The 57671-nt window shown below is 74.6% G+C and carries 39 protein-coding genes (2 of these 39 only partly in view); 17 read left to right on the forward strand and 22 right to left on the reverse strand.

What is annotated here, in order from left to right:
- Together ACL03H_RS00505 and ACL03H_RS00510 are read left to right on the forward strand one after the other, a co-directional pair.
- Positions 1-13644 carry the 3' portion of an SDR family NAD(P)-dependent oxidoreductase gene (locus ACL03H_RS00505; protein WP_412808996.1) on the forward strand. The gene continues 6906 nt to the left of window position 1, outside the view, so 13644 of the gene's 20550 nt are visible here — the last part of the coding sequence; the start codon falls outside the window, past its left edge; it ends in the stop codon at positions 13642-13644.
- A 268-nt stretch (positions 13645-13912) separates the two neighbouring features.
- Complete coding sequence (locus ACL03H_RS00510; protein ID WP_412809070.1) at positions 13913-14107, forward strand: SDR family oxidoreductase; 195 nt, start codon at positions 13913-13915, stop codon at positions 14105-14107.
- 67 nt (positions 14108-14174) lie between these two features.
- Here the strand turns inward: ACL03H_RS00510 and ACL03H_RS00515 are convergent, their stop codons facing one another.
- Positions 14175-14996, reverse strand: coding sequence for an ABC transporter permease (locus tag ACL03H_RS00515; RefSeq protein WP_412808997.1), 822 nt, complete (start codon positions 14994-14996; stop codon positions 14175-14177).
- A 37-nt stretch (positions 14997-15033) separates the two neighbouring features.
- Positions 15034-16029: an ATP-binding cassette domain-containing protein gene (locus tag ACL03H_RS00520; protein WP_412808998.1), complete on the reverse strand. Its 996-nt coding sequence runs from the start codon at positions 16027-16029 to the stop codon at positions 15034-15036.
- Positions 16030-16311: 282 nt separating this feature from the next.
- Here ACL03H_RS00520 and ACL03H_RS00525 point away from each other — a divergent pair, with 282 nt between their 5' ends.
- Positions 16312-17550 (forward strand): nucleotide disphospho-sugar-binding domain-containing protein, encoded by a 1239-nt coding sequence (locus ACL03H_RS00525; protein WP_412808999.1) that lies wholly within the window; start codon positions 16312-16314, stop codon positions 17548-17550.
- A 90-nt stretch (positions 17551-17640) separates the two neighbouring features.
- Here the strand turns inward: ACL03H_RS00525 and ACL03H_RS00530 are convergent, their stop codons facing one another.
- From ACL03H_RS00530 to ACL03H_RS00540, 3 genes are read right to left on the reverse strand one after another with little or no spacing between them, the layout of a single operon-like run.
- Complete coding sequence (locus tag ACL03H_RS00530) at positions 17641-18390, reverse strand: NAD-dependent epimerase/dehydratase family protein (RefSeq protein ID WP_412809000.1); 750 nt, start codon at positions 18388-18390, stop codon at positions 17641-17643.
- On the reverse strand, positions 18390-19388 hold the full coding sequence (locus ACL03H_RS00535; RefSeq protein WP_412809001.1) for a Gfo/Idh/MocA family protein: 999 nt from the start codon (positions 19386-19388) through the stop codon (positions 18390-18392). Before ACL03H_RS00535 ends, ACL03H_RS00530 begins: the two co-directional genes overlap by 1 nt.
- Positions 19385-20809, reverse strand: coding sequence for an NDP-hexose 2,3-dehydratase family protein (locus ACL03H_RS00540; protein ID WP_412809002.1), 1425 nt, complete (start codon positions 20807-20809; stop codon positions 19385-19387). The genes ACL03H_RS00535 and ACL03H_RS00540 overlap by 4 nt, the downstream gene beginning before the upstream one ends.
- Before the next feature lie 206 nt (positions 20810-21015).
- On the opposite strand from ACL03H_RS00540, the gene ACL03H_RS00545 reads away from it, so the two are divergent.
- Positions 21016-21432, forward strand: coding sequence for a CBS domain-containing protein (locus ACL03H_RS00545; RefSeq protein ID WP_412809003.1), 417 nt, complete (start codon positions 21016-21018; stop codon positions 21430-21432).
- 96 nt (positions 21433-21528) lie between these two features.
- Here ACL03H_RS00545 and ACL03H_RS00550 read toward each other — a convergent pair whose 3' ends face one another.
- Together ACL03H_RS00550 and ACL03H_RS00555 are read right to left on the reverse strand one after the other, a co-directional pair.
- Entirely contained in the window at positions 21529-23346 is a 1818-nt protein-coding gene (locus tag ACL03H_RS00550) for a flavin-containing monooxygenase (RefSeq protein WP_412809004.1), read from the reverse strand.
- Between the two features lie 131 nt (positions 23347-23477).
- The gene (locus tag ACL03H_RS00555) at positions 23478-24077 is read right to left on the reverse strand and encodes a TetR/AcrR family transcriptional regulator (protein WP_412809005.1); all 600 of its coding nucleotides are present in this window, start codon (positions 24075-24077) and stop codon (positions 23478-23480) included.
- A gap of 190 nt (positions 24078-24267) precedes the next feature.
- Here ACL03H_RS00555 and ACL03H_RS00560 point away from each other — a divergent pair, with 190 nt between their 5' ends.
- Together ACL03H_RS00560 and ACL03H_RS00565 are read left to right on the forward strand one after the other, a co-directional pair.
- Positions 24268-25308: an NAD(P)-dependent alcohol dehydrogenase gene (locus ACL03H_RS00560; protein ID WP_412809006.1), complete on the forward strand. Its 1041-nt coding sequence runs from the start codon at positions 24268-24270 to the stop codon at positions 25306-25308.
- A gap of 241 nt (positions 25309-25549) precedes the next feature.
- Positions 25550-26347: an ion transporter gene (locus ACL03H_RS00565; RefSeq protein ID WP_412809007.1), complete on the forward strand. Its 798-nt coding sequence runs from the start codon at positions 25550-25552 to the stop codon at positions 26345-26347.
- A 34-nt stretch (positions 26348-26381) separates the two neighbouring features.
- On the opposite strand, the gene htpG is transcribed toward ACL03H_RS00565, so the two are convergent.
- A complete protein-coding gene (htpG, locus tag ACL03H_RS00570) occupies positions 26382-28277 on the reverse strand; it encodes a molecular chaperone HtpG (protein ID WP_412809008.1) in 1896 nt (631 codons plus the stop codon).
- 169 nt (positions 28278-28446) lie between these two features.
- Between htpG and ACL03H_RS00575 the strand changes: the two genes are divergently transcribed.
- A complete protein-coding gene (locus ACL03H_RS00575; RefSeq protein ID WP_412809009.1) occupies positions 28447-29100 on the forward strand; it encodes a TetR/AcrR family transcriptional regulator in 654 nt (217 codons plus the stop codon).
- A 63-nt stretch (positions 29101-29163) separates the two neighbouring features.
- On the forward strand, positions 29164-30372 hold the full coding sequence (locus ACL03H_RS00580; protein ID WP_412809010.1) for a cytochrome P450: 1209 nt from the start codon (positions 29164-29166) through the stop codon (positions 30370-30372).
- A gap of 160 nt (positions 30373-30532) precedes the next feature.
- Here ACL03H_RS00580 and ACL03H_RS00585 read toward each other — a convergent pair whose 3' ends face one another.
- A complete protein-coding gene (locus ACL03H_RS00585; RefSeq protein WP_412809011.1) occupies positions 30533-32002 on the reverse strand; it encodes a sulfatase-like hydrolase/transferase in 1470 nt (489 codons plus the stop codon).
- Positions 32003-32030: 28 nt separating this feature from the next.
- Positions 32031-33245 carry an ROK family transcriptional regulator gene (locus ACL03H_RS00590; RefSeq protein ID WP_412809012.1) on the reverse strand — a complete coding sequence of 405 codons (1215 nt, stop codon included), beginning with the start codon at positions 33243-33245 and terminating at the stop codon, positions 32031-32033.
- A 164-nt stretch (positions 33246-33409) separates the two neighbouring features.
- On the opposite strand from ACL03H_RS00590, the gene ACL03H_RS00595 reads away from it, so the two are divergent.
- Positions 33410-34771 (forward strand): sugar porter family MFS transporter, encoded by a 1362-nt coding sequence (locus ACL03H_RS00595; RefSeq protein WP_412809013.1) that lies wholly within the window; start codon positions 33410-33412, stop codon positions 34769-34771.
- Positions 34772-34971: 200 nt separating this feature from the next.
- Positions 34972-35814, forward strand: coding sequence for a metal-dependent hydrolase (locus ACL03H_RS00600; RefSeq protein WP_412809014.1), 843 nt, complete (start codon positions 34972-34974; stop codon positions 35812-35814).
- A 131-nt stretch (positions 35815-35945) separates the two neighbouring features.
- Here the strand turns inward: ACL03H_RS00600 and ACL03H_RS00605 are convergent, their stop codons facing one another.
- Together ACL03H_RS00605 and ACL03H_RS00610 are read right to left on the reverse strand one after the other, a co-directional pair.
- The gene (locus tag ACL03H_RS00605) at positions 35946-36173 is read right to left on the reverse strand and encodes a hypothetical protein (RefSeq protein WP_412809015.1); all 228 of its coding nucleotides are present in this window, start codon (positions 36171-36173) and stop codon (positions 35946-35948) included.
- A gap of 117 nt (positions 36174-36290) precedes the next feature.
- Positions 36291-36842, reverse strand: coding sequence for a TetR/AcrR family transcriptional regulator (locus ACL03H_RS00610; RefSeq protein ID WP_412809016.1), 552 nt, complete (start codon positions 36840-36842; stop codon positions 36291-36293).
- Positions 36843-37140: 298 nt separating this feature from the next.
- Here ACL03H_RS00610 and ACL03H_RS00615 point away from each other — a divergent pair, with 298 nt between their 5' ends.
- Positions 37141-37791, forward strand: coding sequence for a TetR/AcrR family transcriptional regulator (locus ACL03H_RS00615; RefSeq protein WP_412809017.1), 651 nt, complete (start codon positions 37141-37143; stop codon positions 37789-37791).
- A 15-nt stretch (positions 37792-37806) separates the two neighbouring features.
- Here the strand turns inward: ACL03H_RS00615 and ACL03H_RS00620 are convergent, their stop codons facing one another.
- Positions 37807-38109 (reverse strand): putative quinol monooxygenase, encoded by a 303-nt coding sequence (locus ACL03H_RS00620; protein WP_412809018.1) that lies wholly within the window; start codon positions 38107-38109, stop codon positions 37807-37809.
- Positions 38110-38239: 130 nt separating this feature from the next.
- On the opposite strand from ACL03H_RS00620, the gene ACL03H_RS00625 reads away from it, so the two are divergent.
- Together ACL03H_RS00625 and ACL03H_RS00630 are read left to right on the forward strand one after the other, a co-directional pair.
- A complete protein-coding gene (locus ACL03H_RS00625; protein ID WP_412809019.1) occupies positions 38240-39682 on the forward strand; it encodes an aromatic amino acid ammonia-lyase in 1443 nt (480 codons plus the stop codon).
- 437 nt (positions 39683-40119) lie between these two features.
- Positions 40120-41946 carry a thiamine pyrophosphate-requiring protein gene (locus tag ACL03H_RS00630; RefSeq protein WP_412809020.1) on the forward strand — a complete coding sequence of 609 codons (1827 nt, stop codon included), beginning with the start codon at positions 40120-40122 and terminating at the stop codon, positions 41944-41946.
- Between the two features lie 45 nt (positions 41947-41991).
- Here ACL03H_RS00630 and ACL03H_RS00635 read toward each other — a convergent pair whose 3' ends face one another.
- Positions 41992-42333, reverse strand: a complete 342-nt coding sequence (locus ACL03H_RS00635; protein ID WP_412809021.1) for a hypothetical protein — start codon at positions 42331-42333, stop codon at positions 41992-41994.
- 149 nt (positions 42334-42482) lie between these two features.
- A complete protein-coding gene (locus ACL03H_RS00640) occupies positions 42483-43430 on the reverse strand; it encodes a U32 family peptidase (RefSeq protein WP_412809022.1) in 948 nt (315 codons plus the stop codon).
- A gap of 137 nt (positions 43431-43567) precedes the next feature.
- Between ACL03H_RS00640 and ACL03H_RS00645 the strand changes: the two genes are divergently transcribed.
- The 4 genes from ACL03H_RS00645 (at position 43568) to ACL03H_RS00660 (ending at position 48606) form a co-directional block, all read left to right on the forward strand.
- A complete protein-coding gene (locus ACL03H_RS00645) occupies positions 43568-44332 on the forward strand; it encodes an IclR family transcriptional regulator (protein ID WP_412809023.1) in 765 nt (254 codons plus the stop codon).
- A 282-nt stretch (positions 44333-44614) separates the two neighbouring features.
- The gene (locus ACL03H_RS00650) at positions 44615-45910 is read left to right on the forward strand and encodes an MCE family protein (protein WP_412809024.1); all 1296 of its coding nucleotides are present in this window, start codon (positions 44615-44617) and stop codon (positions 45908-45910) included.
- A gap of 306 nt (positions 45911-46216) precedes the next feature.
- Complete coding sequence (locus tag ACL03H_RS00655; RefSeq protein ID WP_412809025.1) at positions 46217-47290, forward strand: alpha/beta hydrolase; 1074 nt, start codon at positions 46217-46219, stop codon at positions 47288-47290.
- Between the two features lie 89 nt (positions 47291-47379).
- Complete coding sequence (locus tag ACL03H_RS00660; protein WP_412809026.1) at positions 47380-48606, forward strand: cytochrome P450; 1227 nt, start codon at positions 47380-47382, stop codon at positions 48604-48606.
- On the opposite strand, the gene ACL03H_RS00665 is transcribed toward ACL03H_RS00660, so the two are convergent.
- The 7 genes from ACL03H_RS00665 to mhpA all read right to left on the reverse strand — a co-directional run.
- Complete coding sequence (locus tag ACL03H_RS00665; protein ID WP_412809027.1) at positions 48581-50728, reverse strand: NACHT domain-containing protein; 2148 nt, start codon at positions 50726-50728, stop codon at positions 48581-48583. The two genes, ACL03H_RS00660 and ACL03H_RS00665, sit on opposite strands and share 26 nt — an antisense overlap.
- 118 nt (positions 50729-50846) lie before the next feature.
- The gene (gene ilvA, locus ACL03H_RS00670; RefSeq protein ID WP_412809071.1) at positions 50847-52085 is read right to left on the reverse strand and encodes a threonine ammonia-lyase IlvA; all 1239 of its coding nucleotides are present in this window, start codon (positions 52083-52085) and stop codon (positions 50847-50849) included.
- Between the two features lie 369 nt (positions 52086-52454).
- A complete protein-coding gene (gene katG, locus ACL03H_RS00675) occupies positions 52455-54671 on the reverse strand; it encodes a catalase/peroxidase HPI (RefSeq protein ID WP_412809028.1) in 2217 nt (738 codons plus the stop codon).
- Positions 54664-55098, reverse strand: coding sequence for a Fur family transcriptional regulator (locus ACL03H_RS00680; protein ID WP_412809072.1), 435 nt, complete (start codon positions 55096-55098; stop codon positions 54664-54666). The genes katG and ACL03H_RS00680 overlap by 8 nt, the downstream gene beginning before the upstream one ends.
- A gap of 144 nt (positions 55099-55242) precedes the next feature.
- Positions 55243-56256: a methyltransferase gene (locus ACL03H_RS00685; RefSeq protein ID WP_412809029.1), complete on the reverse strand. Its 1014-nt coding sequence runs from the start codon at positions 56254-56256 to the stop codon at positions 55243-55245.
- A gap of 346 nt (positions 56257-56602) precedes the next feature.
- On the reverse strand, positions 56603-57562 hold the full coding sequence (locus ACL03H_RS00690) for an enoyl-CoA hydratase/isomerase family protein (protein ID WP_412809030.1): 960 nt from the start codon (positions 57560-57562) through the stop codon (positions 56603-56605).
- Positions 57559-57671, reverse strand: partial view of a bifunctional 3-(3-hydroxy-phenyl)propionate/3-hydroxycinnamic acid hydroxylase MhpA gene (gene mhpA, locus ACL03H_RS00695; RefSeq protein ID WP_412809031.1) — the final stretch only. Its footprint extends 1426 nt past the window's final position; 113 of the gene's 1539 nt are visible here — the last part of the coding sequence; its start codon lies beyond the right edge, outside the window; the stop codon is at positions 57559-57561. Before mhpA ends, ACL03H_RS00690 begins: the two co-directional genes overlap by 4 nt.

Below are 57671 nucleotides of genomic sequence, written 5' to 3' on the forward strand. Positions count from 1 at the left end.
TCCGGCACCGGGTTCGCCCAGCCCGCGCTGTTCGCCTTCGAGGTCGCGCTGTACCGGCTGCTCGAATCCTGGGGCGTGCGCCCGGACCACCTCGCCGGCCACTCGCTCGGCGAGGTCGTCGCCGCGCACGTCGCGGGGGTGCTCGACCTCGCCGACGCCGCCCGGCTCGTCGGCGCCCGCGCCCGCCTGATGCGGGAGCTGCCCGCCGGGGGCGCCATGATCGCGGTGCGGGCCACCGAGGAGGAGGTGCTGCCGCTGCTCGGCCCGGGGGTGGCGCTCGGTGCGATCAACGCGCCCGGCTCGGTGGTGCTCTCCGGTGAGCGGGAGGCGGTCGAGGAGCTGGCCGCGCGCTTCGCCGCCGACGGCCGCCGGACCACCCGGTTGCGGGTCTCGCACGCCTTCCACTCCCCGCTGGTCGAACCGGTGCTCGCCGAGTTCGCCGAGGCGGTGGCCGGGCTCGACTTCCAGCCGCCGCGGATCCCGATCGTCTCGAACGCCACCGGTGAGCTCGCCGGCCCCGAGATCGCCACCCCCGAGCACTGGGTGTGCCACGTCCGGGCCTGCGTGCGCTTCGCCGACGGGGTGCGCGCGATGAGCGGGCTCGGCGATCGCACCTTCCTGGAGCTCGGCCCGGACGCGGCGCTCACCGGGCTGGTCGCCGACTCGGCCGCCGAGGACGCGGTCGCGGTGCCCGCGCTGCGCCGCGCGGAGTCCGAGGAACGCGCCCTGCTCGCCGCCGTCGCCCGGCTGCACACCCGGGGCGTGCCCTGCGACTGGACCGCGCTGCTGCCCGGTGCTCGCCGCGTCGAGCTGCCCACCTACGCCTTCCAGCACGAGACCCTGTGGCCGAGCCCGGCCACCGGCACGGCCGACCCGCGCTCGCTCGGGGTGCGGGCGGCCGAGCACCCGCTGCTCGGCGGCGCGGTGGAGGTCGCCGACTCCGGTGACGTGCTGCTCACCGGCAGGCTCGCCCGAACCTCGCCGCCCTGGCTCGCCGAGCACGCCGTGCGCGGCGCCGCGCTGCTGCCCGGTACCGCCTTCGTGGAACTGGTCACCCGCGCCGGGGACGAGGTCGGTTGCGACCGGGTCGACCACCTCACCATCGGCGTCCCGCTGGCGCTGCCCGAGTCCGGTGCGGTGCAGCTGCAGGTGCGGCTCGGCGCGGAGGAAGGCGGGCGGCGGCCCGTCGAGGTCTACGCCCGCCCCGAGGGGGACCCCGTGCTGTCCTGGACCCGGCACGCGGTGGGCACCCTCACCGCCGGGGACGCCGTGGCACCTGAGGCGCTGGCGGAGTGGCCGCCCGCCGGTGCGCGACCGGTGGACCTGGCCGGCTGCTACGACGCGCTCAGCGACGCGGGCTTCGACTACGGTCCCGCGTTCCGCGGCCTCACCGCCGCGTGGCGGCGGGAGGAGGAGCTGTTCGCCGAGGTGGAGCTGCCGGAACCGGCGCGCGCTGACGCCGGTTCGTACGGGATGCACCCCGCGCTGGCCGACGCCGCGCTGCACGTCCTCGCCCAGCTCGGCGGCGCGCGGCGCGGACTGCCGTTCACCTGGGACGGCGTCTCGCTGCACGCGGCGGGTGCCAGCTCGCTGCGGGTGCGGATCACGCCCGGGGACGGGGACGCGGTGGCGCTGGCGATCGCCGACGAGACCGGAGCGCCGGTGGCATCGGTGTCCGCGTTGACCCTGCGCGAACCGGCGGAGAGCGCCGCCGCGCCCGCGCACCGGGACGCGCTGTTCCGGTTGGAGTGGACCCCGGTCCGCCCGGGCACCGGAGGCGCGGCCTCGGTCGCGGTGGACGGTTTCGGCCTCGGCGCCGCGCTGCGCCAGGCCGCCGTCCCGGCCGGACCGGGAGTGCTGCTGCGCGCCCTGACGACCGGCGGCGGGGGCCCGGACGCGGCGCACGCGGTGGCCGCCGAGGTCCTCGGCGCGGTGCGGGAGCACCTGGCGGGCGAGGACGGCTCGCGGCTCGTGTTCGTCACCCGCGAGGCCACCACCGGTGGCGATCCGGCGGCGGCCGTCGCCTGGGGTCTGGTGCGCAGCGCCGAGCGCGAGCACCCGGGCCGCTTCGGGCTGCTGGACCTCGACGCGCCCCACCCCGACGCGGAGCTGCTGGCGCAGGCCGTGGCCAGCGGTGAGCCCCAGCTGCGGATGCGCGACGGGGTGCTCGCGGCCACCCGGCTCGCCCGGCTGCCCGAACCCGCCGCCGACGACTGGAATCCGGACGAGCTGGTGCTCATCACCGGTGGGACCGGCGGGCTCGGCGGTGTTGTCGCCCGGCACCTGGTGCGCGAGCGCGGGGTGCGGCGGTTGTTGCTGGTCAGCCGCCGCGGCGGTGAGTCCGACGGCGTGGTCCCGCTGGTCGCGGAGCTCACCGCGATGGGCGCGGAGGTGCTCGTCGCCGCTTGCGACGTGGCCGAGCGGTCGGAGGTCGCGGAGCTGTTGTCCCGGTACGAGGTGGGTGCGGTGGTGCACGCGGCCGGGGTGCTCGATGACGGTGTGGTGGAGTCGTTGTCGCCGGAGCGGTTGGCGGCGGTGTTGCGGCCGAAGGTGGACGCGGCCTGGCACTTGCACGAGCTCGTGGGGGACGTGTCGGCGTTCGTGCTGTTCTCCTCGCTGGCGGGCACGCTGGGTTCGCCCGCGCAGGGCGCCTACGCGGCGGCGAACGCCTTCCTGGACGCGTTGGCCCAGCACCGCCGCGCGGCCGGTCTTCCCGCGGTCTCGCTGGCGTGGGGGCCGTGGGCGGACAGCGGCATGACCGGGGCGCTGACCGCCGCCGACCGGGAGCGGATGGTCCGGTCCGGACTGCCCCCGCTGCCGGTGGAGCAGGGCTTGGCGCTGTTCGACCTGGCGACCGGGGCGGAGGAGGCCGTGGTGGTGCCGGCCCGGCTGGACCTGCCCGCGTGGCGCGAGCGCGGGGAGGTGCCCGCCGTGCTGCGCGGCCTGATCCGCGGCCGCGTCCGCCGCGCCGGAACGGGAGTCTCCCGCGCGCTGGGCGACCGGCTCGCGGCGCTGCCGGAGGCAGAGCGGGCGACCGCGCTGCTGGACCTGGTGCGCGCGCGGGTCGCGGCAGTGCTCGGGCACGCGGGCGCGGCGGAGGTCGAGCCGCAGCGGGCCTTCCAGGAGCTCGGCTTCGACTCGCTGACCGCCGTCGAACTCCGCAACGAGATCAACTCCGCGACGGGCTTGCGACTGCCGGCGACCGCCGTGTTCGACCACCCCAACGCCGAGGCGCTGGCCCGGTTCGTCGCCGGGGAGCTGTTCGGCGCCTCCCCCGAGACCACTCCCGAGGAGATCCTGCCACCGGTCGTGGACGATCCGGTCGTGATCGTGGGCATGGCCTGCCGCTACCCGGGCGGGGTGGCCTCACCGGAGGACCTGTGGCGGCTGGTCGCCGAGGGCGGCGACGCGATCACCGGCTTCCCCGTCGATCGCGGCTGGGACCTCGATGAGCTCTACCACCCGGACCCCGACCACCACGGCACCTCCTGCACCCGGGAGGGCGGTTTCCTGCACGAGGCAGCGGAATTCGATCCCGCGTTCTTCGGGATGAGCCCGCGCGAGGCGTTGGCGACGGATTCGCAGCAGCGGCTGCTGCTGGAGGTCTCCTGGGAGGCGGTGGAGCGCGCGGGGATCGACCCGGTCTCGCTGCGCGGCAGCCGGACCGGGGTGTTCGCCGGGGTGATGTACAACGACTACGGCTCGCTGCTGTCCGGTACCGAGTTCGAGGGCTACCAGGGCCACGGCAGCGCGGGCAGCGTCGCTTCCGGCCGGGTGTCCTACGCGTTCGGTTTCGAGGGTCCGGCCGTCACCGTGGACACGGCCTGCTCCTCCTCGCTGGTCGGGATGCACCTCGCCGCGCAGGCGCTGCGGTCGGGGGAGTGCTCGCTGGCGCTGGCGGGCGGCGTGACGGTGATGTCCACGCCCAGCACGTTCGTGGAGTTCTCCCGCCAGCGCGGGCTCTCCGCCGACGGTCGCTGCCGCTCCTTCGGCGACGCCGCCGACGGGGTCGGCTGGTCCGAGGGCGTGGGCGTGGTGGTGCTGGAGCGGTTGTCCGAGGCTCGTCGGCGCGGGCACGAGGTGCTGGCGGTGCTGCGGGGTTCGGCCGTCAACCAGGACGGTGCGTCGAACGGGTTGACGGCGCCGAACGGCCCGTCGCAGCAGCGGGTGATCCGGCAGGCGCTCGCCTCCGCGGGTTTGTCCACATCGGACGTGGCCGTGGTGGAGGCGCACGGCACCGGCACGGCCCTGGGCGATCCGATCGAGGCGCAGGCGTTGCTGGCGACCTACGGTCAGGACCGGGACGAGCCGCTGTGGCTGGGGTCGGTGAAGTCGAACATCGGGCACGCCCAGGCGGCCGCCGGTGTCGCCGGGGTGATCAAGATGGTGCAGGCCGTCCGGCGCGGCGCGCTGCCGCCGACGCTGCACGCCGACCCGCCGTCCTCGCGGGTGGACTGGGAGCAGGGCGCCGTCGAGCTGCTCACCGAGGAGCGCCCCTGGCCCGAAGTGGCGGGCCCGCGCCGCGCCGGGGTGTCGTCGTTCGGCATCAGCGGCACCAACGCGCACGTCATCCTCGAACAGGCCGAGCCCGCGCCCGCACCGGCCGAGCCGCGCCGCGAGCACGGCACCGTGCCGTGGGTGCTCTCCGGCCGCACCGAGCAGGCCCTGCGGGACCAGGCCGCCCGGCTCGCCGCACACCTGGAGGCGATTCCGGCACCGGACCCGGCCGACGTCGGCCTCTCCCTGGCCACCTGCCGCTCCGGGTTCGAGCACCGCGCCGTCGTGCTCGCCGACGAGCCCGGCGCGACGCTGGAGGCGCTGCGCGCGGTCGCCGAGGGCACCGCCGCGACGGTCCCGCACGGCCGGGTCAGCGGCGGTGGGCTCGCGTTCCTGTTCGCCGGGCAGGGCTCGCAGCGGCTCGGCATGGGCCGTCAACTCGCCGCGCGGTTCCCGGTGTTCGCCGAGGCGCTGGACGAGGCGCTGGCCGCGGTGGACGAGCACCTGGATCGGCCGCTGCGCGCGGTGATGTGGGGCGAGGACGCGGAGGCGCTGCACCGCACGGAGTTCGCCCAGCCCGCCCTGTTCGCCGTGGAGATCGCGCTGTTCCGGTTGGTGAGCTCCTGGGGCGTGCGACCGGACCACCTGGCGGGCCACAGCATCGGCGAGATCACCGCCGCGCACGCCTCCGGCGTGCTCTCGCTGGCCGATGCCGCGACGCTCGTCGTCGCGCGCGGCAGGCTCATGCAGGCGTTGCCGCGGGGCGGAGCGATGAGCGCGCTGCGGGCCGCGGAGGACGAGGTCTCCGCCCTGGTCGAAGGACGAGCGGACATCGGCGTCGCCGCGGTCAACGGGCCCGGATCCGTCGTCGTCTCCGGTACCGAGTCCGCGGTGTCCGAAGTGGAGGCCCACTTCCCCGGCGCCCGGCGGCTGCGGGTCTCGCACGCCTTCCACTCGCCGCTGGTGGACCCGGTGCTCGACGAGTTCCGGACCGTCGCCGAGTCGCTCACCTATCACGAGGCCGCGATCCCGATCGTGTCCTCGGCGACCGGGCGGTCGGAGCGCGAGGCGGTCCGCGACCCCGAGCACTGGGTGCGCCACGTCCGCCGCGCGGTGCGGTTCGCCGACGCCGTGCGCGAGCTCGTCGCGCTGGGCGCGACGACCTTCCTGGACATCGGCCCGGACGGTTCGCTGGCCGCGCTCGCCCAGGGGTCCCTGGACGCGACGGCAGTCGCGATCCCGCTGGTCCGCAAGGACCGCACCGAACCGGACGCGGCGCTGGCCGGGCTCGCCGGGCTGCACGTGCGCGGGGTCGAGCTCGACTGGTCCGCGCTGCTGCCGGGGGCGCGGCGGGTCGAGCTGCCCACCTACGCCTTCCAGCACCGCCGGTTCTGGCCCGTGCCCGCAGCGGGTGCCGGGGACGTGCGGGCCGCCGGGCTGACCTCGGCCGGGCACCCGCTGCTCGGCGCCACCGTGGAGCGCGCTGACGAGGACGGATTCCTGTTCACCAGCAGGCTTTCCGCGCGCACGACGCCCTGGCTGGCCGAGCACGTGGTGGGCGGCCTGGTGCTCGTGCCCGGCACCGCCTTCGCCGAGCTGGTGCTGCGCGCCGGGGACGAGGCGGGCTGCGACCGGATCGAGGAGCTGACGCTGGCCGCCCCGCTGGTGCTGCCCGAGCAGGAGGCCGTGCGCGTGCAGGTGTGGGTCGGCGCCGAGGACGGCGGCCGGCGCGGCGTGGAGGTGTTCTCGCGTCCCGACGGCGCCGAGGGGCGGGACTGGACCCGGCACGCCTCCGGGGCCGTCACCACCGGTTCCGCCGGGTGCCAGGTGCCGTGGCCGCCCCAGGGCCAGCCGGTGGACCTGGACGGCACCTACGAGCGGCTGGCCGAGGCGGGGTTCGATTACGGGCCCGCGTTCCGGGGACTGCGCGCGGCCTGGCGCGGTGGGGACGAGGTCTGCGCCGAGGTCGAGCTGCCGGAGGGAACCGAGGTCGACGGCTTCGGGCTGCACCCGGCGCTGCTCGACGCCGGGGTGCAGGCGGCGGCGCTGCTCGGTGAGCTCCCGGAGGGGGCGCTGCCGTTCAGCTGGCGCGGCCTGTCGCTGCACGCCACCGGTGCCTCGGCGCTGCGGGTGCGGCTCACCCGGCTCGGCCCGGACGAGGTGGCGCTGGCCGCCACCGATCCGGCGGGCGAGCCGGTGGTCTCGGTGGACGCGCTCCGGCTGCGCGCGGCGTCCGCCGAGAGCGCCGCCGAGCGGGACCCGCTGTACCGGGTGACCTGGACCGAGGCCGGGGGCACCGGGGAACCCGGGCCGGTCGCGGTGCTGGGCGACCCCGGTTTCGCCGCCGAGCTGCGCGCGGCCGGGGTGGAGGTCGCGGAGACCGCCGAGCCGGACGCGCTCGACGACCCGGGAGCGCTGGCCGGGTGCCCGCCGGTGGTGCTGGCTCCCGTCGGCGCCGCGGGCGGCGATCCGGTCACCAGCGCGCACGCGCTGCTGGCGGACGTGCTGGAGCTGCTGCGCCGGTGGCAGCGCGCACCGCGCCCGGCCCGCCTGGTGCTGGTGACCCGGCGCGCGGTGGCCCGCGACGGCACCGAGGACGTGCTCGACCTGGCCGCCGCCGCGGCCTGGGGCCTGGTGCGCGCCGCCGAGGCCGAGAACCCGGGCACCTTCGGCCTGGCCGACCTCGACGACGCGGCGGCTTCCCTGCCGCCGCTGGCGGAACCCACCGCCGAACCCCGGGTGCTCCGGGACGGCGTCGCGCACGTCGGCAGGCTGGAGCAGACCCCGGCCGGCCGGGAGCCGGTGCCCTGGGCCGAGTCCGGCAGGGTGCTCATCACCGGTGGCACCGGCGGGCTCGGCGGCGCCGTCGCCCGGCACCTGGCCGTCGAGCACGGGGTGCGGGAGCTCCTGCTGGTCAGCCGCACCGGGCGGGCACCGGAACTCGCCGGGGAGCTGGCCGGCCTGGGGGTTGACGTGCTCGTCGCCGCTTGTGACGTGGCCGAGCGGTCGGAGGTCGCGGAGCTGTTGTCCCGGTACGAGGTGGGTGCGGTGGTGCACGCGGCCGGGGTGCTCGATGACGGTGTGGTGGAGTCGTTGTCGCCGGAGCGGTTGGCGGCGGTGTTGCGGCCGAAGGTGGACGCGGCCTGGCACCTGCACGAACTCGCTGGAGACGTGTCGGCGTTCGTGCTGTTCTCCTCCTTGGCGGGAACCTTCGGCGCGGCGGGACAGGCAAACTACGCCGCCGCGAACGCCTTCCTGGACGCGCTGGCCGCCCACCGCAGCGCGGCGGGTCTGCCCGCGGTGTCGCTGGCCTGGGGGCCGTGGGTCGACTCCGGCGGCATGACCGGCACCCTGGCGGAGGCCGACCGGCGGCGGCTCGCTCGCTCCGGCATCCCGCCGCTGAGCCACGAGCGGGGCCTCGCGCTGTTCGACGGGGCGCTCACCGGGGAGTCCGCGGTGGTGGTGCCCGCCCGCTTCGACTTCGCCGCGCTCCGCGGCCGGACCGAGGTTCCGGAGCTGCTGCGCGGGCTGGTCCGCGCCCCGGCCCGGCGCGCGGTCGCCTCCCGCGCGGGCGCGGCGGGCACCCTGGAGCGGCGCCTCGGCGCGCTGGACGCCGAGGCGCGGCGCGCCCGGGTGCTGGAGCTGGTGCGCGCGCAAGCCGCGGCGGTCCTGGGCCACGCCGGGGCGGCGGAGGTGGATCCGCGGCTGGCCTTCCAGGATCTCGGCTTCGACTCGCTCACGGCGGTGGAGCTGCGCAACCGGCTCGCCGCCGAGACCGGTCTGCGGCTGCCCGCGACGCTCGTCTTCGACCACCCGACGGCCGAGGCGCTGACCGGGCACCTGCTCGCCGAGCTGCTCGGCGAGCGGCCGGAGGCGGTCGCGGCACCGGAGGTGTCCGGTGCGGACGATCCGGTGGTGATCGTGGGCATGGCCTGCCGCTACCCGGGCGGGGTGGCCTCGCCGGAGGACCTGTGGCGGCTGGTGTCCGAGGGCGTGGACGCCATCAGCGGCTTCCCGGAGAACCGGGGCTGGGACGTGGAGGCCCTGTACGACCCGGATCCCGACCACCACGGCACCTCCTGCACCCGGGAGGGCGGTTTCCTGCACGACGCGGCCGAGTTCGATCCCGCGTTCTTCGGGATGAGCCCGCGCGAGGCCGTGACCACCGACCCGCAGCAGCGGCTGCTGCTGGAGACGACGTGGGAGGCGGTGGAACGCGCGGGCATCGACCCGGTCTCGCTGCGCGGCAGCCGGACCGGGGTGTTCGCCGGGGTGATGTACAACGACTACAGCGAGGTGCTCAGCGGCGCCGAGCACGAGGGCTACCAGGGCCACGGCAGCGCGGGCAGCGTGGCCTCCGGCCGGGTGTCCTACACGTTCGGTTTCGAGGGTCCAGCCGTCACCGTTGACACGGCGTGCTCGTCCTCGCTGGTGGCGATGCACTGGGCCGCGCAGGCGCTGCGGTCGGGGGAGTGCTCGCTGGCGCTGGCGGGCGGGGTCTCGGTCATGGCGACCCCGGCGGCGTTCGTCGAGTTCTCCCGGCAGCGGGGCCTGTCCCCGGACGGGCGGTGCAAGGCGTTCTCCGATGCCGCCGACGGGGTCGGCTGGTCGGAGGGCGTGGGGATGTTGGTGCTGGAGCGCCGTTCGGACGCGGAGCGGCTCGGGCACGAGGTGCTGGCGGTGCTGCGCGGGAGCGCGGTGAACCAGGACGGTGCGTCGAACGGGTTGACGGCGCCGAACGGTCCGTCGCAGCAGCGGGTGATCCGGCAGGCGCTGGCGTCGGCTGGTCTGTCCACGTCGGACGTGGATGCCGTGGAGGCGCACGGCACGGGTACCAGGCTGGGTGATCCGATCGAGGCGCAGGCGCTGCTGGCGACCTACGGGCAGGACCGGGAACGACCCCTGCTGCTGGGCTCGGTCAAGTCGAACATCGGGCACACCCAGGCGGCCGCCGGGGTCGCCGGGGTGATCAAGATGGTGCAGGCGATGCGGCACGGCGAGCTGCCCCGCTCGCTGCACGCGGGCAACCCCTCGTCCGAAGTGGACTGGAGCGCCGGGGCGGTGGACCTGCTCGCCGAACCGGCGGCCTGGCCGGACGCCGGGCGGCCCCGCCGCGCCGCCGTGTCCTCCTTCGGCATCAGCGGCACCAACGCGCACACCGTCCTCGAACAGCCGCCCCACCGGCCGGAACCGGAACGCCCGCGCACCGGGGGCCTCGTTCCGCTGGCGCTGTCCGCGAAGACCCCGGAGGCGCTGCGCGCCCAGGCAGACCTGCTGGCCGCCCGGGTCGACGCGGGCGCTGCCCTCGACGACCTCGCCTTCTCGCTCGGCACCGGCCGGGCCGCCTTCGACCACCGGGCGGTCGTGCTCGCCGCCGAGCAGCAGGCGGCGGCCCGCTCGCTGCGCGCCCTGGCGGCGGGGCGTCCCGACCCCGAGGTGCTGGACGGCCAGGTCGCCGGCGGCGGGCTCGCCGTGCTGTTCACCGGCCAGGGCTCCCAGCGGCTCGGCATGGGCCGCGAGCTGCACGCCCGCTTCCCGGACTTCGCCGCCGCCCTGGACGCCGCGTGCGCGGCGCTCGACCCGCACCTGGACCGCCCGCTGCGCGAGGTGATGTGGGGCGAGGACCCGGAGCTGCTGGCCGACACCGGTTACGCCCAGCCCGCGCTGTTCGCGGTGGAGGTGGCGCTGTTCCGGCTGGTGGAGTCCTGGGGCGTGCGCCCGGACCACCTCGCCGGGCACTCCATCGGCGAGCTCACCGCCGCCCACGTCGCCGGATCGCTCGACCTCGCGGACGCGGCCGCCCTGGTCGCCGCGCGGGGACGGCTGATGCGCTCGCTGCCCCCGGGCGGGGCGATGACCGCGCTGGAGGCCACCGAGGAGGAGCTGGTCCCGCTGCTGGCCGGCCGCGAGCGCGAACTCGGGCTGGCCGCCGTCAACGGACCCGCCTCGGTCGTCGTCTCCGGTGTCGCCGAGGCGGTCGAGGAGGTCGCCGCGCACTTCCGCGAGCTCGGCCGCCGCACCACCGGACTGCACGTCTCGCACGCCTTCCACTCCCCGCTGGTGGAGCCGGTGCTGGAGGAGTTCCGCGCCGTCGCCGCCGGACTGGAGCACGCGCCGCCCCGGATCCCGATCCGCTCCACCAGCACCGGGCAGGAGCTCACCGCGCCCGGCGCCGAGCACTGGACCGAGCACGCGCGCGGGACCGTCCGCTTCGCCGACGCGGTGCGGGCGCTGCACGAGCAGGGGGTGTCCGCGTTCCTCGAACTCGGCCCGGACGGCGTGCTCACCGCCCTCGCCCGCGAGTCCGCGCCCGAGGCCGCGCTCGTGCCCGCGCTGCGGGGGGACGCGCCCGAGGAGCCCGCGCTGCTGGCCGCGCTCGCGCGGCTGCACGTGCTCGGTCGGTCCCCGGACTGGCGGGCGCTGCTGCCCGGTGCCCGGCGCGTCGAGCTGCCGACCTACCCGTTCCAGCGCCGCGAGTTCTGGCCGGACGCACCGGTGCGGACCGGCGACGTCACCGCGTCCGGGCTGCGCGCCGCCGGGCACCCGCTGCTCGGCGCCGCCGTGGAGCTCGCCGACGCCGACACCACCGTGTTCACCAGCAGGCTGTCCCGGCGCACCCATCCGTGGCTCGCCGAGCACGTCGTCGGCGGGGTCGCGCTGGTCCCCGGCACGGCGTTGCTGGAGCTGGCGCTGCGGGCGGGGTGGGAGTCGGGCTCCGCGCGCGTCGAGGAGCTGACGCTGGCCGCCCCGCTGGAACTGCCCGCGCGCGGCGGGGTGCAGGTGCAGGTGGTCGCGGCCGCTGCCGACGAGACCGGCCGCCGCACGCTCACCGCGCACGCCCGGCCGGACGGCGACGAGGACTGGACCCTGCACGCCACCGGCGTCCTCGGCACCGGTGGCGCCCCCGAGCCCATCGGGGACCGGCCGCCGGAGGCCGAACCGCTCGACCTGGACGGTTGCTACGAGCGGTTCGCCGACCTCGGCTTCGAGTACGGGCCGGTGTTCCGGGGCCTGCGCGCGGCGTGGCGCCACGGGGACGAGGTGTTCGCCGAGGTCGCGCTGCCCGCCGAGGTCGCCGCCGCCGACTACGGGCTGCACCCGGCGCTGCTGGACGCGGGCCTGCACGCCGCGCTGCTCACCGGCTCCGACGGTGGTGTCCCGTTCGAGTGGACCGGGGTGTCGCTGCACGCCACCGGCGCCGCGGCGCTGCGGGTGCGGTTGCGTCGCACCGGGGAGGACTCGTTGCGGCTCACGGCCACCGATCCCACCGGAGCGCCCGTGCTCACCGCCGACGCGCTGCGCACCCGGGTCCCGCGCACCGGCATCGGCCGCGACGCCCTGTTCCGCGCCGAGCGGCGGCCCGCCGAGGGCGAGGACCTCGCCGAGGTACCGGTGCTCGTCGGCCCGGATCCGTTCGGCCTGGCGGACGTGTTCGCGCAGGACGGCCGGGACGCCGAGATCGCCCCCGGCCTCGCCGAGGTGCCGCGCTCGGCCGCCGACGCGCTGTGCTCGCTGGACGCGGGGCACGAGGCCGCCGACGCGCACGCGCTCACTGGACGGGTGCTGCGGCTGGCGCGGGAGTGGGCGTCCGCCGAACGAGGCGGGAGGCTGGTGTTCGCGATCCGCGAGACCGCCGGGCTGGCCGCCGCGGCCGCCGCCGGACTGGTGCGCACCGCCGCGACCGAGCACCCCGGCCGCTTCGCGCTGCTGGACCTCGGCGACGACCACCCCACCGCGGGTGACCTGCTGCGGGCTCTGGCGGTCGGCGAACCGGAGGTGTCCCTGGTGGGCGGTGCGCCGGTGGTGCCGAGGCTGGTCCGCGCGGCCGCCGCCGACCCGGTCGAGTGGGACGCTGGGGGAACGGTGCTCATCACCGGCGGCACCGGCGGCCTCGGCCGGATCCTCGCCCGCCACCTCGCGAGCCGGGGCGTGCGCCACCTGCTGCTGGCGGGTCGCAGGGGGCCCGAGGCCGAGGGAGCGGCGGAACTGCTCGCCGAGCTCGGCGAGCTGGGCGCCGAGGCGCGGCTGGTCGCCTGCGACGTGGCCGACCGCGCCGCGCTCGACGAGCTGCTGGTCGGAATTCCCGCTCAGCACCCGCTGACCGCCGTGCTGCACGCGGCCGGGGTGCTCGACGACGGCGTGCTGGACTCGCTCACCCCGGAGCGGCTGGACGCCGTGCTGCGGCCGAAGGCCGACGCCGCCTGGAACCTGCACGAGGCCACCCGGGACCGGGACCTCGGGGCGTTCGTGCTGTTCTCCTCGGTCGCCGGGATGTTCGGCGCGGCCGGCCAGGGCGGCTACGCCGCCGCGAACTCCTACCTGGACGCGCTGGCCCGCCACCGCCGCGCCCGCTCGTTGCCCGCGCTCTCGCTGGCCTGGGGCCTCTGGGAGGACGGCATGGCCGGGGAGCTCGGCGAGCGGGAGGCCGATCGGATCCGGCGCTCCGGGATGCCGCCGCTGAGCGAGGAGCTCGGGGTGGCGCTGTTCGACGCGGCCCTGGGGTCGGCCGAACCGGTGCTGGCCCCCGTCCGGCTCGACCTGCCCGCGCTGCGCGCCCAGGAGGAGCTGCCCCCGCTGCTGCGCGGCCTGATCCGCTCGGCGCCCGCCCGCCCGGCCGCCGCCGACGGCCAGGACCTCGCCACCCGGCTCGCCGAGCGCTCCGCACCGCAGCGGCGGGAACTGCTGCTGGAGCTGGTGCGCACGCACGCCGCTCAGGTCCTCGGTCACGCCGACGCGGCGGGCATCGGGGAGGACGGCGAGTTCCAGTCCCTCGGCTTCGACTCGCTCACCGCGGTGGAGTTCCGCAACCGGCTCGGCACCGCCACCGGCCTGCGCCTGCCCGCCACGCTGCTGTTCGACCACCCGACACCCGGGCAGCTGGTGGACCACCTGCTCGGCGAACTCGCGCCCGGGGACGGCGGGCCGGAATCGCTGCTCGCCGAGCTGGACCGGGTGCAGCGCTCGTTCGACGGCCTGGAGGTCGACGAGGAGCTGCACGAGCGGATCGCGGGTCGCATCGAGGTGCTGCGCAGCAAGTGGCAGGCGGTGCGCGGCGGGTCGGGGGAGGACGGCGAGGACTACGACTTCGCCGACGCCACCGACGCGGACATGTTCGACCTGCTCGACAACGAACTCGGTCTCTCCTGACGCGGGGCTCCCGGGAGCCGCTGCCGAAGAGGTCGGAGGCTGTCGGCCACGAGCCGCAGGAGCCTGTGCGGCTGTGCTTGCTGGGGTTCCGCGGAGTGGGTGACGAGCGTTGCCGCGAGCGGCCCGGCGATGTCCTCGGCCGCGATGCCGCCGCGCAGCGAGCCGTCTCGGACACTGCTTCCAGGGAGGCTCCGCGAGCGCGGCGCGCGTGTGATCGTCACCGGGAGGAAGCCGGGCACCCCGCGCGCAGCGCGCGATCTCGACGCCGATCTGGGCGAAGTCCGGTCAGTCGCCGGACCAGCTGGCGACCGTCACCGAGGCGATCGCGGCGGCGATTCCGCTGGGTCGCCTCGGCGAGGCGCGTGAAGCCGTCGCGACGGTGGCGTTCCTGTTCTCCGACGACGCCGACTGCGTCACCGGCGATGACATCGTCGTCGGCGGTGGGGCGGGACTGCGCGCCTGAGGCCGAACCGCGACCGCGGCCACGCTCCACCGGCGCCAGCCCCCGAACGGACGCGAGCGCCCGCCGTTCACAGGGGGCGGCGGAAGCCGCGGACGGCGATGCCGGCGGCGACGATCGCGACGAGGCCGCTCACCAGCAGCGACGGGCCCACCAGGTCGTTGCCGTCGAGGCCGAGGGCGACCGCGCGGGAGGCGTCGACCGCGTAGGTGAGCGGGTTGAGGCGCGCGATGACTTCCAGCCAGTCCGGCAGCTGCTCGATCGGGACGAAGGCGCTGGAGATGAACATGAGCGGGATCATCAGCAGGACGCTGATGTTCTGCATCGGCTCGGTGCTGCGCATGCACGCGCCCATCGCGAGGAAGACCCAGCTCAGCGCGCTGCCGACGCCGAGGGTGAGCAGTGCGGACAGCACCATGCCGGGCAGTCCGCCGGGCGGCGCGTAGTCGAGCAGGACCACCGCCAGCACGAGGATCATCACCAGCTGCACGGCGCTGCGCACCAGGTCGGAGGTGCTGCGGGCCAGCAGCAGCGAGCTCGGCATGATCGGCATCGAGCGCAGCCGCGCCACGATGCCGTTGCGCAGGTCCTCGACCAGGCCCACCCCGGTCTGCGAGGAGGTCTGCACGACGTGGTTGACCAGGATCGCGGGCATCAGGAAGTCGAGGTACTCGGTGCCCGGCGGCAGTCCGCTCGCGAGCGGGATGTTCCCGAAGATCTGGGTGAACACGAACAGCGCCATCATCGGCTGGATCAGCCCCACCAGCACCAGGCCGGGATCGGTGAGGAACGCCCGCATCGAGCGGCCGGTGAGGACGACGACCTGGGTCATCGCGGAACTGCCGTTCCACCGCGCCGCCAGATCCGCGGTCGCCTGGTTCGAGTGGGACATCGCGGTCATGGTCGCTCCACTGCGGTCGGGGGCGGGATCACGCGCTGCGGGCGCGGCGGGCGACGGCCAGGTACACGTCGTCCAGCGTGGGCTCGCCGAAGGCCAGCTCGGCGGCCTCGATGCCGTGCTCGTCGAGCACCCGGATCACCGCGGCCGTGTCCCGCGAGGCGTCGATGGGCGTGATCAGGGCCGTCCCGTCCTGGCCGAGGGAGGGGTCGAAACCCGCGCCCCGCAGGGCGTCCTGGCCGAGCCGGGCGTCGGAGCCGGGTTCGAGCACCACGGTCACGGTGCGCTGGCCGACCTGGGCCTTGAGCTCCTCGGCCGGGCCGGCGGCGACCACCCGGCCGGCGGAGAGCACGGCGATCGAGTCCGCCAGCCGGTCGGCCTCCTCGAGGTACTGGGTGGTGAGCAGCACCGTGGTCCCGTCGGCGACCAGCGCCTCCACGATGTCCCACATGGCCATCCGGCTGGACGGGTCGAGGCCGGTGGTCGGCTCGTCCAGGAAGATCACTTCGGGGTTGCCGACGAGGCTGGCGGCGAGGTCCAGCCGCCGCCGCATCCCGCCGGAGTAGGTGGCGGCCCGCCGCCCGGCGGCACCGGTGAGGTCGAAGGCCTCCAGCAGCTCGCGGGCGCGCCTGCGGGCCCGCGACCCGTCCGCGCCGAGCAGCCGCGCCAGCATCACCAGGTTGTCCCGGCCGCTCATCTGCTCGTCCACCGAGGCGAACTGGCCGGTGAGCCCGATGCGCTTGCGGACCTCCTTGGGGTGGGCGGCGACGTCGAAGCCCGCCACCCGGGCGGTGCCGGTGCTCGCGGGCAGCATCGCGGTCAGGACGTTCACCAGCGTCGTCTTGCCCGCGCCGTTGTGCCCGAGCAGCCCCAGCACGGAGCCCCTCGGCACGGTGAGCGTCACGGACTCCAGCGCCGCCACCGAGCCGAAGGACTTGCCGACTCCGACGGCCTCGATCATCGGCGCGTCCGGGTCCAGGCGGTCTCGGGCGGGCTCGCCGCCGGGAGCGGAAGTCAGCGCGGTCATCGGTGGTTCCCCCACAACTGCGGGCCGGAGGTCAGTGGTCCTCGGAGGCCCCGGGGACGTTCCGGTACGACTGCGGCCCCCGGGGACGCAGGCCGAGCATGGGGCACCGGGCGGTGGGGTTCCAGCTCCCCTAGCGGCAAAACACTCGGGCGATGACTAGCTTCCGCTGGCGGGAAGCGGGAATTCCGTTGCCAACACTGGGGTTTCGCCCACCTCCCGAGAGCCTAGCGTGGCCGTTCAGCGCCTCCTCGGAGGCGGAGAACCCGAGCGGGAGCAGGGCCGATGCGAGTGTTGTTCGCGGTTTCGGCGTGGCCGGGCCACTACTTCCCGATGGTGCCGCTCGGCTGGGCCCTGCGGGCGGCCGGTCACGAGGTGCGGGTGCTGTGCGCGAAGTCCGATGTGGACCCGGTGACCCGCGCGGGGCTGACCCCGGTGCCGGTGCTGGACGGCCTCGACCTGCTGGTCGGCGCCCGCATGATCAACCTGATCGGCGCCTACCGGGGGAACTGGCCGTACCCGGCCCCGCCGCTGCACCCGGAGACCGGGGAACCGCTGGACCTGGCCGGCTTCGACTTCGGCGCCTGGCACGAGGGCATCCGGCCCGAGCTGCTGGACCGCGCCACCCGCAGCACCGACGCCGCCGCCGCCTTCGCCCGCGACTGGCGCCCGCACCTGGTGGTGCACGACATGATGAGCCTGGAAGGCCCGCTGGTCGCGCGCGTCACCGGGGTCCCGGACGTCCTGCAGCTGTGGGGCCCGGTCGGCACCGGCGACGACTACAGCCCGGTGGGCGGGGCGGCGAAGGCGGAGCCCGCGGTACCCGTGGACACCAGCGGCGCGTTCGCCCGCCACGGCGTCGGGGAGATGGGATTCCACCACGTCGACCACGTCCTCGACCCGTGTCCGGCCGCGATCCGCCCCACCAGCCGCGAGCACCGCGTCCCCGTCCGCTACCTGCCCTACAACGGGCCCGGCGCGGCACCGCTGGACCTGCCGCCGCGCACCGGCAGGCCCCGGGTGTGCGTGGTGTGGGGCCGCTCGGCGACCCGGACCTTCGGGCCGGTGGTGAACAAGATGCCGCAGGTGGTGCGGGCGGCGACCGCGCTGGGCAGCGAGGTGCTGCTGCTCGCCTCGCCCGCCGACGCCCGGGAGTGCGGTCCCCTGCCGGAATCGGTGCACGTGCGCACCGATCTGCCGCTGAGCCTGGTGCTGCCGGGCTGCGACGCGGTGGTGCACTACGGCGGCGGGGGAGCGACGATGACCTCGGTGGTGGCCGGGGTGCCGCAGCTGGCGCTGCCCTGCGGGTTCGACCAGACCGCGATGGCCGAGCGGATCACCGCGGCGGGCGCGGGCCTGGACCTGCCGAACTGGGCGGCCGACGAGGAGTCCACCACCGCCGCGCTGGAACGGCTCGTCTCCGAACCGGCCTTCGCGAAGTCCGCCGCCGAGCTCGCCACCGCCTCCGCCGAGCTGCCCGCCCCCGCCGAGGTCGTCCCGGCCCTCGCCCGCCTCGCGGCCTGACCGGGACCCGGCCGTCGTCGGGGCGGCTCGGCGGCTTCCCCGCCGCCGGGCCGCGCGGCGCGCGCCGTCCCGGAGCGAGCGGAGGGCGGATCAGCTGGTGCGGGCGGGGAGGTAGCGGGTCAGCAGGTCGTCGAGGTAACCGGGACCGAAGTCGAGCTCGGCGAACCACGGCACCAGGCGGTGCAGCTTCGCCAGGCTCACCCGGGTCAGCTGCGGCGGTCGCGCAACCCGGTGCAGCTCGGCGCGCACGCCGAGGTGGCGTTGCAGCGCCTCCACCAGATCCGGGACCGCGATCGGCACCCCGGAGGCCACGTTGACGACCTCCCCGCGCACCTCCCGGGAGCACAGCTCGGCGAGCACCGGCGGCACGTGGCGCACGTCCAGCAGGTCCCGGTGCGCGGCGGGGTGCACGGTCACGGAGCCGGCGAGCACGCCGCGCACCAGGGTCGGCAGCAGCTGCCCGGGCTGCTGACCCGCCCCGACCAGGTGCGTCAGCCGGAGCACCAGGTGGCGCGCCCCCGACTCGGCGCAGCGGCGCTCCAGCGCGAGCTTGTGCCTGCCGTAGGCGTTCCGCCCGGTCACCGGCGAGTCCTCGGTACCGGGCACCCCGTCGGAGCCGTAGAGCGCGGCCGAGGAGGTGGACAGGAACACCGCGGTGCGCCCGCTCCGGCGGCAGCGGTCCAGGACCTCGTCGACGAGCGCGGCTTCCCGGGCGAAGGCGGCGGGGTCGGCGGCGGCCGTGGTGGACACCCCGGCCGCGATCACGGTGACCTCGGGGTACCGGTCGCCGCAGTGCGCCGCGAAGTGCCGGGCGAGGAACCCGGAGCCGACGACCTCCATCAGACCGGTGCCCGGACGGCCCGCTCGCGCACCGCGTCCACCAGCCGCGCGGTCTCCTCGGCGGCGTCCAGCCAGGCGCTCTCGCCCGGGTCGCGGTCCAGCGCGGTGCGGGCGAAGGCGGCCAGCGACTCGCGGAACTGGTGGGCCGGGGCCAGCACCCGCTCCTCGGCGTGGTCCTGCTCGTCGATGCGCAGCAGCGGGCGGTGCTCGACGGGCGGGGTGAACGCGCGGTCCAGGGCCAGCGCCGCCGCCGAGCCCCACACCCCGTAGCGGGAGCGGTAGGTGTGCTGGAAGCCGAACTCCAGGTCCGCGAACACACCGCCCGGGGACACCAGCAGCGCGTGCCCGGCCAGGTCCACGCCGCGCTCCCGGTCGATCCGCAGCGCCGCGCCCACCACCTCCAGCCCGGCGCCGAGCAGCAGCTGCGCCGCGCGGATCGGGTACACCCCGACGTCGAGCAGCGCCCCGCCCCCGAGCTCCGGCGAGTAGCGGATGTCCGAGGCGGGCAGCGGTGGGATGCCGAAGGTGGCGGTGAAGGTGCGCGGCTCGCCCAGGCGCCCGCCCGCGAGCAGGTCGGCCACCACCGCGTGCTGCGGGTGGTGCAGGAAGGCGAAGTTCTCCCGCAGCACCAGCCCGCGCTCCCGGGCCAGCCCGGTCAGCTCCCCGGTGCGCTCGCCCCGGTCGGTGAGCGGCTTCTCGCACAGCACGTGCTTGCCCGCGCGCAGCGCGCGGGCGGCCCACTCGTGGTGCAGCGCGGTGGGCAGCGACAGGTAGATCGCGTCGACGCCGGGGTCCTCGACGAGCTCGGCGTAACCGGTGGGGGTGCCGCCGAAGCGCGCGGCGAACTCGGCCGCCTTCGCGGGGTCGCGGCTGGCGACGGCGGTGGTGGTCAGCTCCGGGATCTCGGCGATCGCGGGCAGGGTGCGCCGCCGCGCGATCGCGGAGCAGCCCAGGACCCCGAGCCGCAGGGGCCCGGGACGCGGCGCCGCGGCGCTCACCGCAGGCCCCGCAGGCAGGCGACGAGGCTGCGGGCCTGCACGTTGACGTAGTGGCTGTGCTTGAGCAGCTCGGTGAGCTGGTGCAGCGTCAGCCAGCGGAAGTCCGGCGGCGCCCCGTCGGCGGCCTCCGGCGCCACCTCGATGATCTGGTACCGGTTGCGGGCCTGGTAGAAGCGACCGCCCTCCTCGGAGAGCTCGGTGTCGAACAGCACCTGCCCAGGATCGCGCCGCAGCACCTCGTCGAGGAACGGGGGCCGGTAGTCCACGCCCAGCCCCTCGTAGTTCTCCGGCGTGCACTGCACGGTCGGCGCCAGCTCCACCACGTCGAGGTAGCCGGGTTCCACGCGGGCGTTCACCAGCGCGTGCAGGACCCCGTCCACGCGGGTGACCAGCAGCGCCACCACGCCGGTGCCGTGCGGGCGCAGCAGCGGCTGGGTCCAGCCGCCGACCTCGCGGCTGTTGCTGCGCACGTCGACGGCCAGCACGGTGAAGAAGGCGCCGAGCTCGTGGCGGATCTCGTCCGCGGTGCGCCGCCACCGCCGCACCCCGTGCAGCGGGATGAGGTCGGTGCGGACCAGGTGCTCGGACTGCCGCGCGGTGATCCAGCTGCGGATCTCCGCGGTGGTGTGCAGCGTGCCGGAGCGCGGATCTCCGGAGCGGGCCAGGGCGGCGGCGAGTTCGCCCGGCTCCTCGGCCGCGCCCTCGAACCCGCCGGGGACGCAGGACAGCACGGTGCGGGAGTCCATGTTCACCAGGTTGTCCACCGCCAGCAGCCGGTGCAGCTGGCCGAGCGTCATCCAGCGGAAGTCCTCGTGCTCCTCGACCGGGCCGCTCGCCTCCACGACCATGTTCCGGTTGCGCTTGCGGAAGAACCAGGAGCCCTGCTCGGACTGGAGCACGTCGCTGAGCACCTGCCGTTCGGAGGCGTCGCGGAAGTGCGCCAGGTGCGGGACGGCGCCGCCCTCGTGCACCCGGGTGTAGTTGCTGCGGGTCGCCTGCACGGTGGGGGACAGCTGCACGCCGTTCACGTTGCCCGGTTCCGTCTTGGCCTGCATCAGGAAGTGCAGCACGCCGTCGATCTCGCGGGCCAGGACGCCGAGGATCCCGATCTCCGGCTGGTTGATGATCGGCTGGGTCCAGGAGCGCACCGGGCCGTGGTCGGTCTGCACCCGCAGGCCCTGCACGCGGAAGAACTTCCCGCTGTCGTGGCCGAGGTCGCCGGTGGCGTCGTCGAATCGCCACTTGTGCAGTTCCGCGAAGGGGATCCGGCGCACGTCGTGCAGCTGGGCGGCGCCGCGTTCGGCGAGCCAGGACAGGAGCTCCTCGGTGGAGTGCAGGGCGTCCCGCTCGGTGCTCGCCGAGCGCGCCAAGCGGTGCGGCAGCGTGGTGTCCGGCTGGCGCAGCAGGTTTCCGGCAGGCATGGGGCCTCCTCCGCGCAGGGTCCCGGTGCTCCGCGGGCGGCTCGCCGGGTCGGCCCCCATTCCTACCGGGGAAAGAGTAGGCGAAACCCCAGTCGGGCCGGGTCGGGCCGGGCCGGCCGGATGATTGCGCGCCCGGGGGCCCGGGTAGTCCCGGGTTGATCGCGGGCTCTGTCCGACTGTCCGATCCACCAGGAGGTGTGAGAACGATGACGACCGCACGCGAGATGATGACCCCCGGCACGAGGTGCGTGAACACCGACCAGACCGCCGCCGACGCGGCGCGGCTGATGACGGAGCTCGGGGTGGGCGCGCTGCCGATCTGCGGCAAGGACGACAAGATCAAGGGAGTGGTGACCGACCGGGACCTCGTCGTCAAGGTGCTCGGGAGGGGACGGGACGTGGGCTCGTTCCCCGCCGGTGACCTGAACCAGGCCGAGGCGGTGACGGCGGGTGCCGACGATTCCGCCGAGACGGTGCTGGCGACCATGACGGCGCACGAGGTCCGGCGGCTCCCGGTCATCGACGGCGGTCGGCTGGTGGGCATGGTCTCGCTGTCGGACGTGGCCAAGGCGCTGCCGAACCACCAGGTCGGCGACCTCGTGGAAACCCTGTCCACGGCCTGAGGGGCGGATCCGGAGTTCCGGGGAGCGGCCCGCCGGCGCGGGGCCGCTCCCCGGAACTCGTGCCGCTGGCGGTCCGAGCGGGGCCGCGGGTGGCGGTCAGGCCAGGTGGTGCACCTCCTGCAGGCCGTAGACGGGGGTGGGGATGCCCTCGACGCGGGCCTTGAGCTGCAGGGCCAGGTGCAGCGAGTAGTGCCGGGACTGGTGCAGGTTCCCGCCGTGGAACCACAGGCCCGGTTGCCGGGTCGGCTTCCACATGTTGCGCTCCTCGCCCTCCCACGGCCCCGGGTCCTTCGTGGTGTCCGAGCCGAGCCCCCAGACCTTGCCGACCCGGTCGGCGACCTCCTGGCCGATGAGGTCGGCCGCCCAGCCGTTCATCGAGCCGTACCCGGTGGCGTAGACGACCAGGTCCGCGGGCAGCTCGGTGCCGTCGGCCAGCAGCACCGCGTCCTCGGTCAGCTCGGCGACCTGCCCGTGCGCCAGCCGGATCGAGCCATCGGCGACGAGCTCGGCCGCGCCCACGTCGATGTAGTAGCCCGAGCCCCGCCGCAGGTACTTCATGAACAGCCCCGAGTCGTCGTCGCCGAAGTCGAGCCGGAACCCGGCCGCCTCCATCCGCGCGTAGAACGCGGCGTCGCGCTCCCGAATCGCCTCGCACGCGGGCCGCTGGAACCGATCCATGATCCGGTACGGCATCGAGGCGAAGATCAGGTCGGCCCGGCGGGTGGTCGTGCCCGCCGCCGCGGCCTCCTCGGAGTACAGCGGGGCCAGCGAGAGCTCCAGCAGCGACTCCGAGCGGGAGATGTGCGTGGAGGAGCGCTGCACCATGGTCACCTCGGCCCCGGCCTCCCACAGCGCCGCGCAGATGTCGAACGCCGAGTTGTTCGACCCGATCACCACGGCCTTCCGGCCCCGGTAGGCGTCGGGGCCGGGGTGCCGCGAGCTGTGGTGCTGCTCGCCGCGGAACCGGTCCCGGCCGGGCAGCTCCGGCACGTTCGGCTTGCCCGACACGCCCGTGGCCAGCACGAGGTGCGCCGGGCGCAGCACGACGGGATCGCCGTCGCGCTCCAGCTGCACCGTCCACCGGCCGGTCTCCTCGTCGTGATCGGCCGCGAGGCAGGTCGTCGACGTCCAGTAGTTGATCTCCATGATCGCGGTGTACATCTCCAGCCAGTCCGCGATCTTGTCCTTCGGCGCGAACACCGGCCAGGTGGGAGGGAACTCCAGGTAGGGCAGGTGGTCGTACCAGACCGGGTCGTGCAGGCACAGCGACTTGTAGCGGTTCCGCCACTGGTCGCCGGGCCGGGCGTGGCTGTCCACCACGAGGTGCGGGACGCCGAGCTGGCGCAGCCGCGCGCCCAGCGCGATGCCGCCCTGCCCGCCGCCGACCACCAGGACCTCGGGGCCGCCGCCCTCGGCCATCGCGGCGAGCTCCGCGTCTCGCCGCTCCCGCCAGCTCAGCCGCCCCGGGCGCACCCCGTGCTCGGCGCCGCGGGGCCGCCGGGGGCCGGTCGGCTCCTCGTGCCCGGTGAGTTCGTCCAACGTGGTCAGGAGCGTCCAGGCGCCCTCCTCGACCAGCCGCAGGTGCCCGGTGCCGCGCCCGACGGCCGTCTCGAACGCGAACCAGGCCTCGACCACCCCGTCCGACTCGGTGGGCTCCTCGGTGAGGTGGAAGCCGCGCGCCCCGGTGTTCGCGGCGGTGGCGCGCACCAGATCGGTCACGCCCGCGCGGTCCTCGACGGTCTTGAGGTTCCAGGTGAACGCGACCAGGTCGCGCCAGAACGACGTGGGGGCGAACAAGCCCGCCGCGCGCTCCCCGTCGCACTCGGCGAGCGCGGCCCCGAACCCGGTCAGCCAGGTCTCGGCGCGTTCGCGCGCACCGGCCCGCTCGGTCGTCTCGTGCAGCGTCTCGGACATGACGATGACCTCCCCGCACCGCGCGCGCCGTCACCCGCGACGGCGCGTTCTCCGGCTAGCGAACCCGATCCGGCCGGGGAGCGGGAAGGGGAGTGGCACCGTTGCGGACCCACGTCCCCCGGATGCGGGAGTCAGCCGGCGGTGCCCGTGATGATCGTGCGCGCCGCCTCGGCGGACTTGCGCACCACCTCCTCGACGTCGTAGCCGTTCATCGACAGCACCCCGTCCTGGTAGAAGGTCGCGTAGCCGTGCGCCTGGGTGAGCAGCTGCTCCATCAGCAGCAGCCCGCGCGCCGCGTCGGGGGCCGCGGCGAACGAGAGCGCCAGGTACTCGTCGATGAGCAGCCGCCGTTGGGCGTGCAGCTCCGCGAAGCCCGCGTCGCGCAGCGGTTCGGCGAACACGACGTGCAGCCCGGCGCGGTGGCGCAGCATGTGCGCGGTGTAGGCGGCGGCCGCGGCCGCCAGCCGGTCGGCGGGGTCCTCGTGCGCGGCGGCCGCCTCGACGACCTCGGCGCGCAGCTCCTGCGCGACGGTGCGCGCCACCTCGGCGAGCAGCGCCGCCCGGTCCGGGAAGTGCCGGTAGGGGGCCGCGGTGCTCACCTCGCAGCGGCGGGCGACCTCGGCCACGGAGAACGCGGCGAGCCCGCGCTCGGCGATGAGCTCGCGCGCGGTCCGCACCAGCGCCTCCCGGAGCTCTCCGTGGTGGTAGCCGCGCGGTGTGGCAGGGCTCAAGTCCGATCGCCTCCTGTTCGCGGGTCGGCGGGTCCCGATCTGATTCCCGCCCTGACGGAGATCACACACCAGGCGGGGTGTGAGTTCTCGGACAGGGTCTTTCGATTGCGCCCAATGTAAGTGCTCTCTAACTTTGAGGGGGCGCATGAACGCATGGCAATGCGCGCACGAGAAGTGACTGGAGGAACGCATGGCCCCGACACCCGCCCTGGCCGCCCCGCGGCCGGGCGCTCCGCTGGAGCGCACCACCATCGACCGTCGCGACCTGCGCCCGGACGACGTGCTCATCGACATCGCCTACGCGGGCATCTGCCACAGCGACCTGCACCAGGCGAGCGAGGAGTGGGGTGAGGCGATCTTCCCGATGGTTCCCGGGCACGAGATCGCGGGCACCGTGGCCTCGGTCGGCTCCGAGGTCACCGCGCACCGCGTCGGCGACCGGGTGGGTGTCGGCTGCATGGTCGACTCCTGCGGGGAGTGCGAGGCCTGCCGCGCGGGCACCGAGCAGTTCTGCGCCCGCGGCAACGTGCAGACCTACAACGGCGTCGGCTTCGACGGTGAGAACACCTACGGCGGCTACAGCGGTCAGGTCGTCGTCCGCGACGCCTTCGTGTGCCGGATCCCCGACGGGGTCGGCCTGGACGAGGCGGCGCCGCTGCTGTGCGCGGGCATCACCACCTACTCGCCGCTGAACCAGTGGGGTGCCGGGCCCGGCAAGCGGGTCGCGGTGGTCGGGCTCGGCGGGCTCGGCCACATGGCGGTGAAGATCGCCGCCGCGATGGGTGCCGAGGTCACGGTGCTCAGCCAGAGCCTCAAGAAGCAGGAGGACGGGCTGCGGCTCGGGGCGGCGGCCTACCGCGCGACCTCGGACCCGGACACCTTCACCGCGCTGCGCGGGAGCTTCGACCTCATCATCAACACCGTCTCGGCGGAGCTGCCGGTGGACTCCTACCTCTCGCTGCTGGCCACCGGTGGCGCGATGGTGAACGTGGGAGCCCCGCCGGTCCCGTTGTCCTACAACGCCTTCTCGCTCATCGCGGGCAACAGGTCGCTGGCCGGGTCGATGATCGGTGGCATCCGGGAGACCCAGGAGATGCTGGACTTCTGCGCCGAGCACGGCATCGGGGCCGAGATCGAGACCATCGGAGCGGACCAGGTCAACGAGGCCTACGAGCGGGTGCGCAACAGCGACGTCCGGTACCGCTTCGTCATCGACACCGCTACGTTGTGACGCTCCCGCCCTGCTCGGCGGGGTGAGCGGCGGAACCTCGGCGGCTTCCTCGCCGCGGGAGCGGCCCGTGCTCGGGCGGTCCTCGCGAGGAAGCCGCCGGGAGTCGTCCGCGCGGGTCGTGCCGTCGGCGCTCGGCGGGTTCGCCGCCGAGCGGAACGAGGACGACGCCGCGCCGCTCCCGCGCGGGGCCGCCCGATAAAGTTGATCTCCAGCGGGGGAGGTCGGCGAGCGGGGGAGTGGCATGAGTGCGCGGGAGCGCGTCCGGACCGTCGTCGAAGCGCCCGCGTTCCACGCCGTCGTCGTCGGCGTCATCGTGCTGAACGCGATCACGCTCGGCTGCGAGACCGCGCCGGGGCTGATGGCCCGGTACGGCGTGCTGCTGCACGCGATCGACCGCGCCGCGCTCGCGTTCTTCCTCGTGGAACTGGCCGCTCGGGTGCACGCGCACGGGCGGCGCTTCTTCGCGGATCCCTGGAACTGCTTCGACCTCGTGGTCGTCGGCATCGCGCTCGTCCCCGCCTCGGGCGGGTTCGGCGTGCTGCGCGCCCTGCGCATCCTGCGGGCGCTGCGGTTGATCTCGGTGGTGCCGAGCATGCGCCGGGTGGTCGCCGCGCTGCTGTCCGCGCTGCCGGGCATGGCCTCGATCGCGGCGCTGCTCGCGCTGATCCTCTACGTCGCGGCGGTGCTGGCCACCACGCTCTACAGCGAGATCGCGCCCGAGTACTTCGGCGACCTCGGCGACTCGCTGTTCACCCTGTTCCAGGTGATGACCGGTGAGGCCTGGTCGGACGTGGCGCGCGAGGTGATGGCCGAACAGCCGGTGGCCTGGGTCTTCTTCGTCGGCTACATCGCGGTGACCACGTTCACCGTGCTCAACCTGTTCATCGCGGTCGCGGTGAGCGCGATGGAGAGCCAGGTCGGCCGGGAGGAGCGCCCGGCGGCCGACCGGGCCGCCGTGCAGGACCTGCTGGGCGAGGTCCGGGCCCTGCGGGCGGAGGTCCGCGAACTGCGCGAGACCCCCGCCGCCGCGGGGCGGTGACGGGCCGGGGCTCGACGGCCCCGGCCCGCCCGGCTCACAGCGAGGACGCGAGGCGGTTCGCCAGCAGGCTGGTGAACTTCGCCGGATCGCGCAGCTCCCCGCCCTCGGCGAGCAGCGCCATCCCGTACAGCAGCTGCGCGGTCTCGGTGAGGTCCGCGCGTTCCCCGTGCTGGCCGTAGGAGTCGCGCAGCCCGCTCACCAGCGGGTGCGTCGGGTTGATCTCCAGGATCCGCTTGACGCGCGGCACCTGCTGGCCCATCGCCCGGTACATCTTCTCCAGCGTGGGCGTCATGTCCTGGTTGTCCCCGACGATGCAGGCGGGCGAGCTGCTCAGCCGCGAGGACAGCCGCACCTCCTTGACGTCCTCGGACAGCGCGGTGCTCAGCCAGGACAGGACCCCGGAGAACTCCTCCTTCTGCTGCGCGTCCTGCTCGGAGTCCTCGTCGAGGTCCACCTCGCCCTTGGTGATCGACTGGAAGCGCTTCCCGTCGAACTCCGGCACCGACTCGACCCACATCTCGTCGATCGGGTCGGTCAGCAGCAGCACCTCCAGGCCCTTGTCCCGGAACGCCTCGATGTGCGGGGAGTTCTCCACCTTCGCCCGGGAACCACCGGTGATGTAGTAGATCACCTCCTGGCCCTCGGGCATCCGCTCGACGTACTGGCGCAGCGAGGTCTTCTCGGTCTCGTCCCGGGTCGACTCGAACGAGGAGATGTCCAGGATCAGCTCGCTGTTCTCCGGATCACCGACGATGCCCTCCTTGACCGCCTGGCCGAAGTTCTCCCAGAAGGTCGCGTAGCGCTCGGCGTCGTTCGCCTGCAGCTCCTGCACGGTGGTGAGCACCTTCTTCACCAGCCGGCGGCGCACCATCTGGATCCGGCGGTCCTGCTGCAAGATCTCGCGGGAGACGTTGAGCGAGAGGTCCTGGGCGTCCACCACGCCCTTGACGAACCGGAGGTACTCCGGCATCAGCTCTTCGCAGTCGTCCATGATGAACACGCGCTTGACGTAGAGCTGCGCGCCGCGCTTCTGGTCCCGGGAGAACAGGTCGAACGGGGCGGTCGCGGGCAGGAACAGCAGCGCCTGGTACTCGAAGGTGCCCTCGGCCCGCAGGTGGATGGTCTCCAGCGGGTCGTTCCAGTCGTGCGCGACGTGCTTGTAGAACTCGTTGTACTCCGACTGCTCGACCTCGCCCTTGGGCCGCGCCCAGAGCGCCTTCATGGAGTTGATCGTCTCCAGCTCGCGGGTGGTCTCGCCCTCCTCGCCGGGCTTGTCCACCTCCAGCCGGATCGGCCACGCGATGAAGTCGGAGTGCTTCTTGACGATCTGCTTCAGGGTCCGGGTGTCGGTGTAGTCGAGCAGCCGGTCCTCCTGGTCCTCGGGCTTGAGGTGGAGGATGACCGAGGTGCCCTGCGGGGCGTCCTCGATCGTCTCGATCGTGTAAGTCCCCTCGCCGGAGGACTCCCAGCGCGTCGCGCTGTCCTCGCCCGCCTTGCGGGTCACCAGGACGACCTTGTCGGCGACCATGAAGCTGGAGTAGAAGCCGAGCCCGAACTGTCCGATCAGCTCCTGCGCGGCGGCCGCGTCGGAGGTGTCCCTGAGCTCCTTGAGCAGTTCCGCGGTGCCCGACTTCGCGATGGTGCCGATCAGGTCGCGCACCTCGTCCTTGCTCATGCCGATGCCGTTGTCCCGGATCGTCAGCGTCCGCTGCTCCTGGTCGGGCTCCAGCAGGATGTGCAGGTCCTCGGTGTCGACCTGCAGGTCCTTGTCCTGGTAGGAGGCGAGCCGCAGCTTGTCGATCGCGTCCGAGGCGTTCGAGATGATCTCCCGCAGGAACGTGTCCTTGTTCGAGTAGATGGCGTGCACCATCAGCTGCAGCAGCTTCTGCGCCTCGGCCTGGAACTCGGCCGTTTCCACCTGCGTGCTCATGGACTTCCTTCCTGGCGCACCTCGCGTGCCGCCGTCGACGCCGTGGGGGTTCCGCCGGCCGGTCCGGCCGGGATTCCGCTGGCGTGAGATTACTTGGTCGCTCACCGGGACGTGCACGCCTTCGACCGGGGTTCCCGCCGGTGGCGGGCGGTCCGGCATGCTGTGCGGTGTGTCCGGTTCGGAGAACTCCTCGAAGCGAGCGCTGCGGTCCGATGCCCGGCGCAACCTCTCCCGGATCCTCGCGGCCGCGCGGGCGGAGCTGACCGAGCGCGGCCCGGCGATCCGGCTGGAGGACGTGGCCCGCCGCGCCGAGGTCGGCCCGGCCACCCTGTACCGCCGCTTCGCGGGCAGGCAGCAGCTCGTGCGCGCGGTGTTCGACGAGTACTTCACGACCGAGGTGGAGCCGCTGCTGCACGAGGCGGCGGCCGATCCGGACCCGTGGCGCGGACTGCGCCGGGGGCTCGGCGACAGCGTGGCCACGGTGGTGCGCAACTCCGCGCTGCTGCGCGCCGCCGGGGAGTCCGGGGTGCCGTTGAACGACGTGGTGCCCCGGTTCCTGGCGCCGATGGGCGAGCTGCTGCGGCGCGCGCAGCGCAGCGGCGTCGTCCGGCCGGAGCTGGTGGAGCGGGACCTCACCGCCGTGCTGGTGATGGCCCTGTCGGCGGCCAGCAGCGGGGTGGCCGAGGAGACCACCGGCGGACCGGAGGGCTGGCGGCGCTACTTCGCGGTGCTGCTGGACGGCTGCCGCGCGGAGGCGGCCACCGAGCGGCTGCCGTTCACCCCGGACGACGAGGAACGCTCAGGGAATTCTCAGCCGGATTAAGTGAGAGGACGTTCTCACTTGGGTAGTGTCGAGTGCGTTCCCCACCTCGATCAGGAGGGCCTGATGTCCTCAGCACCGACCGATCCCGCCCCCGCCCCCGAGCTCCCGTTGCACATGCGCCGCAACGGGTTCGACCCCGTTCCCGACCTCGCCGCCCGGCGCGAGGAGGCCGCCCCCACCCCGGTCGTGACCCCGTTCGGCGCGCGGGCGTGGCTGGTCACCCGGTACGCCGACGTCCGCGCGCTGCTCGGTGACGCGGAGACCTTCAGCAACGCCTGGGAGCGCCCGAACTCCGAGCTCTCCGCCGAGGAAGCCGCGGAGCTGCGCCGGGGCAACCTGCTCGCCCTCGACGCGCCGGAGCACACCCGGCTGCGGCGGATGCTCACCCCGGAGTTCACGGTGCGGCGGATGAAGCGGCTGGAGCCGCGCATCGTCGAGATCGTCGACGAGCACCTGGACGCGATGGAGCGCGCCGGAGCGCCGCGCGACCTCGTCGCGGACTTCGCGCTCCCGATCCCCTCGCTGGTGATCTGCGAGCTGCTCGGGGTGCCCTACGTCGACCGCGCGAAGTTCCAGGAGCGCACCGGCGTTCTCCTGGACACCTCGCTGCCGGAGCGGGAGCGGGTGGCGGCGGACATCGCGCAGCGCGAGTACATGCGCGAACTCGTCGTGCGCGCGCAGACCGAGCCCGGTGACGACCTGCTCGGCATGTTGATCCGCGAGCACGGGCACGAGCTGGAGACGTCCGAACTGGTGGGCATCGCGAACCTGCTGCTGCTCGCCGGGCACGAGACGACCTCGAACATGCTCGGGCTCGGCACCCTGGCGCTGCTGCGGCATCCCGAGCAGCTGGCCCTGGTGCGCGACGACCCGGAGCAGGTCGGGCCCGCGGTGGAGGAGCTGCTGCGCTGGCTGAGCATCGTGCACACCGGGGCGCCCAGGGTGACCACCCGGGAGGTCGAGATCGGCGGCGAGGTGCTCCCGGCGGGTGCGATGGTGCTGTTCGCGCTGCCCGGGGCGAACCGGGATCCGGAGCTGGTGGCCGATCCGGACGTCCTCGACGTCACCCGCAAGCCCGCCGGGCACATCGGCTTCGGCCACGGGGTGCACCACTGCCTCGGGGCGCCGCTGGCCCGGATGGAGATGCGCATCGCGTTCCCGGCCCTGCTGCGCCGCTTCCCCGAGCTGCGCTCGGCGACCCCCGACGACGAGATCGAGTTCCGCAGCTACCACTTCGTCTACGGCCTGAAGAAGCTCGACGTCACCTGGTGACGACGCGGCCGCCACGGCCCGCGCACCCGTCCCCGGCGGGTGCGCGGGCCACCGCCGTGCGCACGACGCGCCGGACCGCGTCCGGCACCTGAGCGCGGTCGGGCCGACCACCGGGCCCCGGGCCGCCCGCGGGCCGCTGGGTCCGGCGTCGCCGGCCGCGTCAGAAGGAGCTCAGGGTGGGGTCGTGGTCGGTCTCCCCCACGGGGTACATGCTGGTCATCCAGTGGTAGAAGTTGTCCCCGCGCTCGCGGAGCAGCGCGTAGAGGCGGTGCAGCATCCCGTCCCGGACCTCGCGGAGCTCGGGCTGCTCGTAGCGGTTGTGCAGCTCGTCGGGATCCAGCTCCAGGTCGTAGAGCTCGTTGTGCGACTCGGGGTTGACGACCAGCTTGTAGCGGACCCCGCGCAGCATCCGCTGCGGGTACGGGAAGTGGTGGCCGTGGTACTCGGCGACGACGTCCGGTGCCCACTCCGGCCGCTCGCCGCGCACCAGCGGCAGCAGGCTGCGGCTGTCCACCGCCGGGGCCGGGTCCTCCCCGGCCAGTTCCAGGATCGTGGCGGTGAAGTCGGTCAGGGTGACGAACTCGTCCCGGACCTGCGGCGGCTGCCCGGGGACCGAGACGATGCCGGGGATCCGGTAGATGTCGTCGTACATCGCCGGGCCCTTGTCGTGCAGCCGGTGCGCGCCGGTGAACTCGCCGTGGTCGGCGGTGAACATGATGGAGGTCCGGTCGGCCAGCCCGAGCTCGTCGAGCGCCCGGCGCAGCCTGCCGACCTGCTCGTCGATGAGCGTGACGTACCCCCGGTACACGGCGATGAGCTTGCGGCTGGTCTCCGGCGACATGGTGTCGAACGCCCAGTGCGCGCTGTAGTTGCGCTGCACCGGTGGTTTCCCCTCGAAGGTCTCCTGCGCCGAGCGGGGCAGCTCGATCTCGTCCGGGTCGAACAGGTCGTAGTAGGCGTCCGGCAGCAGGTACGGCAGGTGCGGGCCGAAGTAGTGCGTCGCCAGGAAGAACGGCTTGTCCGAAGTGGACTCGTCGGCGGCGAAGCGCTCCAGCATCTCGATGGTGCGGGTGGTCAGGTAGTGCTCGAAGGTCGCTTCCACCGGCTGCCGCAACCGCGCCGCGAGCAGGTTGCCGGGGTTGCCGTTCGGCGCGGTGCCCCGCACCTCCTCGCGGATCGCGTACGGCGGCAGCCCGCGCTCGTCCAGGTAGGCCAGGTAGTCCGGGTGATCGACCGGGTTGTGCCAGCCGGGCAGGTCGGGCCCCTGGAACCCGTAATCGGCGGCGTTGCGCCGCACCCCGCCGTGCCACTTGCCCAGCAGCCCCAGGTTGTAGCCGCGCTCCGCGAGCCGCTCGGAGAAGGTGAACTGTCCGGGACCCAGGTCCTCCAGGTAGCCGACGTTGCGCTCGTAGTTCGCCAGCAGCTTGTGCCGGAACGGCGCGTGTCCGGTGAGCAGGCTCGCCCGGGCCGGGGTGCAGATCGCGGTGGGGGTGAAGCAGTTCGCGAACCGGGTTCCGCTCGCGGCGATCGCGTCCAGGTTCGGGGTGCGCACGGCGGTCGGATCGCCGTAGCAGCCGAGGGTGTCGATCCGGTGCTGGTCGGTCATCAGGAACAGCATGTTGCGCGGCAAGGGGGAACTCCTCGGGAACGGGGGCGGATCAGGAGCCGGTGGCGGCCGGGACCGACGGTCCGGGGTCGCCGGGGCCGGGCAGCGGGTAGCGGGCCAGCAGCGGGGACTCGCGCAGCGCCAGCGCCAGGCCGCCGAGCGCACCGCCCCAGGGCGCGGTGGTGGCGGTGCCGAACCCGACGCCGCGCAGCGAGCGCATCCCGCGCTCGGCGAAGGACGTCCGCAGCGGCTCGGCGAACGGCTCGCCGAGGTCCGCGAGTTCCCCGCCGAGCAGCACGCGGCCGGGGTTGACCGCCGTGCACAGCGCGGCCAGCGCCGCACCGGCTCGCGTCCCGGCGGCGCGGATCGCCTCGCGCTCCGGGCCCGGCCGCTCGGCGGCGGCGCGCAGCACGCTCCAGCGGCGGTGCCCGGTGGCGCGCAGCAGCGCGGGCACCGAGGCGTACCGCTCCAGGCAGCCGCGGCCGCCGCACCAGCAGTCGGGGCCGTCCTCGGCGACCGGCAGGTGCCCCAGCTCGGCGGCGACCCCGCCGGTGCCGCGCACCAGCTGCCCGCCGATGATCAGCCCGCCGCCGACGCCGTGCGAGAAGTGCGCGTAGAGCAGGTCGGCCGCCCCGGTGGCCGCGCCCCAGGTGGCCTCGGCCAGCGCGGTGAGCCGGGTGTTGTTGTCCACTCCCACCGGGGCGCCGAACGCGCGGGCCAACCGGTCGGCGACCAGCTCCCGCCCGCGCGGGGCGTGCTCGGCCAGCCCGCCCGCGGGAGCGAGCACCAGCTCACCGGGTCCGGTGGAGCCCACCCCGATCCCGGCCAGCGAGTCCAGCGAGATGCCGTGCCCGGCGGCCGCCTCCCGGACGGCGCGCTCGGCCAGCGCCAGCCGGTCGGCTGCGCTGCGCGCGGCGCCGTACGGCAGGTCCGCCCGCGCCCGCACCCGGTGCGCGGCGTCGGCCAGCACCAAGCGGAGCCGGTTGCGGCCCAGTTCGAGTCCGAGGTACTGGCCCGTCGCCGGGTTGAGCACGAGCCCGGAGGTGGGGCGCCCGCGCCGGTTCGAGGGCGCGCGTTCGGTCTCCACGACGACACCGCGCCGGAGCAGGTCGCCCAGGATCGCCGAGAGCGTGGTGCGGGAGAGCCCGCTGCGCTCGGCGACCTCGGCCCGGCTGAGCTCCCCGCGCTCCCGCAGGCAGCCGAGCACCCGCTCGGCGTTGTCCTGGCGCAGCCGGTGCAGCGCGGTCGGTGCGTCCTCGGCGGTCATGGGCCGCAGCGTAACCGCGCGTCCGCTGATTTTCGACCGGGCTCGGTCAGAAAGTGCGTCCGGATTCTGACGGAGTGTTGACGCAAATCGCGGGTGGTGCCAGTCTCCTTCGCACCGAGCAGCCCGGAACACCGTGGTTCCGCCGCCGGAAGTGGAGATGCCGCATGTCCGAATCCCGCACGCAGCCGCCCACGACGGCGGGCGCCGCGGCGCGTTCCGTGTTCTTCTTCGGCTCCTTCGGCGGGATCCTCGCCGGGTACGACCAGGGCATCGCGGCCGGGTCGCTGCTGTTCATCTCGCCCGCGCTGGGCCTCACGCCGTGGACCAAGGGCCTGGTGGTGAGCTCGCTGATGTTCGGCGCCATCCTCGGCAGCCTGGTCGCGGGCTCGCTCGCGGAGCGCTGGGGCCGGCGACCGATCCTGCAGGTCGGGGCGGCCGTGTTCGGGATCTCCGCGCTGGGCATGGCGCTCGCGCCGAGCGTGGCGGTGCTGGTCGCCGCGCGGGTCCTCGGGGGGCTCGCCGTCGGCATCGCCTCGGTGGTGGTGCCGACCTACCTGTCCGAGCTGGCACCCACCCGCAACCGCGGCGGCATCGCCACGCTGAACCAGCTCATGATCGCGATCGGCATCTTCGCCGCCTACGTGATCAGCCTGGTGCTCTCGCCCTGGGGCGCGTGGCGCTGGATGCTCGGACTCGCCCTGGTGCCCTCGTTGCTGCTGCTGATCGGGGTGTCCCGATCGCCGGAGACGCCGCGCTGGCTGGTCGCCCGCGGCCGGGAGGACGAGGCGCGCCGCGTGCTGGGCAGGCAGGTCGGCGAGCAGGAGGCCGATGCGGTGCTCGACGACATCCGCCGGGCCAGGGACGCCGAGCCCCGGCGCGAGCGCGCCCGCTGGCGGGAGCTGCTGACCCCCGCGTTGCGGCGGCCGTTGCTGGTCGCGGTGGGCCTGGCGCTGCTGCAGCAGTTCATCGGCATCAACACGATCGTCTACTACGCGCCGACCATCCTGCGCGCGGCCGGGTTCGGCGACAGCGCCGCGCTGCTCAACAGCGTCGGCCTCGGTGCCCTGTCCATCGTGACGACGCTGATCACCGCGCGGGTCGTCGATTCCGTGGGGCGCAAGCGGTTGCTGCTGATCGGCGGAACGGCGATGTTGCTGAGCATGACCGTGCTGGCGGTGCTGTTCGGCGGCGAGCTGCTGGACGGCGTCGCCGGGGCCACCGGTGCCGTGCTGTGCCTGGCGGTGTTCAAGGTCGCGTTCTCGCTGAGCTGGGGGCCGCTGATGTGGGTGCTGCTGCCGGAGCAGTTCCCGCTGCGGGTGCGCACCCTCGGCGTCGGGGTGGGCTCGTTCGCGAACTGGACGGGCAATCTGCTGGTGTCGCAGTTCTTCCCGGTGCTGCTGGTGTTCGGGGCGGGTGCGGTGTTCGGCATCTTCGCCGGGTTCGCGGTGCTGGCGCTGATCTTCACCGCGACCTGCCTGCGCGAGACCTCCCGCCGCAGCCTGGAGGAACTGGAGCTGGACGCCTGATCCTCCCGGCTCGGGGTGAGCGGATGCGTCGTCGCGGGTGAATCGAGCCGCATCCGCCCCCGCGCGCTTTCAAGATCATGTTCAATGGTCCCGGGACCGCGCGGTGATCGCCGGTCCGGAGGATCCGGCGCCGCGCCGTCCGGGCGGGCGCCCGCCCGCAGCGCGGACGCGGTGCCGCGGCGCGAGGGGCGGACGAGATCATGGAGGCGGGCGGACACGCGTGCACGGGTGCGCTGGCGGGCGCGGCGGCGAGCAGCGCGCTGGGCGCGTTCACCGGCGCGGACCTGGGAATCGCGGGGACGGCGGTGGGCGCCCTGCTGGGCGCGGGCGCGGCCCTGCTGCCGGACCTCGACGCGGACGGGGCGACGGCCTACCGGAGCGGAGGCAGGGTGACCGCGGTGGTGGGGGAGTGCTTCCAGTGGCTCGCGCGCACCGCGTACGGCGGCACCCGATTACCCCACGACCCCAACGGGGACGGGGAGCACCGCGGTCTCGTGCACACCCCGCTCTTCGCGGCGGCGCTGGGCCTGCTGGTGGCGCTGGGAGCGCTGCTGACCCCGTGGGTGACCGGGGTGGCGATGGTCCTGGTGCTGGCGCCGGGAATCTCCGCGCTCTCCCGCTCCGGCCCGCGCTGGGTGCGGCGGAACCTGCGCACCGACCGCGATCCGGTCGCGCTGGTGGTCGCGATCGGCATCACCTGCGCGCTGGCGCTGGCCGGGGCGATGGCCGAGCTCGGTTGGTTCGCCGGGCTGTCGATCACGATGGGGATGATCGTGCACTCGGTGGGCGATTCGGCCACGCGCAGCGGGATCTGCTGGACCTACCCGATCCGCCGCCGCTGCGCCAAGTGCGCGCGCAAGTCCTCGGCGCGCTGCTCCGGGGCGCGTTGGCGCCGCGGCCACGTGCTGCCGAAGTCGCTTCGCTGGAGCGTCGGTTCCCGGCGCGGCAAGCGCATCGAGCGCGCCATCGAGGTCGTCTGCCTGCTCCTGGTCGCGGTCCTGCTGCTGCCCGACGTCGCCGAGCTGGCCCGCACCCTGGGCTGAGCCCGGCCCCGGCGCGGGGTGCGCGCCGAGGCCGGCTCGTCCGACGGCGAGACCCCCAGCTCGCCGTCGGGCCTCCGGGGCGACCGAGGCCGATCCGGCGCCGGTCGCTCGCGCGGCACCGAGCCGGAGCGCTACCGGCGCAGCAGCGCGGCGGCGGCCACGACAGCGGCGACCCCGACCAGGACCAGCGCGAGCAGCGCGAACCCGTGCTGTCCCGGCGAAATCCACGCCTCGGCCACCGCGCCCGCGCACACCGTCCCGCCCCACACGTACGGCCCACCCCCGCCCCGCCGGCCGCGGGGCCGCCGGAACGCGCCCTCCGAGGGCGAGGCGGCGCGGGCTGAGGAAGTCGTTGTCATGGAAGACCCTCCTGGCGGTCACCGGGGCGTCAGCTGCCTGCCTCCGTGGTAGACCTCGCGAGGAGTTCGTTCCGCGTCAGAAGTCACGCTCGACCGGATGAGCTTCCGCTGCCGGGCTCACCGGGTGGGGCGGAGGCCGGTGAGGACGACGTCGAGGAGGTGGTCCGCGCGGGTCCCTCCGGAGCGGTGCCAGAGGAAACCGCACAGCAGCAGGAGATCGTCGGCGTCGACGTCCGAGCGCAATTCGCCGGTGGCGCGGCCCGCGTCGAGCAGGGCGGTGACGGCGGCGTGCACGCGGTCGTGGTGTTCCGGGGCGAGGTCCGCGCGGGTGGCGGCCTCGACGGCGCGGGAGAGGCCGTGCTCGGCGCGGGCGCAGCGGTCGAGCTGGTCCAGCCAGCGGCGCAGCGCTTCCAGCGGCGGGTGCGTCGCCAGCAGGCCGGGAGCGGCGGCGAGCAGCGCCTGCACGTCGTGCTCGTGCAGCGCGAGCAGCAGCGCGTCGCGGTTCGGGAAGTGCCGGTAGAAGGTGCCCTGGCCGACCCCGGCGCGCTTCGCGATCGAGTGCAGCGTGGTGGCGGCGGACTCGGCCAGCGCGGTCGCGGCCACGTCCAGGATCCGCGACCGGTTCCGCTCGGCGTCGGAGCGCTCGGCCCTGCCGGATGCTCCGGGCACGTGATCCCTCCCCGCGTCGAGCGAACGTTCCCGCGTCGACCGCTGGCAGCGTACCGCTGCGAGCGCGCGCAAGGTGGGCGCGGCACCACGCGGGGCGGCCGTGGGCGGTGGCGGCGAATCTGGTCGGATGGGCGCGGCGAGACGCGCGCCGGGTCTCAATCATTTGACTTAAACGAGCTCCCGGCGGTTAACTGACCGTGAGCGAATGGCCGGTCAGCTGCGGAGATGGCGCAGCGGGCTCCGCCGCCCGGGTGCGGTGGTGAGCCGGTGGGCCGATCGGGGAGTCGAGGTGGTGGTCATGGCGGGCCGGACGGCGCGCAGCGAGCGGGTCGGGGCGACGAAGGATTCCATCCTGCTCACGGCGGAGCGGCTGTTCGCCGAGCACGGGGTGTTCGCGGTGTCGAACCGTCAGGTCAGCGAGGCCGCGGGGCAGGGCAACAACACCGCCGTGGGCTACCACTTCGGGACCAAGACCGACCTGATCCGCGCCATCGTGCGCAAGCGCAGCGAGCCGGTGGAGGCGATCCGGGTGCGGATGGTCGCCGCGATCCCGCCCGACGCGGGCGTGCGGGAGTGGGTCGAGTGCCTGGTGCGGCCGAGCATCGAACACCTCGCCCAGCTGGGCAGGCCCACCTGGTTCGCCCGGTTCGGCGCCCAGGTCATGACCGACCCCGCGTTGCGGCCGATCATGGTGGAGGAATCGCTGACCGCGCCCTCGCTGCGCCAGATCGTCGACGGCCTGCACCGCTGCCAGCCGGACCTGCCCGACGAGGTGCGCGCCGAGCGCGGCGACATGGCCCGCCAGCTGATGGTGCACATGACCGCCGAGCGGGAACGCGCCCTCGCGGAGTCGGTGACCACCCCCCGCGCCACCTGGGACGACGCGGCGAACGGCCTCGTCGACGGGATCACGGGCCTGTGGCTGGCGCCGGTGACCCCCGCGTCGTGAGGGCGCGGGCGCCCGTCACGCCTCGTGCAGGATCCGCTCCGTCTCGGTGACCTGCCTGCTGCCGGGGACCAGCACCTCGGCGGCCGCCTCGAGCCACGCGGCGTAGTGCGGGCTGGCCCGGTGCTCCTCCAGGGCGTCGCGGTCGCGGTAGACCTCGTAGAGGAAGAAGTGGTGGTCGTCCTCGGCGTCCACGAGCACGTCGAAGCTCACGCAGCCCGGTTCCTCGGTTACCGAGGTCTCGGCGTCAGCGGTGATGGCCGCCCGGAACGCCTCCCGGTGGCCGGGCTTGACCTGGAGCGAGACGACGAGCGCGATCACGGTGTTCTCCTCGATCGGTCGGAGGCGGGGCCGGATTCATGGTGCCGGGCGCGCTCGGCACTGTCCCGCCGGGGGCTGCGGCGGACCCGACGCGCCGAGTAGCGTCCGCGCCGACGAGGGGAGGAGACGCATGATCCGGGTGGACGGTCGCACGCTGCGCTGCGCCGACGTCGCCGAGGTGGGCCGCACCGGGGGGCCGATCGAGATCGATCTGTCCACGGCGGCCGTGCGCGTCGCGGAGAACTCCTGGCGGCTGGCGGAGGAGCTCAGCACCGAGCGGGTCGTCTACGGCCGCACCACCGGTGTCGGCGCCAACAAGGACGACCAGGTGCGCGACCAGGACTCCGCCGAGCACGGCCTGCGACTGCTGCGCAGCCACGCCGGCGGCAGCGGTGAGCCGATGCCCGCCGCGCAGACCAGGGCGATGCTGCTGATCCGGCTCAACCAGCTCGTCGCGGGCCGCGCCGGCATCGGACCGGAGATCATCACCGCGCTCGCCGAGGCGCTGCGCACCGGGGCGCTGCCGCTGGTCCACCGCCTCGGCGCCATCGGCACCGGCGACCTCGCCCCGCTCGCCGAGACCGGTCTCGCGCTCGCGGGGGAGCGGTCCTGGCAGACCGGTCGGGTGGAGCCGGTGGAGATCCGGGCGGGCGACGCGCTCGCGTTCATGAGCAGCAACGCCGCCACCCTCGCCGAAGCGGTGCTGGCCACCCTCGACCTGGAACGCCTGACCCGCGCCAGCCACGTCGTCGCCGCGCTCACCTACGTGGCCCTGGACGGGAACCCCGAGGCCTACGCGACACCGGTGCACGAGGCGCGGCCGCACGCCGGGCAGGTCGGCTGCGCCGCCGAGATGCGCCGGCTGCTCGGCCTCGACAGCACCCCGCGACCGGGACGGCGGATCCAGGACCCGTTCGGCCTCCGCGCCTACCCGCAGGTGCAGGGCGCGGCGGTGGACGCGGTGCACTACCTGCGCGACGTGCTCGCGATCGAGATCAACGCGGGCACCGAGAACCCGATGATCTCCGTGGTGCACCGGGACGCCTACCACCACGCGCACTTCCACACCGCCTACGTGGCCTCCGCGCTGGACTGGGTGCGCGCGACCGTGCACCAGGTCGCGGAGCTCTCGGCCGCGCGGCTGGGAGATCTGGTGGAACCGGAGTTCACCGGGCTGCGCCCGTTCCTGGCGGCGGGCCCGCCGGGAAGCTCGGGCGTGATGATCCTGGAGTACGTCGCGCACGACGCGCTCGCGGAACTGCGCCACGCCGCGCTGCCCGCGACGCTCGGCACCGCCGTGGTCTCGCGCGGGCTGGAGGACCACGCCAGCTTCTCCACCCAGGCCGCCCGGGCCACCAGCGCGGCGGCCGCGGCCTACCGGCGGTTGCTGGCCTGCGAACTGGTCGCGGCGGTGCGGGCGCTGCGGATGCGGCGCGCGGACCTGGTGGACATGCCGGTGCGCGCCGCCTACGAGCTGGCCGCCGACACCCTCGACGCCCGCGTCGAGGACCGCTCGCTGACCGAGGACATCAGCCGCGCCGGAGCCGTGCTCGACGAGCTGGTGCGCTTCTGACCCCCCGAGCACGAACACCCCCCCCACGAAATCCCACCCCCGATGACCCCGCGATTTCCCACGAAATCGCACCCGGCTGCGGTGGGGTCCCCGCGATTTCTCGCGAAATCGCGCCGGGTTGCGGTGGGGAGCCCGCGATTTCTCGCGAAATCGCCGTCCTCGGGTGGTGCGGGCCCGCGATTTCTCGTGAAATCGCGGGTCCGCTGCGGCTGGGGTGCATCGGGGTGCATGGCTGGTGCAACGTCCAGGGGGCGGTGGGGGCGTCGTGCGGGGCGGAGCGGGTTCCGGGGCGTGATGGTGCGGGGAACCCGCGAGCTCGTCGGGGCGCGGTGGGGTGGCACGCGGCGCTGGACGGGGGGCGGCCGGGAGCCGAGGTGTAGTGGCGGCCTCGGCGGGGAAGGCGCTGGGGTGCCGGGCACCGACCTAGGAGGTACCGAGTGGCAGAGCCGAAGACCGTCGCGGAGCACATCGTCGAGCGGCTGGGCCGATGGGGCGTGCACCGCTACTACGGCTACCCGGGCGACGGGATCGGCGGCGTGATCGCCGCGCTGCGCACCGCCGACCGCACCACCGGCGGGCCGACCGAGTTCGTCCAGGTCCGCCACGAGGAGACCGCGGGCTTCGCCGCCTGCGCCGACGTCAAGTACGGCGGCAGCGAGATCGGCTGCTGCGCGGTGACCAGCGGGCCGGGCGCGGTGCACGCGCTCAACGGGCTCTACGACGCGAAGTTCGACCACCAGCCCGTCGTGGCGCTGCTCGGGCACACCGCCAGCACCGCGCTGGGCAGCGGGTACTACCAGGAGATCGATCTGACGACCTTGTTCCGGGACGTCGCGAGCGACTTCTGCGAGCAGCTGGTGGCCCCGAGCCAGGTCCGGCACCTGGTGGACCGGGCGTGCCGCACCGCGCTGGCGCACCGGACCGTCACCGCGCTGGTGCTGCCCAGCGACCTGCTGGAGCAGCCCGCGGTGACCGAGCCGCCGGACGAGCACGGCTACCCCCGGACCTCGGCGGTCCCCAGCTCCCCGGTCGGCGCGGCCGAGCCGGAGGCGGTGCGCCGGGCCGCCGAGGTGCTCAACGCGGGGGAGCGGGTCGCGATCCTCGCGGGCGCGGGCGCGCAGGGGGCCACCGCCGAGCTCACCTCGGTGGCGGACCGGCTCGGCGCGGGGGCGGCGAAGGCCCTGCTCGGCAAGACGGTCCTCGATGACGCGCTGCCGTGGGTGACCGGGCCGATCGGGTTGCTCGGCTCGACCGCGAGCTGGCACCTGATGCGGGAGTGCGACACCTTGCTCGTCGTCGGTTCGACCATGCCCTACACGGAGTTCTACCCGGCCCCGGGCCAAGCTCGGGCCGTGCAGATCGACGTGGACGGTGCCCGCTGCGGCATCCGCTGCGAGACCGAGGTCAACCTCGTCGGAGACGCCCGGTCCACCCTGGAGGCGCTGCTGCCGCTGCTGGAGGAGCGGTCCGAGCACCGCTGGCGCGAGCACGTGGCGGCGTGGACGCGGCGCTGGGAGTCCTACAGCCAGCGGCGGGCCACCGCCGACACCAGCGGGCTCAACCCGGAGCTGGTGGTGCGCGAGTTGTCCCGGCGGTTGCCGGACGACGTGATGGTCTCCGCCGACTGCGGAACCGCGACGAGCTGGTACGCGCGGGACCTGGAGATGCGGCCGGGGATGCTCGGCAGCCTCTCCGGGACCCTGCTGTCCATGGGCGGTGGCCTGCCCTACGCCTTGGCGGCGAAGTTCGCCCACCCGGAGCGGCCGGTGGTGGCGCTGGTCGGTGACGGCGCGATGCAGATGAACGGGGTCAACGAGCTGATCACCGTGGCGAAGTACTGGCAGGAGTGGGCCGATCCCCGGTTCACCGTGCTGGTGCTGGCCAACGACGACCTGTCCTACGTGACCTGGGAGACGCGGGCGATGCTCGGCGACAAGCCCTACCCGGAGGCCCAGCACCTGCCCTCGGTTCCGTACGCGCGGTGGGCGGAGCTGCTCGGGTTGGCCGGGCACGTGGTGGAGGACGCCGAGCACGTCGGCCCGGTCTGGGACGCCGCGCTGCACGCGGACCGGCCCGCGGTGGTGGACGCCCGGGTGGATCCGGCGGTGCCGCTGGTGCCGCCGCACGTGACGGTCGCGCAGGCGCTGAACACGGCGGCCTCCCAGCTCAAGGGTGATCCGGACGCGCTCCGGATCATCGCGGACGGCGTCCGGGAGACGGTCGGCGCCAAGGCGCGCTCGGTGCTCGGCGCCCCGGTGATCTGACCGCCGGGTGGGAAGCGCGCCGTCGGCGGCGGGCGGTGCGCCCGTTCAGCGGTGCGGTGGTGCGGTGCGCAGGCGGTGGCGACCGCCGGGGGCGGGGCGGGGCAGCAGCAGGGCTGCCGCGAGCGCCCCGCCCGCCAGCAGCACCGCGGCCCCGATCGTCTTGCGCAGCGCGCCGGGTTCCGCCCGCTGCGCTCGCCGCTGGTCGGCGTAGCTGCGCAGCTGGCGGAGATCACCACCGGCGACGAGGTGGCAGACCTGGTGCGGGCGCATCACCAGTTCGCCGCAGCGAACCGGTCCGGAACCGCCGAAGACCGGGGTGACGAGCACGAGCCCGCCGAGCAGGAGCAGGACGATCGCCGCGAACCACGCGGGGATGCGCGAAGCCATCGTGCCTCCGGAAGCCGTGCCGAGCTCCGTCCTCGTCGCCCGGCGCCGCCGTCCAGTGTGGCCCGGACGGCGCCGCCCGCGGCGGGATGGCGCGAGCGCGGGCGCGAAAGTCCTGATCACGGCATGGCCCGGGTTTTCCGGACCGGACGTCACTCCCGGCGGTCCGGCTCCTCGACGCGGGGCAGCGCCAGGCCCCGCGCACCGAGGACCGAGCAGGTCGCTCCGGGGTCGTAGCGGTGCAGCAGCTCCAGACCGAGCTGCGCGCGCCGCACCCGCTCCCGGCCCAGCGCGATCGCCGTGGGCGTCAGGTGGGTGCCGCTGGGGTAGAGGCCGGGCGCGTTGCGCAGCCCGAACTTCACGTAGACCGGTGCGGCCACCCGCACGATCTCGGCGATCTCGAAGTGCCGCACGAAGCCGCCGAGGTCGTCCGGAGCCTCGACGTAGACGTCCAGCGGCAGGTCGGTGGCCGCCCGGATCTCGGCCAGCTGCCGGATTCCCAGGTCGGTGGGGACGTTGCAGGTGTCGGCGCCGAGCTCCTCGGCGACCCGCACCGAAGCGGGGTTGGCGAGCCCCATCTGGACGCTGATCTTGAATTGGAGATCCGGCGGGAGGTCTCCGGCGGCGCGCATCCGCGCGGCCGTCGCCAGCACCCCGACGTCGGTGATCAGCACGCTGCGCACCCCGGCCTCCGCGCTGCGGCGCACGTCCTCCAGCACGTGCACCAGCCCGTCGACCCCGCAGGCCTGGGCGGCGACCGGGCCGCCGCCGGGCGCGGCGGGCAGCCCGCCGGTGCCCCACCCGGCGAGCGGGCGGGCGAACAGGCTCAGCTCCACGGGTTCGCGCGCCGCGATCCGCGCCATCTCGCCGAGCTCCTCGGCGGTGAGCAGCATTCCGCCGCTGCCCTGCGAGATCCGGTGCACCGGCACGGCCCGCAGGTGCGCCTCGTCGAGCACGGCCTCCAGCACCTCGGGCCCCTCGGTGCTGGGGATCTCCACCCGGTACTGGGCGCCGTCCGGGAACCGCTTGGCGCTGGTGGGCGCGGGGTCACCGCCGCTCGGAAGTCCTTGCCGGTCCAGAAAATCGCGGGTGCCGCGCACGCCCTCAGCTCCTGTCCGAGATATCGAACAACGTTCGGCGAGAGTAGGGCTCTGGCGCGCGACCGGTCAACCCGCTCGCCTACGATGATCCACCGACGGGCCGGGCGTCCGGCGGGCCCGGAACGAGGGGGGCGTCGATGGCGCGAGCGGTTCCGGCGGTGGCGCGCGCGTTCGACGTGCTCGAACTGTTCCTCGACGAGGCGGAGCTGAGCGCCCCGGAGATCATCGCGCGGCTCGGGCTGCCGCGGACCACGGTGCACGAACTGCTCGGCACCCTCGCCGAACGCGGTTACCTGGCGCCGGTCGCCGAGGCGAACCGCTTCCGGCTGGGAGTGCGGGCTTTCCGGCTCGGCGCTGCCTACGCCGATCGCCTCGACCTCGCCCGGGAGGGGCGGCTGGTGGCGGAGGAGGTCTCCCGCCGCTGCCGGGAGACCGCGCACGTCGGAGTGCTCGACGGCGCCGAGGTGCTGTACGTGGCGAAGGTCGACGGCAGCCACCCGGTCCGGATGGTCTCCGCCGTGGGACGGCGGTTGCCCGCGCACTGCACCGCGGTGGGCAAGGTGCTGCTGGCCGCGTTGCCGCCGGAGCGCTTCGCGGAGCTCTACCCGCGGCGCGAGCTGCCCGCCATGACGGCGAACAGCACCACCGACCGCGAGGCGCTGCGCCGCGAGCTGGACGCGATCCGGGCGGCGGGCGGTGCGGCCCGGGAGTGCTGCGAGTCGAACGAGGCGGTCGCGTGCGCGGCGGCCCCGGTGCGCGACGCGGCCGGGGAGGTCGTCGCCGCGCTGAGCGCCTCGGTGCCCATCCCGCGCTGGGACGAGCGGACCGCCGAGGAGCTGGCGCACCTGGTCGGCATCGGAGCTGCGGAGCTGTCCGCCAGGCTGGGCCACGTCGCGGGCTGACGACCGGGATCGGGCTGAGCCCCCGAGCCCCCGCGCCGGTGGCCGATGCCGCGCGGGCCCGTCGCGGCGGTGCCCCGTTCCGGTGATCTTGTGGTTCGTCGGAGTGGTGGGTGATCGCGCGGTCCCGCACGGGGTCCCGGGCGGGGTAGCGTCCGGCCCCTCCGCCGGGACCGCGGCCGGAGAATCCGGTCCCTCGCCGACGGGACGGCGACGCGCGGCGGACGTTCGCTCCGCGCCGCCCGGGGTGGCGGGGCGGTGGGGATCGAGGGCGGAGGGCCTGAGATGCGCGCACTCGCCGTGCTGCGGCGACGCCTGCTGGGGTTGGCCCTGCTGCTGGTCCTGCCGCTCGCCGCGGCCGGGTCCCTCGCCGTCCACGGGGGTGCCTTCGCCCGCACCGCCGACGTGCTGCTGCGCACCGGGACCACCGGCAACCAGATCCCGCCCGAGGCGGACGTCAAGGTCCGCGGCCTCGTCGTCGGCCGGGTCAGCGAGGTCGTGCCCGCGCCGGGCGGTGCGGAGCTGCGGCTCGCGCTGGACCCGGGCTCGATCGACCGCATCCCCGCGAACGTGACGGCGCGGTTGCTGCCCCGGACCTTGTTCGGCGAGCGCTACGTCGCGCTGGAACCGCCGGCGGGCGGCTCGGCGCGCTCCTTGGCGGACGGTGACGTGATCGTCCAGGACAGCGGGGCGGGGGCGGTCGAGCTGGAGCGGGTCCTCGCCGACGCGATGCCGCTGCTGCGGTCGTTGCGCCCGCAGCAGCTGGCGACGACGCTGAACGGGCTGAGCCGGGCGCTGGAGGGCAGGGGCGAGTCCACCGGCCGGACGATCGAGGACCTGAACCGCTACCTCGCCGGGCTCAACCCCGAACTGCCGCTGCTGCGCGAGAACCTGCGGCGGCTGGTCGGCGTGGCCGGGACCTACGAGCAGGCGGCCCCGGACGTGCTGCGGGCGCTCGGCGATCTCGGCGCCACCGCCCGGACGCTGGCCGGGCAGCGGGCCGCGCTTAGCGGGATGCTCTCGCGGCTGACCACCACCTCCGACGACCTCACCGGCTACCTGCGCGAGCACGGACCGGACCTGATCCGGGTGAACGCCTCCGCCCGCCCGACGCTGGAGCTGCTCGCGGAGTACTCCCCGGAGTACCCGTGCGTGCTGGCCCAGGCCGCGGGCATCGTGCCGGAGGCGAACCGGGTCCTCGGCGTCGGAACCGGGGAGCCGGGAGCGCACGTGACGCTGGAGATCACGCCGAACCGGGGCGCCTACCTGCCGGGCCTGGACGATCCGGTGTTCGCCGACGAGCGGGGACCGCGCTGCTACCCGATCGAGCGGGCCCCGCAGTACCCGCCGGACGGCCCCGTCCAGGACGGCACCACCTCGCCGCCCGCCGCCCGCGCCGCGACCGGGGGGTCGCTGCCCGCCTCCTCGGCACCGGACGTCGGGGCGAATTCCCCGGCGGAGCGGCACCTCATCGCCGCCCTCGCCGCGCACCCGGCGGACGGGGCGGGGGTCCCGCCGTGGTCGAGCCTGCTGCTCGGCCCGGTCTTCCGCGGTGCCGAGGTCGCGGTGCTCCCCGGCTGATCCGCGCCGGACCTGCTCGCCGGGCAGGCGCTCGGGGCGGAGGACCGGTTCGCGGCCCCGAACCAGGACGAACAACTCGAAGGGCGCGCTGCTGTCGTCGCGGGTACGTGCTCGGCGGGCGCGGGTGCCCCCTCGGCACGCATCCCGGACGGAGTGGGAAGACGTGGTTTCCGGGAGAGTTCCCCCGATTTCCGGGGTCGCGCCCCCGATCACCCGGCTGGCAGCTGTCCCCCGGAGCGGCCCGCTGGTGTGCTGAGCGCGGTTTCCGCCAGGGGAGGCGGAACCGCAACCGGAGGGAGCACGACGATGAGGGGGAATTCGCGGGCCCGGCGCTGGGTCGCCGCGCTGAGCTGCCTGGCCGCCGCGTGCGCGCTGCCCTTGCCCGCCGCGCTGGCCGCCGACGCGCCGCCGCGCTTCGACGACGGCTTCGGCATCACCGTGCTCGACCAGCCGGAGTGGGTCGACGAGCACCACCGCACCTTCGTGCTGACCGTCGCCACCGACCAGGTTCCGGGGTTCGCGCCGATCGGCCGCCAGGTCTCCGGGGAGCACGCGATCCTGGTCGTGCTGCCCGAGAACTACGACCCGGGCGTCCGCTACCCGGTGAACTACCTGCTGCACGGCTCGCCGGAGCTGCCGGACTCGCCGCGCTACCAGGTCCTGCCGGAGCGGGCGACCGAGGGCGTTCCGCTGATCACCGTGACGCCGCACGGCGGTGGGCGGGGCTGGTACTCGAACTGGGTGGCCCCCGGCGCCTCGGGCGTGCAGAACTGGGAGTCCTTCCACCTGGACCAGGTCATCCCGCTGATCGACGCGAACCTCAGCACCATCGCGTCCCGCGAGGGGCGGGCGATCTCCGGGCATTCGATGGGCGGGTTCGGCGCGTTCCACTACGCCGAGCACCGGCCGGAGCTGTTCGGCTTCGTCGGCAGCTTCTCCGGCGACCTGGACCTGCTCGATCCGAGGATGCGCGGGGCGGTCGTGGGCTCCGCGCTGCTGCCCGCCGCGGGCCTGCCGCTGGATCCGCCGGACGCGGTGTTCGGCTCGCCGGTGTGGCCCGGCGACGCGGTGTGGAACGAGCAGAGCCCCGCCCACCACGTCGAGCCGCTGCGCGGGATGGGGGTGGCGATCTACACCGGCGACGGCGGCGACCTGCTGGACGATCCCGTGCTGGCCGTGGCCGAGGCGGTGGTGCGGGACGCGGCCGCGGTCACCTCCGCGAACCTGACGGCGGCGGGGATCGCGCACCGCTTCGCCGACTACGGCGACGGCACCGGCTGGGGCGAGGGGTGCGACGGCAAGCACGCCAGGGACGCCTGCCTCCAGGCGGACCTGGACGACTACGTCGGCCTGCTCGCGGAGCGCCTCCAGCACCCCTGATCGCGGTCGGCGGGGAACCATTCGCCATAAGACAGTCGTCTGACTTATCTGCTACCGTCGTCGGGGTCCCGAACGTCCGACCGCAGGAGATGTGGATGACCACCGCGGAGCCGAAGTCGTTCCCGTTCAGCGAGCCGGAACGCCTGGACCCGGAGCCCCTGTTCGAGGAGTTGCGCCAGCAGCCGCTGACCCGGGTGCGGTTGCCGTACGGGGAGCCCGGCTGGCTCGCCACCCGGTACGAGGACGTCAAGGTGGTGCTCGGCGACCGGCGGTTCAGCCGCGCCGCGAGCGTCGGCCGCGACGAGCCCCGGATGCGCCCGCTGCAGAGCCCGCCCGACAGCATCCTGAGCGCGGACCCGCCGGAGCACAGCCGGTTGCGCCGCCTGGTGATGAAGGCGTTCACCCAGCGCCGGGTGGAGCTGCTGCGCCCGCGCGCGCAGGAGATCGCCGACGGGCTCGTCGACGGGATGCTGGACCGGGGTGCGCCCGCCGACCTCGTCGAGGACTTCGCGCTGCCGCTGCCGATCACCGTGATCTGCGAGCTGCTGGGCGTGCCCTACGAGGACCGGGCGGACTTCCGGGTGTGGTCGGACGCCTTCCTGTCCACCACCAAGTTCACCCCCGAGGAGGTCGGCCGCAGCGTCGAGCTGATGCGGGAGTACGTGGCGGGTCTGATCGCCCAGCGGCGCGGCACCCGCCACGTGCAGGAGCGCGACGACCTGCTCAGCGGGCTGGTCGCCGCTCGCGACGACGACGACCGGCTCAGCGAGGACGAGATGCTCTCGCTGGCGCAGGCGATCCTCGTCGCCGGGCACGAGACGACCGCCACCCAGATCCCCAACTTCGTCTACGCGCTGCTGCGGCACCCCGATCAGCTCGCGCGGCTGCGCGCCGATCTCGGCCTGGTCCCGCGCGCGGTGGAGGAGCTGATGCGCTACATCCCGCTGGGCAACGGCGCCGGGATCGCGCGCTACGCGACCGAGGACGTCGAGCTGGGCGGCGTGACGGTCCGAGCGGGCGAGCCGGTCCTGCCGAGCACGGCCTCGGCGAACCGCGACCCGGCCGTCTACTCGGACCCGGACGCGCTGGACCTGCTCCGCGAGGAGCCCTCGCACGTGGGCTTCGGGCACGGCGCGCACCACTGCCTCGGTGCCCCGCTGGCCCGGATGGAGTTGCAGGTCGCGCTGGACGTGCTGCTGCGCCGCCTGCCGGATCTGCGGCTGGCCTTGGGGGAGGAAGGCGTGGAGTGGAAGGACGGTCTGTCCACCCGGGGGCCGGAGAGGATGCCGGTCAGCTGGGCGCGGGCCGGCTCCTGACCGGTGACGTCCGGGCGCGGCGGGGCCCGCGCCCGGACGTGCCCCGCTCGCGCTGATGCCCCCGCGCCAGGTGATCGCGCAGCCTGGCGTGCCGGAACTGGTAGGCGGACCCGTGCTGGCGCAGCACGTTGCGCTCGTGGGCGTCCTCCAGGAAGGCCGCGGTCCGCCAGGGCACCTTGCCGCGCAGCGGCAGCCAGAACCGCCCGAACACGAGCCACTCGCCCCAGGCGGTGAACGCGAGCATCGCCGCGATCCCGCCCCCGAGCCCGCTCGACGTCGCGAAGTGGATCGTGGACAGGACGTTCCAGTCCAGCGGGACGCCCCACAGGCTGCCGTCGAGCAGCTCGCGCAGCACGCCGCCGCTGACTCCCACGATCAGCCCGAACACCGGTCCGCACAGCAGGAAGAGGCCCAGCGTCGTCTCGCGGTTCGCGCGCAGCAACGCGGCGGGCGTGGCCGCCGACCGGATGTCGATGGGTGCTTCGAGCGCCGCGATCACTCCGAACACCAGCGTCGCCGCCGTCCCGAACATGATCGCGAACAGCAGCGCGTCGACCCAGGCGCCCGGCAGCGCGCCCGGGCCGTAGGTCCACGCCCGCAGCGCGCCCCTGCCGAGCCCCAGCCCGATCCCGCAGGCGACGCCCAGCAGCGCCGCCACCGCCGTGCGCACCGCGATCCTGCGAACCGACCTCCGCTCCGCGTCGTTCCTGGCGCGCAGCAGCAGCCGCACCCGGGACGGTTCGGCCGGCGTCCGGGAGGTGAGCAGGGCCGCGCCGTGGGCGATCCCGAACAGGGGGCCGCCCACCCCTCCGGCCAGCAGGCCGTCCAGCACGCCGGCGAGCGCCCCCGCCCGGAGACCCATCCCGAGCAGCGAGTACGCCGTCCCGCTCACGACGGTCAGGACGAGGAAGAGGACCAGCCCGGTGACCAACGCCATCACGAGGGCGCGGGAGCTGCGGCGCGTGGTCGCGGCGATCCGCCACCAGCGCAGATCGTGGGTCTCCAGTCCGCGCAGGTGCGCGGCGAGGTGGGCGAGCCACCGCTCGGCGCGATCCGGCGGCCAGCGCGGCGGGCGCTCCGGGTCGTCGTCGTACGCGGTGGGCACCACCGTGCCCAGCAGGTGCTCCTCCACCGCTTCCTCGGTGGGGAAGCGCCGCGCGTCCAGCAGTTCGACGGGGTCGCGGACCCGGTACGCCCTGCGCGCCAGCGAGAACATCAGCGGGGTGCGCAGCACCGCGGCGAGGTGGCGGCTCGCGGAGTGGTCCGGGGCCTCGCGCAACCTGCGCAGCACCGGCTCCCAGTTGGTCTCCGCGCGCCCGTCCACGATGATCCGCTTGGCGCCGCGCCGCAGCTGGTCCGCGACGTCGGCGGGGGACAGCGGCTCCAGCTCGACGACCTCGGCGGCGGCCATCGCCTTGTCCGCCTCGACCGCCGCCGCGTACTGCTGGCGGCGGCTGGTCAGCAGCAGCGGCATCCGGTGCGCGCTGATCCGCCGCAGCGCGCGGGCGTGCAGCCCGTCGGAGATCTCGTCGAACCCGTCGAGAACGGGCAGCACGAGCCCGGCCTTGACCAGGTCGGCGGCCACCCGGGGGCCGCCGGGCTGCGGGTAGTCGCGCGCCAGCCGCTCGATCAGCCAGCCGGTGAGCGGGACGGCGGCCGGGTCCCAGGAGCCGAGGGCGAACAGCACGGGGACGGCCTCGGTGTCGCGCCGCCGGTCCAGCACGTCGAGCACGAAGCGCAGGCACAGGGCGCTCTTGCCCATCCCCGCCTCGCCGAGCACCACCAGCCGCCGGGACGGGACGCGCTCGTGCAGGTCCGCGATCCGGCTCAGCTCACCGGTCAGGTCCGGCCGCTCCGCGGGCCCGGGCCGGTACTCCGCGAGCTCCTCCGCCGCCATCCGGCAGCGCAGCGGCAGCGGGGACAGGTCGTGGACGCGCTCCTCGCGCTCCCACCGGAAGCGGACCTCGCGGGCCAGCGCCTCCAGCGGTCCGGCGAGCGCCCCGGGCGCGGGGGTCCGGTCGAACGAGACATCACCGTCGACCCGCCCGAACTGGTAGACCGAGCCGCCCGCACCGCTGGCGGTGTTGCGCGATGCGGGCTCGTGCTCTCCGGCTCCCGGCATCCACGCCCCTCCCGACGGCGACGTGCGGTGATCTCGAACAGCTGATCACCTCACCGTGCCACAGCACGGCGCGCGGGAACATCGTTTCCGCCGGACCGGGGGAGCCGGGGTTCCCGGCTCACACCAGGAAGTGGAACAGCGGGCTGTCCGGCGGCACCGGCTGGATGCGGTGCGGGATCGCGTCCATCCGCTTCAGCATCGGCTCCAGGTCCTCGGCGGCGCCGAGCTCGATGCCGACCAGCGCGGGCCCGGTCTCCCGGTTGTTGCGCTTGACGTACTCGAACAGCGCGATGTCGTCGTCCGGTCCGAGCACGTCGTCCAGGAAGCGGCGCAGCGCGCCCGGTTCCTGCGGGAACTCGACGAGGAAGTAGTGCTTGCGGCCCTCGAAGACCAGCGCCCGCTCCACGATCTCCGCGTAGCGGCTCACGTCGTTGTTGCCACCGGAGATCAGGCACACCACCGTGGACCCCGGCTCCAGGCCGAGGTCCTGGCCCAGCGCCGCCGGGGACAGCGCGCCCGCCGGTTCGCTGATGATCCCGTCGGACTGGTAGAGGTCCAGCATCTCGACGCAGATCCGGCCCTCCGGCACGGCGACCAGCTCCGGCCGGTGCTCGGCCACCGCGGCGAACGGGTGGCGGCCGACCACGCGCACCGCGGCGCCGTCCACGAACGGATCCAGATCGTCCACGGGGGACGGTTCGCCGCGGTCCAGGGCGAGCGCCATGCTCGCCGCGCCCTGCGGCTCCGCCCCGATCACCCGCACCTCCGGGTGCGTCTCGCGCAACCAGGCCAGCGTTCCGGCCAGCAGCCCGCCGCCGCCGACGGGCACCACCACCGCGTCCGGCACCTTCCCGAGCTGCTCGACGGCCTCCCGGATCACGGTGCCCTGCCCGGCGATGGTGCGCGGGTCGTCGAAGGCCGGGATCAGCGTCCGGCCGGTCTCGGCCGCGTGCGCCCGCGCGGCGGCGTCCGCGTCGTCGTAGGTGTCGCCGTGCACGATGACCTCGACGTGGCGGCCGCCGAACTTCGCGACCCGCTCGCGCTTCTGCCGGGGAGTGGTGCGCGGCAGGTAGACCCGGGCGGTCACGCCCAGCGCCTCGCAGGCGAACGCCACGCCCTGCGCGTGGTTGCCCGCGCTGGCGCACACCACGCCGCGCCCGCGCTCCTCGTCGGAGAGGCGGCAGACGAAGTTGTACGCGCCGCGCACCTTGTACGAGCGGACCGGGGTGAGGTCCTCCCGCTTGATCCGCACGTCGAGCCCGTGCCGCGCGGACAGCCGATCGGCGCGGTGCAGCGGGGTCGGGGGGATCGTCTCGGCGAGCAGCTCGGCCGCGGCGTCCACCTCGGCTGCCCGCACCGGACTTGGTGACACGGCGGGTGACCTCCTGTCGTCTCTCGAACGGGAATCCGCTACGAGCATGGCCCTGCCGTCGCGCCACCGCGCACCCGGGGGGTCGGTGCCGTCCACGTGGTGCGCATCGTGTCCCGCAATCTGGGATATCGGTCGCCGCGTGGGGCGCCCCCGGCCGGATCGGTGATGTCGTGGTCGCGGAGCGCCACCTCGTCGAAGTGACCGCGCCACCCGGCCCGAAGCTCCACCGTCCCTCGCGTCGCAGGACCGTCGATCCGCCCCGGCCCGGCGGGGACGCGAGCGGGCCCCGCACCCGGGAGGGGTGCGGGGCCCGTGGTGGTACCGCGATCCGGCGGCCAGGGCCGCTAGGGCCGATCAGGCCAGGTCGAAGCGGTCCAGCTCCATGACCTTGGTCCAGGCGGTGACGAAGTCGCGGACGAACTTCTCCTTCGCGTCGTCGGCGGCGTAGACCTCCGCGACGGCGCGCAGCTCGGAGTTCGAGCCGAAGACCAGGTCGACCCGGCTGGCGGTGCGCACGACCTCCCCGGCGGCGTCGAAGCCCTCGAAGCTGGTCGAGGCCTCATCGGCGGGCTTCCACGTCGTGCCCATGTCCAGCAGGTTGACGAAGAAGTCGTTGCTCAGCGCGCCCGGCCGCTCGGTGAACACGCCCTGCTGCGACCGCTGGTGGTTCGCGTCCAGCACCCGCAGACCACCCACGAGCACGACCATCTCCGGCGTGCTCAGGGTGAGCAGGTTCGCGCGGTCGATGAGCTGGTACTCGGCGGGCATCGGCACGCCCTTGCCGACGTAGTTGCGGAAGCCGTCCGCGACCGGCTCCAGGTGCGAGAAGGACTCGACGTCGGTCTGCTCGGCGGTGGCGTCACCGCGGCCCGGGGTGAACGGGACCTCGATGTCGTGCCCGGCGGCCTTGGCCGCCTGCTCGACGCCGACACCACCGGCCAGCACGACCAGGTCGGCGAAGGAGACCTGCTTGTCGGAGCCGGAGTTGAACGACTCCTGGACGCCCTCCAGCGCGCTGATCACGGTCGCGAGCTCCTCGGGCTCGTTGACCTCCCAGCTGCGCTGCGGCTCCAGCCGGATGCGGCCGCCGTTGGCGCCACCGCGCTTGTCGCTGCCCCGGAAGGTGGAGGCCGCGGCCCACGCGGTCGACACCAGCTGGCGGACGGTGAGGCCGGACTCGGCGATCGCGGTCTTGAGCCGGGAGATCTCGGCGTCACCGATCACCTCGCCCCGCGCCGGCTTCGGGACCGGGTCCTGCCAGAGCAGCTCCTCGGAGGGCACCTCGGGGCCGAGGTAGCGGTCCACCGGGCCCATGTCGCGGTGGGTCAGCTTGAACCACGCGCGGGCGAAGGCGTCCGCGAACTGGTCCGGGTTCTCGTAGAACCGGCGCGAGATCGGCTCGTAGATCGGGTCGACCTTGAGCGCCAGGTCCGTGGTGAGCATGTTCGGCGCGATCTTCCGCGAGGGGTCGTGCGCGTCGGGCACGGTGCCCTCGCCGGCCCCGTCCTTCGGCCGCCACTGCCAGCCGCCACCGGGGCCCTGGTAGAGCTCCCACTCGTAGCCGAACAGGTTCTGGAAGAAGCCGTTGCTCCACTCGGTCGGCGTGGAGGTCCAGGTGACCTCCAGGCCGCTGGTGATGGTGTCGGCGCCGTGGCCGGCCCCGTGCGCGTTGGTCCAGCCCAGGCCCTGCGCCTCCAGCGGAGCGGCCTCGGGGTCCGGTCCGAGGTTCGAGTCCGGGGCGGCGCCGTGGGTCTTGCCGAAGGTGTGGCCACCGGCGATGAGGGCGACGGTCTCCTCGTCGTCCATCGCCATCCGGCCGAAGGTCTCGCGGATGTCGCGGGCGGCGGCGACCGGGTCGGGCTTGCCCTCCGGCCCCTCCGGGTTCACGTAGATCAGGCCCATGTGGGTGGCGCCGAGCGGCTGCTCCAGGGTGCGGTCGTCCTCGCCGCCGGAGATGCGCTGGTCGCTGCCGAGCCAGGTGGTCTCGGAACCCCAGTAGATGTCGTCACCGGGAGCCCAGGTGTCGGCGCGGCCACCGGCGAAGCCGAAGGTCGTCAGCCCCATCGTCTCCAGGGCGACGTTGCCGGTGAGGATCATCAGGTCGGCCCAGGAGAGCTTGCGGCCGTACTTCTGCTTCACGGGCCACAGCAGGCGACGGGCCTTGTCCAGGCTGACGTTGTCCGGCCAGCTGTTCAGCGGGGCGAACCGCTGCTGCCCGGCGTCGGAACCACCGCGGCCGTCGCTGACCCGGTAGGTGCCCGCGCTGTGCCAGGCCATCCGGATCATCAGCGGACCGTAGTGACCGAAGTCGGCAGGCCACCAGTCCTGCGAGGTGGTCAGCACCTCGTGGATGTCCCGCTTCACCGCGGGCAGGTCCAGGCTCTCGAACTCGGCGGCGTAGTCGAAGTCCTCGCCCATCGGGTCGGCGACCGCGGGGTTCTGGGCCAGCAGCTTCAGGTTGAGGCGGTTCGGCCACCACGCCTCGTTGCCGTTCCCCTGCGTCGGGTGGGGGAGGCGGCCGCCGTGCGCGACCGGGCAACCGCCGGTCGCGGTGTCAGGGCTGTCAGTCACCTGGGGTCCTTTCAGGATCGGTTCGTTCGGGATCGGAACTGGCGCAGGAGGGGCAGGTGCCCCAGTAGATGACCTCGGCCTCGTCGATCGCGAAGCCGTGGTCGTCGGAGGCGGTCAGGCAGGGAGCGGCGCCGTGGGCGCAGTCCACGTCGGCGATCACCCCGCAGGACCGGCACACCACGTGGTGGTGGTTGTCCCCGACCCGCGCCTCGTAGCGGGCGATCGAGCCCATCGGCTGGATCCGGCGCAGCAGGCCCGCCTGGGTCAGCGCCCGCAGCACGTCGTAGACGGCCTGGTGCGAGACCTTCGGGAGCTCACCGCGCACGGCCTCGATGATGGATTCGGTGCCCGCGTGCGGGATCCGGTGCACCGCGGAGAGCACGGCCAGGCGCGGGCGCGTCACGCGGAGCTCCGCGTCGCGCAGCATCCGCTCCAGCTCGTTCGTGGTCCGGTGCACGAGGCCCATTGTCCGGGACTAACTGGAACGAATCAAGTTATCGCCGGGGATGATCTCGTGGTCTCCGCCGTCCAGCGGGCCGGGACCCCTGCTGGTGCGGGCGGTCCCGGCCGGTCACGCGACGACCGCCTCGATCGCGCAGTGGGAGCCCGAGAGCTCGGTGGTCGCCGAGCGCCGCAGCCCGGCGGCCGCGAACAACCGGTCGAAGCCCGCGAGGTCGCGCTCGCGGCCGGGCGCCATCGCGAGCATGTTGAGGTCCATCAGGGCCGCCGGGCCGGGCTTCGAGGGCGGCCCGAGCACCAGCTCCACGACCACCACCCGGCCGCCGGGCCGCAGCGCCCGGCGGCAGGCCCGCAGGATCGCCGCGCAGGACTCGTCGTCCCAGTCGTGCAGGATGAACTTGAGCAGGTGCAGGTCGGCTTCGGGCACCGAGGTGAAGAAGTCCCCGGACTCCGCGGCGCACCGGTCGGCCAGGCCCCGCCCCGCGATGTCCGCGCGGGCGGACTCCAGCAGGTGCGGCAGGTCGTGGACGACGCCCGTGGTCCCGGGGTGCGCGTCCAGCATCGCGAGCACGAACGAGCCGGTGGCCCCGCCGATGTCCGCGATCCGGTCCCCGGGACGAGCGTCGATCGCCGTGACCGCCTCCCGGATCACGCCGGCGGACAACTCCGCCATGCCCGCGGAGAACAGGTCGGCCTCCGCCGGGGCCTCCGCGAAGTACTCCCAGATCGGCTTGCCGTGGGCGGCGGCGGACTGCTCCGTCCCGTGGCGCACCGCGTCGGTCAGCCGCTCCCACTGCCGCCAGTGCCCGGGGCTGCTCCAGGTGATCGCGAGACTGCGCAGCGAGTCCGGGGCGTCCGCGCGCAGCCGGTCCAGCAGCGGTGTCGCGGCGAAGCGCGCGGTCTCCTCGTCGTAGGAGGCCAGCTCGAAGTGGACGGCGCAGCGCAGCAGCCGGAGCATCGCCTCCGGGTTCGCTCCTGCCTGGTCGGCGACCTCGGCGGCCGGTTTCGGACCCCGGTGCAGGAGCTCGGGCACCCGCAGCTCGGCGAGGGCCCGGGCGGCCTGGGCGACGAACTGCCCGCTGATCATCGACATCATGGTCCGCTGGTGCTGGGCGTCGTATCCCACGTCCGTCCTCGTTCCGCTCGGTGACCGCCGGGCAGGCGATCCGGCCCCGTGGAGCGCGGCGGCCGCCGCACCCCGCCCCGCCCGGCTGCGCACCGGGACGGTACCTGATCTTGCCAGCCGCTTCGCCGCGCTCGTCGCCGGTTCGAGCCGGAGGACCGATCCGCCGCCGGGGGGGATGAGCGGGTCCGCGCGCCCGGCCTCCCGCCCGGGAGCGGCCGGGCGCGGGCCGCCTCCCGCCGGCGTCGGCGCCTGAGCGGTCCGGCGCCCGTCGCGCGCTCCCGACGGCCGCTCATCCGCGTCGCGGCCGTCCCGATGCGCGGCGAGCGCGCCGCTGGCCTCAGCCGGCTCAGGGCGCCTCGCCGACGAGGTCGACCGCCGTGCCCTCCTCCCACGGGCGCGGATCGGTGAGGAAGGTCGAATCCCCGTCGGGGCCCTGGAGCTCCAGCCACCGGCGCAGCGCCGAGCGGACCCGCTCGGTGGGCACCCCGACGCCCTGCGCGATGAGCTCCCGCAGCAGGCTCTCGGCGGCGGTCGTGCGGTCCGGGTCGTGGAACAGGCCCTTCTGCGCGGCGACCACCTCCCGGGGGCGCCGGGCGAAGCGGACGGCCCGCCGCTGCGCGTGGGCCACCACGTCGCCGGGGACGACCTCGTCCACCAGGCCCCAGGACCGCGCCTCCCCGGCGTCGAGCGGACGGGCCTCCAGCATCAGCTCCAGCGCCCGGGACGGCCCGACCAGCTGCGCCAGCCGCCGCCCGCCGAAGGTGGTGGACAGCCCGATGCTCAGCTCCGGCAGCACGAAGCGCGCTTCCTCGGAGCCGAACCGCAGGTCGAAGAACACCGACATCTCCAGCCCGCCGCCCCCGCACGGGCCGTCCACGGCCGCGATCCACACCGCGGGGGAGCGCAGGATCCGCTCCAGCGCGAGGTTGAACTCGACGAGCCGGTGGACCCCGGCCAGCGGGCCGCGCCGCAGCAGCCGCCGGGCCACCGCCCCGCCGCGCCGGTGCAGCAGCGCCACCGAGCGCACCACCGCCGCCGTCGCACGCGGGGAGAGCGGCGGCGATCCCTCGGCGGCGGTGAGCAGGTGCCCGATGTCGTAGTGCGTGATGTACCGGCCGGGAACCCCGCCGGTGACCACGACGGCGCCGACTCCCCGATCGCGCTCCACCGCGTCGACCAGTTCGACGAAGTCCCGCTGCATCGCGGCGGTCATGTAGTTGTGCGGCGGGGCTGCGACGAACGCGGTCAGCACCCGCCCGTCCTGCTCCACCCGCAGCGTGGCGTACTCCCGCTCGACGGCCCTCACCGCGCCGCTCCGCCGACCGGCACCGCCACGCGACGCCCCTCCTCCGACAGCGCGGCCAGCACCGGCCGCGGCGCGTCCCCGGCCGCGAGCACGGTCGCGTCCGGGCGCA

The sequence above is a fragment of the Saccharopolyspora antibiotica genome (assembly GCF_047200635.1).
Classification (GTDB): domain Bacteria; phylum Actinomycetota; class Actinomycetes; order Mycobacteriales; family Pseudonocardiaceae; genus Saccharopolyspora_C.

Coding starts and splice junctions, on each gene's coding strand:
- ACL03H_RS00515 (WP_412808997.1), bottom strand. CDS start 14,996: ATGTCCCACTCGAACCAGGCGACCGCGGATCTGGCGGCGCGGTGGAAC.
- ACL03H_RS00520 (WP_412808998.1), bottom strand. CDS start 16,029: ATGACCGCGCTGACTTCCGCTCCCGGCGGCGAGCCCGCCCGAGACCGC.
- ACL03H_RS00525 (WP_412808999.1), top strand. CDS start 16,312: ATGCGAGTGTTGTTCGCGGTTTCGGCGTGGCCGGGCCACTACTTCCCG.
- ACL03H_RS00530 (WP_412809000.1), bottom strand. CDS start 18,390: ATGGAGGTCGTCGGCTCCGGGTTCCTCGCCCGGCACTTCGCGGCGCAC.
- ACL03H_RS00540 (WP_412809002.1), bottom strand. CDS start 20,809: ATGCCTGCCGGAAACCTGCTGCGCCAGCCGGACACCACGCTGCCGCAC.
- ACL03H_RS00545 (WP_412809003.1), top strand. CDS start 21,016: ATGACGACCGCACGCGAGATGATGACCCCCGGCACGAGGTGCGTGAAC.
- ACL03H_RS00550 (WP_412809004.1), bottom strand. CDS start 23,346: ATGTCCGAGACGCTGCACGAGACGACCGAGCGGGCCGGTGCGCGCGAA.
- ACL03H_RS00560 (WP_412809006.1), top strand. CDS start 24,268: ATGGCCCCGACACCCGCCCTGGCCGCCCCGCGGCCGGGCGCTCCGCTG.
- ACL03H_RS00565 (WP_412809007.1), top strand. CDS start 25,550: ATGAGTGCGCGGGAGCGCGTCCGGACCGTCGTCGAAGCGCCCGCGTTC.
- htpG (WP_412809008.1), bottom strand. CDS start 28,277: ATGAGCACGCAGGTGGAAACGGCCGAGTTCCAGGCCGAGGCGCAGAAG.
- ACL03H_RS00580 (WP_412809010.1), top strand. CDS start 29,164: ATGTCCTCAGCACCGACCGATCCCGCCCCCGCCCCCGAGCTCCCGTTG.
- ACL03H_RS00590 (WP_412809012.1), bottom strand. CDS start 33,245: ATGACCGCCGAGGACGCACCGACCGCGCTGCACCGGCTGCGCCAGGAC.
- ACL03H_RS00595 (WP_412809013.1), top strand. CDS start 33,410: ATGTCCGAATCCCGCACGCAGCCGCCCACGACGGCGGGCGCCGCGGCG.
- ACL03H_RS00600 (WP_412809014.1), top strand. CDS start 34,972: ATGGAGGCGGGCGGACACGCGTGCACGGGTGCGCTGGCGGGCGCGGCG.
- ACL03H_RS00605 (WP_412809015.1), bottom strand. CDS start 36,173: ATGACAACGACTTCCTCAGCCCGCGCCGCCTCGCCCTCGGAGGGCGCG.
- ACL03H_RS00615 (WP_412809017.1), top strand. CDS start 37,141: ATGGCGGGCCGGACGGCGCGCAGCGAGCGGGTCGGGGCGACGAAGGAT.
- ACL03H_RS00625 (WP_412809019.1), top strand. CDS start 38,240: ATGATCCGGGTGGACGGTCGCACGCTGCGCTGCGCCGACGTCGCCGAG.
- ACL03H_RS00635 (WP_412809021.1), bottom strand. CDS start 42,333: ATGGCTTCGCGCATCCCCGCGTGGTTCGCGGCGATCGTCCTGCTCCTG.
- ACL03H_RS00645 (WP_412809023.1), top strand. CDS start 43,568: ATGGCGCGAGCGGTTCCGGCGGTGGCGCGCGCGTTCGACGTGCTCGAA.
- ACL03H_RS00650 (WP_412809024.1), top strand. CDS start 44,615: ATGCGCGCACTCGCCGTGCTGCGGCGACGCCTGCTGGGGTTGGCCCTG.
- ACL03H_RS00655 (WP_412809025.1), top strand. CDS start 46,217: ATGAGGGGGAATTCGCGGGCCCGGCGCTGGGTCGCCGCGCTGAGCTGC.
- ACL03H_RS00660 (WP_412809026.1), top strand. CDS start 47,380: ATGTGGATGACCACCGCGGAGCCGAAGTCGTTCCCGTTCAGCGAGCCG.
- ACL03H_RS00665 (WP_412809027.1), bottom strand. CDS start 50,728: ATGCCGGGAGCCGGAGAGCACGAGCCCGCATCGCGCAACACCGCCAGC.
- ACL03H_RS00680 (WP_412809072.1), bottom strand. CDS start 55,098: ATGCTGCGCGACGCGGAGCTCCGCGTGACGCGCCCGCGCCTGGCCGTG.